This window comes from Rothia mucilaginosa ATCC 25296, from assembly GCF_000175615.1.
GTDB classification, from domain to species: Bacteria; Actinomycetota; Actinomycetes; order Actinomycetales; family Micrococcaceae; genus Rothia; species Rothia mucilaginosa.
Window position 1 is genome coordinate 287,834 of record NZ_ACVO01000015.1, and the last position, 57,671, is coordinate 345,504.

The following is a 57,671-nucleotide window of genomic DNA, read 5'->3' on the forward strand; positions in this document are numbered from 1 at the left end:
TGTTTCCAACATTGTCTTCATGGGTATGGGTGAGGCGCTCGCTAACTACAAGGCAACCATGGGTGCTGTACACCGCCTGATTGACCCTTCGCCCGAGGGCCTCGGTATTTCTGCTCGTGGTCTGACCATGTCGACCGTGGGGCTGGTGCCCGGCATTCGTAAGTTTGAGCTGGAGAAGCTGCCCATTACTTTGGCGCTGTCTCTGCATGCTCCGGATGATGAGCTGCGTGATGAGCTAATCCCGATTAACCAGCGTTGGAAGGTTGACGAGACTCTGGACGCTGCGTACGACTACTACCGTACGACCGGCCGCCGGGTCTCCATTGAGTACGCGCTGATTCGCGATATTAACGATCAGGGCTGGCGTGCGGATTTGCTCGGTAAGAAGCTGGCGCAGCGCGGCCGTGGTTGGGTGCACGTGAACCCGATTCCGCTGAACCCGACCCCGGGTTCGAAGTGGACGGCATCCCGTAAGGGCGTTGAGCAGAACTTTGTTGAGCGTCTGCGTGCCCACGGTATTCCGACGACTATTCGTGATACTCGCGGTTCCGATATTGATGGTGCATGCGGTCAGCTGGCTGCTAAGGAAGATTAAGCAGTTGAGCTGTGACCGGTAAACGGTGCCCCTTTCCTACGGGAGGGAAGTCATTAAGACTTTCAGGAACGTGGGGGAGGGGCATCTTTCTTTTAAACATTAAGTGCCTGATGTCATAAAAATCACGGTTGTTTTTCCATGCTCTTTGCCGTAGAGTTAACAGTTGGTTGTTTGTGCCAGTGTTAAGTGCGCCTTAAAACGCCCCAGCACCTCACCGCGGTGAGCTCACAAGCAGAAGATACATTTGCCCGCCGCACCTGCGACGGGCACCGACGTTAGCGGAGGATATGGCTAAGAAAGACGGCGTCATCGAGATTGAAGGCTCTGTGGTTGAAGCTCTGCCCAACGCGATGTTCCGTGTTGAGCTGGATAACGGCCACAAGGTTCTCGCACACATCTCGGGCAAGATGCGTCAGCACTACATTCGCATCCTGCCTGAGGACCGAGTAGTAGTGGAACTGAGCCCCTACGACCTTTCCCGAGGTCGTATCGTCTACCGTTACAAGTAAACCCGAGATAAACGTCGCCTCTGGCGGCGTTTAAATCGTGTTCAAAGGGATAACGCAGTTCCCCAACGTAAGTGAGGGAACCTCTTATCTCGCCAGTAAGCAAGTTGCAATCAAAAGGAATGCGATGAAGGTCAAGCCGAGCGTTAAGCCGATCTGCGATAAGTGCAAGGTGATCCGCCGTCACGGTGTGGTCATGGTGATCTGCGAAAACCCGCGCCACAAGCAGCGCCAGGGCTAATCCCTAGCAGCTGACTTCATAGCCGCCCTGTAAGAGGGCGGAATTGTCATAGGCACCGCTCCGAAGCAACGCCAACGAGGCGCCTTCGGATACCTCCGGACTCAGAGGCCGGGGACCGGGTCAGAACAACCCGGGCAGTGATGCTATAGACCTCTGGAAAACAACAAGGAGAAGCCAGTATGGCACGTCTCGCTGGAGTTGATATTCCCCGCGAAAAGCGCGTGGAAGTTGCTCTCACTTACATCTACGGCGTGGGCAAGACCCGTGCACACGAAACCCTCGCTGCTACCGGCGTCAACCCTGACACCCGCGTCAAGGACCTGACCGACCAGGAGCTCGTGGCACTTCGTGACTTCATCGAAGGCAACTACAAGGTTGAAGGTGATCTTCGCCGCGAGGTTGCAGCTGACATCCGCCGTAAGGTTGAAATCGGTTCCTACCAGGGCCTGCGCCACCGCCGCGGCCTGCCGGTTCACGGTCAGCGCACCAAGACTAACGCACGTACCCGCAAGGGCCCGAAGCGTACCGTCGCAGGTAAGAAGAAGTAAGCAACGTTGCTCTGTTGGATATCTCTATCCGACCAACGTATTAGAAAACCTTTGTAGGAGAATCAAAAATGCCTCCCAAGACTCGCGCTGCGGCAGCTCGTAAGACCAACCGCCGCAAGGTTAGCAAGAACATCGTTGCTGGTCAGGCTCACATCAAGTCGACCTTCAACAACACCATCGTCTCCATCACCGATCCCACCGGTGCAGTGATCTCCTGGTCCTCCGCTGGCGACATGGGCTTCAAGGGCTCCCGTAAGTCCACCCCCTACGCCGCACAGCTGGCTGCTGAGGCTGCTGCAAACCGCGCCAAGGAGCACGGCGTCCGCAAGGTTGACGTGTTCGTCAAGGGCCCCGGTTCCGGTCGCGAAACCGCAATCCGCTCCCTGCAGGCTGCAGGCCTCGAGGTCGGTTCGATCCAGGACGTTACCCCCGTTGCACACAACGGTTGCCGTCCCCCGAAGCGCCGCCGCGTCTAATTAGGTCCCTGACCTAATCCCTCGACGGGTACGCTCCACGGAGCTGTACCCGGAGAGTACAGACACCCGTCTGCTTCCTAAGATATGTTTTCCCCAACCTGTGGGCTCATATAGCGGAGCTCACCGAAAGGAAACAAAGTGCTTATTGCACAGCGCCCCACTCTGACTGAAGAGGTCGTAGCGCCCAACCGCTCGCGCTTCACCATCGAGCCTCTGGAGCCCGGTTTCGGCTACACCATGGGTAACTCCCTCCGCCGTACTCTGCTGTCCTCCATCCCCGGCGCCGCTGTTACCAGCGTCCGCATTGATGGCGTACTGCACGAGTTCAGCACCGTTCCCGGCGTGACCGAGGACGTCACTGAGATCATCTTGAACATCAAGAAGCTCTCCATCTCTTCTGAGAACGACGAGCCCGTCGTGGCCTACCTGCGCAAGCAGGGCGAAGGTGAACTGACCGCAGGCGACATCGAGGTTCCCGCTGGCGTGGAGATCCACAACCCGGAACTGCACCTGGCAACCCTGAACGCCTCGGCAAACTTCAACGCTGAGCTGGTTATCGAGCGCGGTCGCGGCTACGTGACTGCAGCTCAGAACAAGGTCGGCGATGGCGAGATTGGCCGTATCCCGGTTGACTCCATCTACTCCCCGGTTCTGAAGGTTACCTTCAGCGTGAACGCGACCCGTGTTGAGCAGCGCACCGACTTCGACAGCCTGACCCTGGACGTCGAAACCAAGGAAGCCATCGCACCGCGTGACGCCGTTGCTTCTGCAGGCAGCACCCTGGTCGAGCTCTTCGGCCTGGCACGTGAGCTGAACATTGCAGCTGAGGGTATCGAAGTTGGCCCGTCGCCCGCCGACGAGTCCATGGCCGCTGATTTGGCACTGCCGATCGAGGACCTGAACATGTCCGTCCGCTCCTACAACTGCCTCAAGCGCGAGGGCATCCACACCGTGGGTGAGCTCGTGACCCGCAGTGAAGCTGACCTGATGGACATCCGTAACTTCGGTGCTAAGTCCATTGACGAGGTCAAGGCAAAGCTCATCGAGCTCGGCCTGGCTTTGAAGGACTCCCCTCCCGGTTTCGAGCCTGCTGCACGCCCGCTTGATGACGAAGACGGTTCCGGCGAATAATTTCGACCGAATAGTTCACCCGGTTCCACCGGGATCAGTCAAACTTGATTCCCTAAGAGGCTCCGCTGCTGGGGCGTTAGGGAACGCAACTATGGAGATTTAACTATGCCTACTCCCACTAAGGGTCCCCGCCTCGGCGGTTCCCCGACCCACGAGCGCCACATGCTCAACAACCTGTCGGCGCAGCTGTTCCAGCACAAGCGCATCACTACCACCCTGACCAAGGCAAAGCGCCTGCGTCCGGTGGCAGAGCGCTTCATCACCTTCGGTAAGAAGGGCGACCTGGCTGCTCGCCGTCGCGTGCTGCGTTCCATCACCGACAAGTCCGTCGTGCACGAGCTCTTCACCGTTATTGCTCCGGCAATGGCAGAGCGCCCCGGTGGTTACACCCGCATCATCAAGATCGGTAACCGTAAGGGTGACAACGCTCCCATGGCAGTCATCGAGCTCGTCATGGAGCCCGTTGCAACCAAGGGTGCAGTTGCTGAGGCAACCAAGGTTGCTGAGAAGGCAGCTGAGGCTCCCAAGGCTGAAGCAGCCGAGGGCCTGCCGGCAGGTTCCCACGCACCCCTGGAGTCCGGCGAGGCTCCCGAGGGCTTCGAGGTTAAGGGTAACGCCGATTCCATGAAGTACCACGTGCCCGGTTCCCGCTGGTACTCCAGCACCAAGGCTGAAATCTGGTTCGACTCCGCTGAGTCGGCAGAGGCTGCAGGTTACGCCCCCGCAGGTGGCGCAGCAGCACAGAAGGTTTCCGAGTAATACGGATCCCAGCTGATTTAGGCTAAGCCTAAAATATGTCAATCCGCCGTCCACTGCTGTGGGCGGCGGATTGGTGTATCTGCATACTTAACGAGGAGACGGTTCTTTGCGCATTCGCTATACAAGAGTCGATCCGTATTCTTCAACCGTCCTTTACCGCTGAAAGGCACACCAATGCATAACGCTACTGCTTTAGAGAATCACGAAGCGCAGCCCTTCACTGCTACGCACCGCGTGCGCATTGATTGTGCCTACGACGGTTCTCTTTTTAGCGGGTGGGCTGCCCAACCGAACCTAGTTACCGTGCAGGGGGCCATTGAGAACGCCCTTGAACTGATTTTGCGGGCGCCTCACCGCGTGGTGGTCGCGGGCCGAACCGATGCCGGTGTGCATGCGGAAGCCCAGACCCTGCATTGCGATTTGAACGATGAGGATTGGACTCGCCTGCAAGGTCGAACGGGGGAGGACGACCCGACGGCTGCCCTGGGGCGCCGCCTCACCGGCGCTCTTCAGCGTTGTCTTTACGATGCGGAAGAGCAGTTGAACTTGCCGAAGAACGTTCGCGGTATTCTGCAGGGCGCTATTCAGATTCACCGCGTGAGTGAAGTTTCTTTTGAATTTGATGCGCGATTCTCGGCTACCGGTCGCCGCTACGTATATCGCATTGCAGATGGCGCGGCGAACGGTCTTAATCCTCTGCACCGTACCTACACCTGGGCGGTACCTGAGCACCTGGATTGTGCTGATCTTAACCAGTCAGCGCAGCAGCTACTCGGTCTGCGTGATTTTCTCTCCTTCTGCAAGCCGCGTGAAGGCGCGACCACGATTCGTGAGCTGCGAGAACTTAGCTTCACTCGTACTGAAAGTGGCCTTATTGAGGTGCGTGTGGTGGCTGATGCCTTCTGTCATCACATGGTGCGTTCACTTGTGGGTGCGTTGGTGCTCTACGGCACGGGTAAACGTGACGCCGCCTGGTTGCGTGAGCGGATCGAGAACCCGGGACGCGAGGCTTCGCTGACTCTGGCGCCTCCGCATGCTCTGGCACTAGCTGAGATTTACTACCCTGCCCCGGAGTTGTATGGAGCGCAGGCGGAACGTGCTCGAGCAAAGCGCGAGGACCACGAAGCACAGAGCGCTTAACGCCCTGTGTATATTGAGCCCCGTCACGTTGCTCATGCGCCGTGAAGCGTCGCGGGGGAGTGCAACTACCTCAGGTGAATTACACGGATGGAATTTAAAATGTGTTTAAGGCAAAAAAGCCCTATTTTTAAGGCTTTGGCGGTGGATTAAGCACTCGACGTCCTGTATAGTCTTGATATGTTGTGCGTGTTCTACCCGAGCGCGCTCTAAATCGCTGTCTAGTTGCAGGACGTTAAGGCGATATAGAGTACGGGCAGAACGGGCGGCAGCTCGGTCCTCACCCGGGTGTTCGTCATGCACGTAAGTAAAAGGCGCGATACCCAACTAAGCGCCGTATGTACATTTCGAGACAAAGGCCAATATTTTGCGCACTTATACTCCCAAGCCCGGCGAAGTCGAGCGCCAGTGGCACGTCATTGACGCCACCGACGTTGTTCTCGGCCGCCTCGCAAGCCAGACCGCTATCCTGCTGCGCGGTAAGCACAAGCCGACTTTTGCTCCCCACGTTGACACCGGTGACTTCGTTATCATCGTGAACGCTGAGAAGGTCGCCCTGACCGGTGCAAAGCTCGAGCAGAAGCGTGCATACCGCCACTCGGGTTACCCCGGCGGTCTGAAGTCCGTGAACTACGCAGAGCTGCTTGAGACCAACCCCGTTCGCGCGGTTGAGAAGGCTGTCAAGGGCATGCTGCCCAAGAACAAGCTCGCTGCACAGCAGCTCAAGAAGCTGAAGGTCTACGCTGGCCCCGAGCACCCGCACGCGGCACAGCAGCCCAAGACCTACGAATTCAACCAGGTCGCCCAGTAATTCGGGCCTACGAAGAAACAATAGGAGAAATCGTGGCTCAGAACGAAGAGCAGATCGTAGTCGAGGAAGAGCTGACCAGCTACACCTCGGATTCCGCTGCCCCCGCAGCGGCTAAGGCAGCACGTCCGGCACTGACCGTTGCAGGCGCAGCAGTTGGTCGCCGCAAGGAAGCAGTCGCACGCGTTCGCGTTGTGCCCGGTTCCGGTAACTGGACCATCAACGGTCGTAGCCTGGAAGACTACTTCCCCAACAAGCTGCACCAGCAGGACGTCAACCAGCCCTTCAAGCTCCTGGAGCTCGAGGGTGCATACGACGTCATCGCACGCATCAACGGTGGTGGCCCCTCCGGTCAGGCAGGTGCTCTGCGCCTGGGTATCGCTCGTGCACTGAACGAGATCGACCGCGAGAACAACCGCCCCGCACTGAAGAAGGCTGGCTACCTGACCCGTGACGCACGCGTCATCGAGCGTAAGAAGGCTGGTCTTAAGAAGGCACGCAAGGCTTCGCAGTTCTCCAAGCGTTAATCGCTGGTTTTCACGAAGCGTTACGCCCCGCTTCTCCTTCGGGAGATTCGGGGCGTTTTGCGTATCTACTCACCGTGAGCGTTACAAGGTTATAGGGTGCATATAACTGTTACGTTTGTTCATCGAAGAGCACACCGGTAGAGTTAAAGGGTCAAAGCAGACAGGAAGAAAAGAGTACTCATGGCAGAGCAGAATCCCTCCACCCAGCCCGAAGAGAAGGCTGTGGAGGCTCCTCAGACTGAATCCCACCACCACGCCGCTGAAGGCGCACACGCACACACCGGTTCTGAGAAGAAACAAGCCATCAAGGAAGCCCTGAAGCCCCAGGCACGCCGCACCTCCGTTGTCGAAGACTACTCGGCAGAGCTGGACGAAATGGCTTCCCTCACCCGCGCCCTCGGCAAGGACAAGAAGGACGACGAAACCTCGCAGGCATGGAAGAAGGGTTACCCCTACGACACCAAGCTCAGCCGTAAGGCATACGAGAAGGAAAAGCGTGCCCTGCAGATTGAGCTGCTGAAGCTGCAGCTCTGGGCTAAGTCCACCGGTCAGAAGATCCTCATCATCTTCGAAGGCCGTGACGCAGCAGGTAAGGGTGGCTCCATCAAGCGCTTCACCGAGCACCTGAACCCCCGTGGCGCTCGCGTTGTGGCGCTGGAGAAGCCGACCGATATCGAACAGACCCAGTGGTACTTCCAGCGTTACATCAAGCACCTGCCCTCCGGCGGCGAAATCGTCCTGATGGACCGCTCCTGGTACAACCGTGCCGGCGTTGAGCGCGTTATGGGCTACTGCACCCAGGCACAGTACTTCGAGTTCATGCGCGAAGTTCCGGACCTGGAGCGCATGCTGGTGAACTCCGGTATCCACATCATCAAGTTCTGGTTCTCCGTCACCCGCGAAGAGCAGCTCGCACGCTTCACCTCCCGCCGTACCGACCCGGTTCGCCAGTGGAAGCTTTCCCCCACCGACCTGGCATCCCTGGACAAGTGGGACGACTACACCGCGGCAAAGGAAGCAATGTTCTTCTACACCCACACCGGTGACGCCCCCTGGACCGTTATCAAGTCCAACGACAAGAAGCGCGCACGTCTGGAAGCAATGCGTTACGTGCTCTCCCAGTTCGACTACCCCTCCAAGGACGAGGCAGTCGTGGGCGAGCTCGACTCGCTGATCGTTCGCTCCGCATCACACGTCTTCGAGGACGAGTCCGGTGACTCCCCCGACGGCTTCCCCGTCGTCAAGTAAGCGTTGAGAGATAAGGGAGAGTAACAACTCAACCTTGCGGCGGTATAACCGCTAAACAGCTTGCCCTGTGAAGGTGCCTGCCTCTCTTTTCCCTCTCTGGGAACTGAGAGCAGGCACCTTTGCGCGTCTACAGAAACATTGGCTATGAAGCAGATATGTAGCCGCTGAAAATCACTTTCTGATTCTGAAGAAAATGCGGTGTATACGCCTGAGGAGAGTTATGCGCATCGTAAAATAAAAGGGTGACTGAACGACTTTTTGGAACCGACGGCGTACGCGGTCTGGCAAACGATGTAATTACTCCCGCCCTGGCTATGGAGCTCGCGCAGGCGGCCTCTATTGTGCTGGGCTTTGACACGGTAGAAGAGGGTGTACGCCCCCGTGCCGTGATCGCAAATGACTCCCGATCCTCTGCAGACTTTATTGTCTCTGCGATGAAGGCTGGCTTCGCTAGCGCAGGTGTTGACGTGCTGGACGCCGGCATTGTCCCCACCCCCGCAGCAGCTTACCTGGTGGCACACACCGGTGCTGACTTCGGCGTGATGATTTCTGCATCGCACAACCCCGCAGCGGACAACGGCATTAAGTTCCTGGCCCGAGGCGGCCAGAAGCTGGAAGACTCCGTTGAGGACGCCATTGAGCGCGTCTACCGTGAGAAATCCTTCCGCTACCCGACCGGTGGTGCTGTGGGTACCGTCAAGCCCCTGGAGAACGGTACCGAGGCTTACGTGAAGCACCTGGTCTCCACCCTGCCCGAAGGCAAGCCCCTCGCAGGCAAGAAGATTGTTCTGGACTGCGCAAACGGTGCGGCATACGCAGCATCTCCCGCAGCTTTCGAAGCGTTGGGTGCAGAGGTTATCGCACTGGCTGTAGAGCCCAACGGCACCAACATCAACGACGGCGTGGGCTCCACCCACCCCGAGAAGCTGCAGGCAGCAGTCGTTGAGCACGGCGCGGACCTCGGCATCGCCCACGACGGCGACTCCGACCGTTGCCAGGCAGTTGACGAAAAGGGCAACCTGGTAGACGGCGACCAGATCATGGCTATCCTTGCTGTTGCTGCTAAGCGCGAAGGCAAGCTCGCAAAGGACACCCTCGTCGCAACCGTGATGAGCAGCCTGGGCCTGGAGCTGTACCTGCGCGAGCACGGTATTACCCTCGGCCGCACCGCTGTGGGCGACCGCTACGTCCTCGAGTCTATGCGCGAGCACGGCTACAACCTCGGTGGCGAGCAGTCCGGCCACGTCATCATGAGTGACTACGCAACCACCGGTGACGGCGTTCTGACCGGCATCCAGCTGGCTGCAGAGGTGGCTCGTAGCGGTCAGACCCTCTCGGAGCTGGCATCCCGCATGCAGCCCACCCCGCAGCGCCTGATCAATGTCAAGGGCGTTGACCGTGCGGCGGTCAAGACCAACGAGGCGCTCGCCACCGCTGTGAGCGAGGCTGAAGGCGTACTGGGTGAGAGCGGCCGCGTGCTGTTGCGTGCATCCGGCACTGAGCCTCTGGTCCGCGTGATGGTTGAGGCTGCAACCCAGGAGCAGGCTGATGAGGTTGCTCAGCAGCTGGCTGATGTTGTGGCTATGGAACTGGCACTCTAAACGTATTCTCTTCCGGTGCGAAGACTGGAATGGAGGATAGAGAAAGGGCTGGGAAGGTAACACCTTCCCAGCCCTTCTTCGTTATCATGGGCGGGGGACGAGGATACGGAAAACCCCCGTATCCACAGGGGATACGGGGGTTTAAAAGTTAGTGTTAGAGAGCAGAGAAATTACTTCTTTGCCAGAGCGTCGCGGATCTCCTTCAGGAGTGCGATCTCGGTCTCTTCCTCTTCTTCCTCTTCCTCAGCCTTGTTCTTTGCTGCCAGCTCGGTCAGCTTCTGAACGGGCAGAACAACTGCGAAGTACACAGCAGCTGCAATCAGGATGAAGTTAACAACAGCGGTCAGGAACACGCCAACCTTGATCTGGTCAAAGACCAGGAACTCGTCGAAGTTGGGGGACTTCACCAGCATCGAGATGGCGGGCATCAGGACGGACTGGACGAGTGCGTTCACCACAGCGGTGAAGGCGGTACCCATGATCAGACCAACTGCGAGGTCGATGACGTTACCGCGGATCAGAAAATCTTTAAAACCCTTAAGCATGAGATATAGAATAGCGCCTTTCAGGTGTTCAAAATGCCATATTCTGAGAAAATTTTCACCGTAAAGCATGTGTTTTTCTTCACAGCGGGTCCGCGGTGCCCAATACTTAAGGTCTAGGTCACATAAAGGTGAGTAAAAATCTCTGAAACCTGCGAAAAACCGCGGATTTACGCGGCGTGTACGCGAAAAAATATGCATCTGCTGTGCCTATTTATCTCCGGCACGGAAGCTAGAAATACGATGCACATCACCACTTGATGCACCGGGTAAGGCTGAAAGCTTAGCCCAGACCCTAGTTCCCATTTGCATAATCGGGTGCCGCACCCGTACCGATAAACTCCTCAAAAGTCTTCGCACCCGAAGACACATACTCCTGAGCAATCTGCACACCCACATAACGGTAATGCCACGGCTCAAAACGATAACCGGTCACCGACTGACGACCATCAGGGAAACGCAAAATATATCCGTAACGCGGAGCATTCTTCGCCAACCACTGACCAGCCAGCGTATCGCGGTAACACTCTTCCAGGCGGCAACCCTCAGGAGAAGCAAAATCAATCGCCAAACCCGTCTGATGCTCCGAATAGCCGGGACGAGCCGACAACTGATCCGCCACCTGCTGACCGTTCACCGAAACCCAATACTGATAGGTCTGCTGCTGCACCGCATACGAACGATACGCGCTAGAAACAAGCAGAGTCACGCCGTCGGTCGCCGCCGCATCAACCATCGTGTCCGCCGCCTTAGCGGCCTCAGCACGCAATTGATGACCGTAGAACTCCACCAGGTCACTCGGCTCCCAGTCCTGTTGCTCAAAGGGGCGCATCTTATTTACGAGGCAACGCAACGAGTCCGGCTGAGACTCAACACTGGGCTGAGCAAGAGCCAACGGGGACGAAGACGCGCTCGCAGAAGCCGAAGCGCTTGCAGAAGCACCGGTAGCAGAAGCAACAGGGGAGGGCGCGGCAGAAGAGGTCGCCGCAGTGGAAGAGACACTAGAAGAAGCCGTTGAAGCCGTCGCAGACTCAGAAGCAGAAGCGCTCGCTGCAGAAGATGAAGAGGAGGCACCCTGACCCTGTGAACCACCCTGCGAACCACAAGCCGCCAATAGTGCGGTACCGCCAACCCCCAAAGCGGCACCCAAGAGAGCGCGGCGGTTCACTGCAGAACTATTAACCGCAGAACTATTAAGAGACTCCTGAGCGGTAGACGTACGGTGCAGGGACTTCACAATAACTCCTCATCATGGCGTAGATGCAAACAAAAAGCGCCGGAAGCCTAAACCCACCCCGCGAGGGAGTGGAACCTCCGGCGCCTTCTACTAGAATGCACCACAATACCGGCTAAAAGCCGCACACGAACACTAAAAACCTAAAGAACCTCTAGTTCTTACGCAGAAGAACCTGCTCCACGGTATGCTCGGCACCCTTCTGCAGAATCAAATGCGCACGAGCACGAGTCGGCAAAACATTCTGCACCAGATTAGGCTCATTCACGCTCTTCCAAATGCCGGTCGCTACCTCAACCGCCTGCTCATCGCTCAACTCCGCATAACGCTTGAAATATGACTCCGGATTCGCAAAAGCTGAAGAACGCAGAGTCAAGAAACGATTTACATACCAGCGCTCAATATCCTCAGTGCGGGCATCTACATAAATAGAGAAATCAAAGAAATCACTCAGCGTCAGATCAGAAGTCTCCGGACCCTCAGCCTGCGAAGGTGCCAAAACATTCAAACCCTCAAGAATCAGAACATCCGGTGCGGTGACCTCAATATGCTCATCCGGCATGATGTCGTAATACAGGTGTGAATACTTCGGCGCCACCACACGCTCGGCACCAGACTTCACCTGCGACACAAAATTCAACAGAGCACGGCGATCATAAGACTCCGGGAAACCCTTACGGTGCATAATACCGCGACGCTGAAGCTCAGCATTCGGGTACAAGAAACCATCCGTAGTCACCAACTGAACCTTCGGAGTCGAAGGCCAACGGCTCAAAAGAGCCTGCAAAATACGTGCCGTCGTCGACTTACCCACAGCAACAGAACCCGCCACACCAATAATGAACGGGACGCGGCGCTGAGACACATGCAGAAAATCATTCGTCATATGGTTCAACGAAGAAGCAGCAGTCACATACAGGTTAAGAAGACGAGAAACCGGCAGATAAATACGCTGCACCTCCTCAAGGTCGACAGTTTCACCCAGGCCTCGAAGAGACTCAATTTCCTCAGCACTGAGGGGAACAGAAATCTCATCGGCTAGGTGCGACCAACGGGAACGGTCAAGATGCATGAAGCGGTCATCGCCAGAAAAATACGGTGCGGTGCTCATTTATCTAAGTGTACGAACTTTCAGCCCGTGGGGAAAATACCCGCCCTCACGGTTTGTTTGTAGAAATAAATGTATGGAAAGAAAAGGGTAAAACCTGAAAAAGCCAGGAAAGCCACAATAAACGTGACGTATAACGGTATTTCACCGTGCGCATATCTGGATACTTGTGGGATAAACTTATAGCATGTGTGGAATCGTAGGATATGTAGGTCTGGACACTGCTCCGGACGGTAACAAGTTTGACCACAACGCATACGATGTGGTCCTCGAAGGTCTGCGCCGCCAGGAATACCGCGGCTATGACTCTGCTGGCGTGGCACTCGTGTGCCCCGACGGCATCGTATTCCGTAAGAAGGCCGGTAAGCTCCTGAACCTTGAAAATGAGGTTAAGGAACACCCCCTGCCGGACTCCCAGATTGGTATCGGTCACACCCGTTGGGCAACCCACGGTGGACCCACCGACAACAACGCTCACCCCCACGTTGTCGACAACGGCCGCCTCGCCGTCGTACACAACGGTATTATCGAAAACTTCGCAGAACTGCGTGCCGAACTGCTCGCCGAAGGCGTAGAGTTCGCATCTCAGACCGACACCGAGGTAGCTGCAGCAACCATCGCAAGCATCTACAACAAGCTCGGCACCGGTGACCTCACCGAGGCAGTACGCGTCGCATCCAACCGCCTCGAAGGTGCATTCACCATCCTGGCTGTGCACGCAGACCACCCGGACCGCGTTGTGGCAACCCGCCGCAACTCCCCGCTGGTCATCGGCCTGGGCGAGAACGAAAACTTCCTCGGTTCGGACGTCTCCGCGTTCATTGACTACACCAAGGAAGCCGTCGAAATGGGTCAGGACCAGATCGTGACCATCACCGGCACCGACTACTCCATCATCGACTTCGAAGGTAACCCCGCAGAGGGCAAGCCCTTCCACATCGAATGGGACGCAGCAGCAGCTGAAAAGGGCGGATTCAACTCCTTTATGGAGAAGGAAATCCACGAGCAGCCCACCGCAGTTGAGCAGACCCTCATGGGCCGCCTCGACGAAAACGGCAACCTCACCCTCGACGAACTGAACATTGACGACTCGGTGCTGCGCACCATCGACAAGATCATCGTCGTCGCATGTGGTACCGCAGCATACGCAGGCCAGGTGGCACGCTACGCCATCGAGCACTGGTGCCGCATCCCCACCGAGGTTGAGCTCGCACACGAGTTCCGCTACCGCGACCCCATCGTGAACGAGAAGACCCTCATCGTGGCACTCTCGCAGTCCGGCGAAACCATGGACACCCTGATGGCAGTGCGCCACGCACGCGAACAGGGCGCAAAGGTTATCTCCATCTGCAACACCCACGGCTCGACCCTGCCCCGCGAATCCGACGCTGCGCTGTACACTCACGCAGGCCCCGAAATCGCAGTGGCATCCACCAAGGCATTCCTGGCACAGATCACTGCAGCATACCTGCTCGGCCTGTACCTGGCACAGCTGCGCGGCAACAAGTACAAGGACGAAATTGCTTCGATCCTCGCCGAGCTGCAGAACATGCCCGCAAAGATCCAGAAGGTCATCGACAACGACACCCAGGTCAAGGAACTGGGCGTCGAAATGAAGGATGCCTCCTCCGTGATCTTCCTCGGCCGCCACGTGGGCTTCCCCGTCGCAATGGAAGGCGCACTCAAGCTCAAGGAAATCACCTACATCCACGCTGAAGGCTTCGCAGCAGGCGAGCTCAAGCACGGCCCCATCGCACTGATCGATGAAGGCCAGCCGGTCATCGTAGTGGTTCCCTCCGCAAACGGTCGCGACTCCCTGCACGGCAAGGTCGTCTCCAACATCCAGGAAGTGCGCGCTCGCGGCGCCTTCACCATCGTCATCGCCGAGGAAGGCGACGAGGCCGTCAAGCCCTACGCAGACCGCCTCATCACCGTCCCGGCATGCCCCTCGCTGCTGCAGCCCCTGCTGGCAACCGTGCCCCTGCAGATTTTCGCATGCGCACTGGCAGAAGCTAAGGGCCTGGACGTTGACCAGCCGCGTAACCTCGCAAAGTCCGTGACCGTGGAGTAGTCCTCAGAAGTAATCATCTGGAGTAATCCTCGGAAATCGCCTCGGCGATAACGAAAGGGCGGTGGTTGAGTTCTCTAAGAACTCAACCACCGCCCTTGTCGTTTACTTAGGCGGTTATTCGTGGAGTAACCAAAAAATGACGCTGTGAAACAGACATCAACCATGCGTCATATTTGACGCTATCCCACCTAAAAGAAACGAATCTCGCTAGACTTAAAACAAGAGAAACCGCAAACAGGACGCGGTTACCACCCCTACCGTAAAAGGTGAAGCTCATGATCATGGGAATCGGCGTAGATACCGTCAACATTGAACGATTCGAACGAATTGTCACCGAAACACCCGCCTTCGTCCGCCGCGTCTTCACCCCCAACGAACGCACCCGGAACGTACGCTCCCAAGCCGTACGATTTGCCGCCAAAGAAGCAGTCGCAAAAGTACTCGGAGCGCCCGCCGGACTCAACTGGCAAGACTGCGAAGTAGCCACCGCCGAAAGCGGCCAGCCCTACCTCATCATTCAGGGCACCATCGCCCGCCGAGCCAAAGAACTCGGCATCAACCGCATTCACCTCTCGCTGACCCACGACGAACCCATGGCCATCGCCATCGCAACCGCCGAATACCTCAGCGACGCAGAACTGGCGCACCTGCAAAAGTTCAACCCCGAAAGCTACCGACTCAGCGTCATCGCCGGTGACGACACCGACGACTAACGCAGAGTCACACCAACGCAGAGTCACACCAACACCACAACCAGGTGACCCCTAAGGCCCGCACGGTGCCACCCAAGGAGACAGCAATGAAGCTCATCTACACTGCTTCCCAGGTACGCGAAGCAGAAAAGCCCTACATCGAAGCCGCCGACTACGACGGCTACCTCATGCAACGCGCCGCAGATGCCGTCGCAGCCGAAGCGCAGGAACTACTCCACGGCACAGAAAACGCCAAAATCCTGCTCCTCATCGGCCCGGGCAACAACGGCGCAGACACCATCTACGCCGGTGCCCGCCTCAGCGCCAAGGGCCACCGCGTTGACGCAGTCATCTTCGACCCCAGCGAAAAGAACCTCGAACTCATCGCCCGCGAAGGCGGCGAAGGCACCCGCGTACTCGACCCCGAACACACCCTCGAACACCTTACCGGCTACGACCTGACCATTGACGGCATCCTCGGTACCGGCTCCAGCGGCGCCGTACGCGGTAGCGCCGGCGAATACCTGGGCGTACTCCGTGCAGCGCAGCTCGACGGTAAGCTCGGCGCAGTCCTCGCAGTAGACACCCCCTCCGGAGTCGACAACAACCGCGGAACCGTGCACGAACCCTCCCTGCGCGCCGACCGCACCGTCACCTTCATCGGCCACAAGCTACCGGCAGGCACCTGCCACAGCGTCCACTCCGGAGACATCAAACTCTACGACCTGGGCGTTCCCGAAGCCCTCAACTCCCACAAGCCCGCCCTGCGCGTTCTCGACCGCGAAGACTACCGCGAACTCATCGAAGTACCCGACGAGCACTCCCACAAGTACACCCGCGGCGTACTGGGCATGCTCACCGGTAGCTTCGAATATCCCGGCGCCGCCCTCATGAGTGTACGCGCAGCCCTCAACACCGGCGTGGGCATGATCCGCTTCAACGCCAACTCTCACGAGCTACGCCAGCTCATGATTGCTCACAACCCCGAAACCGTCTACTTCAGCGGCGCCCCCGCCCTGCAGAGGGTCACCGTCTGGGCTGGAGGTTCCGGCTCTAGCCACGACTCGCTGGATAAGAACCGCTACCTGCTCCACTCGCCCGAACCCGCCATCCTCGACGCGGGTGCCTGCGACCTGGCGGCAGAATACCTGGCAACCGGTAAGCACCTCGGCTCCCACAAGATCCTCACCCCGCACGCGGCAGAACTCGAACGCTTCCTGCGCATCGTGCACGAGCTCGCCCCCGAAACCTGGAAGAAGCACCTGGGTGACGCCATCGTACCCAGCCGCAAGGATATCGACGCAGAGCCCTTCCGCTGGGTGCGTGCCGCCTCCGAGCTTTCCGGTGCCACCGTCATGCTCAAGGGCGGCTACACGCTCATTGCGGCACCCAACGGCGCCACCTATAGCGTTGCCGGAGGAAGCCCCTGGCTCGCCACCGCAGGCAGCGGCGACACCCTCACCGGCATCTACGGCGCCCTGCTCGCCCAAACCGTAGCCGCCTTCGACGCCCGCGGAGAAGCCCTAGAAGGCTGCACCTTCGCCTCCATCGGCGCGCTCGCAGTCTACCTGCACGGTGAAGCAGCACGCGCCAGCGCCACCGGAGGCGTCAAGGACGCTCTGCCCGGCCCGGCACCCGCAACCCGCGTCGCGCAGATGCTCCCCGAAGTCATCGCGCGCCTCATCGCCGAATAAGGGAGAGAGGCCCAGCGCACCTCCATTCCTAGCGTCCTAACAACCCAGCGTCCTAACGAGATTCCTTTCTGAAAGCACTGGGCAAAGGCACACAGAAGGGGCGTGAATCCATCGGAAATGGATTCACGCCCCTTCAACGCGCTTATATCAATGTACGATACCGAGCTGCCTGTGCCGGGACAGCATCACTAAAAACCGGAATACACACCAGCGGGAGAAACTCCCACCACCCTTCTTAGTACGCGCCTTCCTTAGCGAAAACCGCACGGACAGTACGCAGAAGAATAATGAAGTCACCGGTAAGCGACCAGTTCTCAACATAGTAGAGATCCAGACGAACCGACTCTTCCCAGGAGAGATCACTACGACCCGAAACCTGCCACAGACCGGTAATACCCGGCTTCACCAGCAGGCGGCGGTACGCAATGTCCTCGTACTGCTCAACTTCCTCAACCAGCGGAGGACGCGGACCCACCAGCGACATATCGCCAATGAACACGTTCCACAGCTGAGGCAGCTCATCAATCGAATACTTACGGATGAACTTACCAATGGGGGTAATACGCGGGTCGTCCTTCATCTTGAAGAGCACGCCGTTACCCTCGTTCTGCTCCATGAGGCGCTTCTTGACCTCTTCAGCGTCAGTACGCATCGAACGGAACTTCACCATCTTGAAAAGCTCACCGTTCAGACCCACACGGTTCTGCAGGAAGAAGACTGGGCCACCATCACGCTTCACCAGCAGTGCCACCACCAGGAATAGCGGAGAGAGCAGAATCAAACCCAGACCCGAAGACACAACATCCACGGTGCGCTTGAAGAACGCCGACAGACCGGTAATACGCGGAGTCGACACGTGCACCAGCGGCAGACCGTTCAACGGCTGCATGTGCATACGAGGACCAGCAATATCGGTCGTCGCAGGAGCCATAATCAGCGAAATATGCGCATCAGCCAGCTTCCAACCCAGCAGGCGAACCTGATCCGGGCTCAAGTGGTGGCCATTCGTAACAGCGACCATATGGATATCGTTCTCGCGGATAGCATCCATAATGTCAGCCGGAGAAGTGCTGTAACCAAGCACCGGAATCGGTGCGCCAGCAACAGTGGTACCCGGAGTGAAACCGGGCAGATAGAACGCAGCGGGGGACAGGCCGGAAGCAACCACGCCCTCCAGGTTCTTGTACAGGTGCTGACCGGTCGTCACATCAGAAATAATCATGACGCGAGTCAACGCGCGACCGCGAGTACGCGAACGCACCAGACCCTGACGAATAACCCAACGCTCCATCAGTAGGAAGAACAGGCCCAGCGGGTAAGCAATCAGCAGGTACATGCGGGTGACGTCAACCTTGAGGAAGAATGCCACAATAATCAGCAGACAGAAGAAATAGGTGCTACCGCGAGTAATGAGACGGTACTCCTCGTTGCCGAAACCCATGATGCGCAGGCTACGGGAGCCGTTCACCTGGAGGATAAACCACCATCCAACGGTCAGGCCAATACCCAAGAAGATATAGTCCATCGCGGGCACACGGCCATCGAGGACATTAATAGGCCAAACGTTCACGTAGGGCAGGTCAGCATTCTCCCACCCGAAACGAATCAGATGCGCAGCGATAACCGCAATAGCAATGGCGAGAAAATCGCCAAAGTAAAGGGCACGCTGAACCTTCGGATGCCAGCTTCGCTTGACGACGAAGTCTGCACCCCACATTTTTTTAAGACGATCTTGTACTTTCAAAGGTGTAATCTTCCCCGGAAATTTGTCCTGTGTCGTGGACTGAGAGCGGCGAATAGGCACAATAACCCCTAATTATCGGTGTAAGGGAGACGTGTCCTAATCTTTAATCTGATGAATGAGTGAACCCTTAATCTTGCTGAGTGAATAATGGCAGAGATTACGGTAAAGGCGCTGGTAAGACGCCTAGTGGAGCGTATATAGAGCTGAAGAGCACATAAACGTGTTCCGTAAACTATTCTACGGGGTCGGGGGTCTTACGTCTCGAAGAATGACGGCACAAAGCCTCTCTGGAGTGATGAAATCAATCACAGAGTCTGAAGGACATAATAGTCTTCAGAAGGAAAGCTGAGTGAAGCCAAGAAGCTTCCCAAAGTATCAGCATGTTTCACGCGTCTGCAGAAAAACAAAAACCGACAGATAAAAGACAAACCCCGAAGCCCCAAACCCCTAAGCGCAGGGCGCAAAAGAGACATTAAGGACGCTCAAGCCCCGCACGATCCAAAATGAAATCAATCATCGGCTCATAACGACGCGGCGGAACGTTATCATCCATCGGCACGCACACCGGCAGATCCCCCTGCTCAGCCGCCACAAACAGACCCGGATCATTACAATCCGCAATACCAATCGTCAGCAGCTTACAGGTCGAGGACGCATAACCAGCCATACCGTGATCCGAAACCACCAGATCCGGAGTCACACCGCGCGCTTTCAACTGATCCAGCGCGATGCGCATCGGGCCGGGGAAATGCGTATGCTGCAGATTACCGTACTGCTCAAACATCACGACATCCATAACCTGACGGACATCGCCGTCCAGGAAGCGCTCGCCCTCCTCAATCTGAAGAACCTCAGCGCCGGCAGCCTTCGCAGCCGCAGCCATCACCGCATAGATGGGGAACAGACCCGCCGGGTGACCGGTCGCAAACAGAATACGAGAACCCGCACGCACCGCCTCACCGAAGATGCGGGCGTACTCCTCCAGTGCGCTGATGCACTGCTTGGCACCAATAGTGTCCTGGCCGTGAGTATGCGAACGATCCGGGTTCAGACCCGCGCGGCGCACCATCACCTCAAACACCGAATCGTAATCCCACTCGCGGGTCCACTGCACACCGAACTCAAGGTGCTCATTACCATCCAGGAAACCCTGAATATGGTCCAGGTTATTCTCTCGGGCGGTTGCCACCTCGCCGGTAATACGCACAGAATCCAGGTACGCGGCGAACTCATCGCGGCTCATCGAGAAAGACATTAAAACTCCTCACAACGTGAAAAATACATTACTGCGAGATACCCTCACGTACCTCGGCATAAGCTTCCAGGGTCTTACGCGCCGTCTGCTCCCAACCCATCGTGCGGGCACGCGCCGCGGCATTCGCACCCAACGAATGACGCAGATATGGGGCACGCACCAGACGCTCAATAGCCGCAGCCCAACGTTCTGGGGTGCGCGGCGCCACCAGCAGGCCCGTGCGGTGGTTCTCCACCGCAAAGCGCAGACCGTCAGCATCCGTAGCGAGCACCGCCGCGCCGCACGCCTGCGCCTCCAGAGCCACCAACCCGAACGTCTCAGACGACGACGGGGACGCCACAATGTCGGCGGCACGGAAAATATTCGCCAACTCAGACGCCGGAACCGGGTCCTTCAAATGCACCCGATCTGCCACACCCAGCTCAGCTGCGCGCTGCAACAGGCGGCGCTCATAATCCGAATCGGAACGACCAATAATATCCACGTCCACCTGCAGGTCGGAGGGGAGCAGTGCGAGCGCCTCCACCAGCAGATGCGGGCCTTTCAACGGCTGAGGCCTACCAGCAAACACAACGCGGCAACGAGTCTCCGAGGTGTCATTGAGCGGATGCACGCCAGGAATCGTATGGAAAATCGAGGTGTCAACACCCGGCGGGATAATGGCAAGCTTCTGCGCATCCGTACCGTAGTACTCGCCCATCTGCTGCGCCTCCAGGGGAGTATTCACAATCACCCGGCTCGCGGAGCTACTCATCAGACGCTCGGCGCGGTAGCGTTCTTCAGGCTCGGGTGCTTCACCTTCGCCGCGGCGCGCATCCTTGGCGGCAGCCGTCGTATGCGGAGTGAAAAGAACGGGGACCGGGAAGCCGGCGCCCTGAGCCGACCACAACTGGGATGCGCGAGCCGCAGCCTGACCAGACAGCCAATAGTGGGCGTGAATAATATCCGGGGTGTACAGTGCCTGCTCCACGCACGCCTGCGCAAAATCATCGGTGACCGTAGCCAACTCGTTCTTCGAAAGACCACGAGCAGACGGAAGATCAAGGCTGTGGCGCACAATGCGCTCGCCGGGCTGAGGAGGCTGATGGAACGGCGAATCAGCCGGAAGCGCCTCACCGCGGTCCAGGGTGAAAACCTCAACCCGTAGTTCGGGATCGAGCTCCAGCATGGCATGCACCGATCGGGCAATATAGACGTTCATGCCGCCTGCATCTCCGCTACCGGGCTGCGCAAAAGGGTCGGTGTGCATGGAATACACGTGAACCGTCCGAACCGGCGGCAGAGTGCTCATCGATGCTTTCCTCTCTCAAAGGTGTACCTGACCTAGTGTAGCGCGACAGGACTTTCGCACACCGGGAGGTCTAAAATTTAGTAGAAAAGAGGCTGACCAAGCGCAGCCTGTAGTACCCGCCCGTCAGAAGGACCGTGAAGGACCATGACTCACCCTCAGCAGCCTGCCGAACCGCTCTACTGCCCGCCCTGTACCCCAGCAGAGGCAGAGCGAAGCGCCACCATTGACCTTGATGCGCTAGAACATAATGTGCGCCGCCTCAAGGAACTTATTGGCGACCGCGCGCTCATTGCAGTGATTAAGGCGGACGCGTACGGTCACGGCGCGTACCCGGTGGCACGTTCGGCTATTGCTGCTGGTGCTGACCTGCTGGGTGTGGTGCACGTGAACGAGGCGCTGGAACTGCGTGCTGACGGTATTGAGGCGCCGCTCATGGCATGGTTGCATACTCCCTCCACCGATTTTGATGCGGCGCTGCAGGAGAAGATTCACCTGGGTGTTTCCGGTTGGGACCTGGAGGCGGTAGCTGCCGCCGCTGAACGCACCGGCGAGCGCGCTATCGTGCATCTGAAGGCTGATACCGGTTTGGGTCGTAACGGCGCTACTGCGGCGGATTGGCCGGCGCTGGTGGCTCGCGCCGCCTGTCTGGAGGAGTCTGGGCTGATTACGGTTGAGGGTATTTTTAGCCACCTGGCGGTTGCTGATGAGCCGACCCGCGCCGAGACTGCACAGCAGCTTGATACCCTGGATACTTTTGTGGCTCAGGCTCGTGAGGCTGGCCTGGACCCGAAGATCGTGCATTTGGCGAACTCGCCGGCGACCCTGACCGCCTCGCTGGAGGGCTGGGATACGGAGGAGCGTCTGCTCGGTGACGGCGTGCGTTGCGGTTTGGCGCTGTACGGTCTTTCCCCGCTGCCGGAGGTCACCGCTGAGGACCTGGGGCTGAAGCCCGTCATGACGGTGGGCAGCTATATTGCCGCTGTGAAGGAAGTTCCTGCAGGTCAGGGCGTTTCCTACGGTCTGCGCTACCACACTCCCAAGGCAACCACCCTGGCGCTGGTGCCGCTCGGCTACGCTGACGGTGTGCCGCGTATTGCGGAGAACGCGCCGGTGCGCATCTACCCGGGCGCGCAGAACGCGGAGGACGGCTCCGTGCCTAACAATACGGAAGGTAAGACCTACCGCGTGGTCGGCCGCATCGCCATGGATCAGATGGTCGTTGACCTGGGCGAACCCGGCCTGAGCGACCCCGCCCTGGGCTACCTGGGTGCGCCCGCCATCCTTTTTGGTGCCGGTGAGAACCCGCCCGTGGAAGAGTGGGCGGATGCCGCGCAGACCATTAACTACGAAATCGTGACCCGCATTTCGTCCCGCGTGGAGCGCCTCTACGTTGGCGGCTCCTGGGTTGAAGCTGAGCTGAACGAGCTGTGGGGTACCGGGCAGGAGCAGGAGGGCTAATGAGCGCTGAGTATATTTCTGCCGCACTCGACCTGGATGTGACCGGCCCCGACCATACCCGCCGCCTGGCGCTCACCCTGGCGCAGCACCTGAACGCCGGGGACGTACTGTTGCTCTCGGGCGAGCTCGGTGCGGGCAAGACCACGTTCACCCGCTCCTTGGGTGAAGGCCTGGGCGTGCGCGAAGGCGTTATCTCACCGACCTTCGTGCTCTCACGCGTGCACCCGAACCTGCCGGACGGCCCCCGCCCCGGCGGCCCCGATCTGGTGCACGTGGACGCCTACCGCCTCTCCAGCGCCGAAGAGCTCGACGACCTGGATTTGGAGTTCTCCCTGCCGCGCTCGGTGACCGTCATCGAGTGGGGCCGCGATAAGGCTGAACATCTGAGTGATTCGCGCCTGGAGCTGGACTTCACCCGCCTAACCGGCGCGGATGCACGCTTCGCCTACTCGGGTGCCGAAGAGTTCAGCTGGGACGACGAAGACGAGGACGAAAACGACGAGGACGCGGACACCCCCGAACCTCGCCTGCTGCGGGTGCGCGCCTTCGGCCCCCGCTGGGAGTACGCTTTCGACGCCCTGAAAGAGGCCCTGCAGAGCGCCTAGAGCCCGCGCGTTAGAATGATAGGGTGCTAGTACTTGCCCTTGATTCATCCGCCACCGCATCTGTGGCGCTCGCCCGTGTGCACGGCTCCGAAGCCGGTGCGTCCTTCGAAATCCTCGCCCGCTACGAGAGTGAAGATACCCGCTCCCACGCCGAGGTGATGGGCCCCTACGCGCAGGCGGCCCTGCAGGACGCTGGCGTGCGCGGCGAAGATTTGGATGCGATTCTGACCGGTACCGGTCCGGGACCTTTTACGGGTCTTCGCGCCGGTATCGTTACTGCGCGCGCTCTGGGTTTTGCCTGGTCGGTGCCGGTGTACGGCATGATGAGCCTGACCGCCCTGGCTGAGCGTGCTGTGTCTGGCGTGGTTGCCGGTGAAGAGAACGTAGAACGAGCGTTCGCCTCTGCTGAAAGTGCTGAGCTTGTAGAAGGTGCTGAGCTGCTCGTACTCTCCGACGCGCGCCGCCGCGAAGTCTACTCCGCCCGCTACCGCGTGAACGCCGAAGGCTACAGCCTGGTGGACGGCCCGAACGTATGCCCCGCCTCCGAAATTCTGCCCGGTGGGGCTCCCTCCTATGCCTACGGCTACGGCGCTGGCCTGTACTCCGAGGCCCTCGAAGAACACGGCTGGACCATCGTCGAATCTGCCCGCGGGGTTCACCCCCACGCCGAGTACCTGGTTGCCGCCGCGGCACACCTGGGCGTAGAGAACCTGAGCGAGGACACCTCTGCCCAGTACCTGCGCGACTCAGACGCAAAGGTCCCCGCCGCAATGCTCGCCCGCCAGCAGAAGCAGGCCGCGCAGTCTACTGCACAGGCTGCCGCGCAGAAGGAGAGCTAAATGAGTGCTACCGAAAATATCGTGCGAGACGACCTAGCTCTGGGTGCCCGTCTGCGCGTTGCCGAACTTGCCGATGTGCAGGCCATGCACCGCATGGAAACCGCCCTGTTCCCCGCCGACGCCTGGCACATCGACATGTTCCTCGAAGAGCTGACCCACCCGACCCGCACCTACTACATGCTCGAATTACCCGCAGAAGGTTCGGAAGATAACGAGGGCGGCTGGCGCGCTATCGGCTACTGCGGAACCATGGTCGTAGCCGACACCGCCGACGTTCAAACCATCGGCGTGCTCCCCGAGTACGAGGGCCACGGCTTCGGTCGCACCATGCTTGAGCAGATGCACGAGCGTGCCCGCGAGCAGGGTGCCGAGCGCATCCTGCTGGAGGTGCGTGCCGACAACCCGCGCGCCCAGCGTCTCTACGAACGCAACGGCTACCGTGCGATTCACGTACGCCGCGGCTACTACGATGACGGAACCGACGCCATCATTATGGAATGCACGTTCTAAATACTCCGTTGGGCTAAACGGCAATCCCCGCGATAGGGGCGAGCATCCGCCGCCCTCTACACTCGCCCTCTATGCCGCGGCATTCCTACGCAACAGCATCCTTACATCACTGCAACTAGAAGCACTACGCGCAGACAGCGCAACAGAAAGATAGACTATGAGCACTCGCGAACCCCTCGTTCTGGGCATCGAATCCTCCTGCGATGAGACCGGTATCGGCATTGTGCGCGGTGCACAGCTGCTCAGCAACACCATCTCCTCCTCCATGGAAGAGCACGTGCGCTTCGGCGGCGTGATCCCCGAAATCGCCTCCCGCGCTCACCTGGACGCCATGATCCCCGCCCTCAAGGCGGCACTCGCCGAAGCGGACATCACCCTCGATCAGGTGGACGCTATCGCCGTCACCGCTGGCCCCGGCCTGGCGGGCGCACTCATGGTGGGTGTCTCCGCGGCGAAGGCGCTCGCCATTGCCACCGGCAAGCCCCTCTACGGCATTAACCACCTGGTCGCCCACGTTGGCGTTGGTCTGCTGGAGGACAACGGCACCGAAGACGGCTCCGACCTGCTGGCGAATGCCGGTTCCGGTGGTCTGGGTGCGCTACTGGTCTCTGGTGGTCATACCGAAATCCTGCAGGTGCGAGATATTACCTCCGATGTGCGTCTGCTCGGCGCGACCCTTGACGATGCCGCAGGTGAGGCCTATGACAAGGTCGCCCGACTGCTCGGCCTGGACTACCCGGGCGGCCCCGCGATTGACCGCGCTGCCGCCGAGGGTAACCGCAATGCCTTCGTGTTCCCGCGCGGTCTGTCGAACCGCAAGTTCATGGGCACCGCCGAGGAGCCTGGCGCGCACCGCTACGATTTCTCCTTCTCCGGCCTGAAGACCGCCGTGGCGCGCGTGATTGAAAGCTTTGAAGCAGCCGGTGAAGAGGTTCCGGTTGCCGATATCGCCGCGTCCTTCCAGGAAGCGGTCGTGGACGTCATCACCAAGAAGGCGATGCTTGCCTGCCGCGAGCAGGGCATGAAGACCCTGCTACTCGGCGGTGGCGTGGCGGCTAACTCGCGCCTGCGTGAGCTGCTTGCCGCCCGATGCGCCTCCGAGGGGGTGCGCCTGATTATCCCGAAGTTCACCCTGTGCACCGATAACGGCGCGATGGTTGCGGCGCTGGGTGCCCGCCTGGTCGCTGCCGGTCGTGAGCCCTCGGGCGTGGACTTCACGACGGACTCCTCGCTGCCGGTGACCACGGTCTGTTTCTAAACGGGCTACCTCTGAAATAGCTACTTCCGCAGGGATTATTAGCGCGAGCCCGTTTATGCGGCTCGCCTCGAAAATGCTCATAGAAATGCCTCGGCACAGTCTCCCAAAGGACTGCGCCGAGGCATTTTCTGTATTCAAGATTTAGTTGAGGGTGTGGGCCGGGGGAAGGGCTCTAACGCAGCGCTCGCGCACGAGACTGCGCGGCAACATCCAGCGCCACCTCACGCAGAGAGCCGGTCTTCTCAAAGACCGCACGCTGACGATCAGCACCCGTACCCTCGGCGAGGATGCGGCGTACCTGTGCCAGCTCTACCTCGCAGTCAAGGTCGCGTGCCACCGGCTCCAGCTTGGGTAGAAGCAGTTCAAAATCTTCACGCAGGGTACGCTGCAGCGGCTCGTTAGAGACCACGATCTTAGCCTCCAGGCCGTAGCGGGCAACGCGCCACTTATTCTCTTGCGCGTGCCAGGGGGCGAGCACCTCAATGCTTTCACCCGCCTCAATCTGGCGGGAGAAGTACTCCACCAGGCACTGCGTGAACGCCACGATTGCCGCAACATCCGGCAGGGAGGCGAGGCCATCGCAATAGCGCATCTCTATGGTGCCGTAACGCGGAACCGGGCGAACATCCCAACGGTCCTCGCTCGGATCGTTAATCACGTCGGTCGCCACGAGCGACTCCAAGTACTCGCTGTACTGCTCCCAGGTGTCAAAGTGGAAGGGCAGACCGTTCGTGGGCAGCTGCTGGTAAAGCTGGGTGCGGTGCGAAGCGTAACCGGTATCGACTCCATCCCAGTAGGGGGAAGAGCACGAAAGCGCCAGCAGGTGCGGTCCGTAGTTGGTCAGCGCGTCAATAAGCGGCAGAACCTTATCGCGGGAGTCAACGCCCACGTGCACGTGCACACCGTAAATGACCATGTGGCGGCCCCAATACTGGGCGCGCTCAACCACGCGCTGGTAGCGTTCCTTCGCCACAACCGGCTGGTCAGCCCAGTGGGAGAAGGGGTGAGTGCCGGCGGGGTAGAAGTCAATGCCCAGCTCATCGGTGATGTCGCGCAGGGTATCCGTCAAATCCTGCAGCTGACGGCACGCCTCAGCGACGGTGCGGCAGATGCCGGTCACCACCTCGACGGTGTTCTCCAGGAATTCGCCGGTCACGTGCGCCCGGTTGGAGGCGGGCTCAAGCAGTTCGGGGCGGCGCTCGCGCAGGATGGATAGCACCTCGCTGGCGCGCTGGGTCAGTGCGCCGCTTTCACGGTCGATGAGCGCAATCTCCCATTCCACGCCGAGAGTGGACTGCGGGGAGGTAGCAAAGTCGATCATATTGCCTTTCCTGCGTCTGGAAATAGGGTCGTGCATGGTGCCGACTATGGAAGTTATTATCGGTGGGCTCTACCCTGCTGTGCGCTAGCCGGTGAGAGCCGGCTCCTTGGGGGAGTACCTCTACTAAGCACCGTATCTAGTGTACGGTCTTGCGGTTCCCAGTGCCCTGTCGAGTGCAGAATCCGGAACGATACCGTAATGAATCGTCATGAACGGTGACCCGTCCTCGGGTCTGGGCAGTCGGGGCTGAGCCGTCAGCGCTGGGTAGCTAGGGATGGGCGGCCGGGGCTGGCGAGGTTAGAGCGGGCGCACATGCCAGCCGACGCGGCGTGAATCCCTACCCGAACCGATGCGGGTAAAGACCAGCGTCGCCGGACGGTACGAGGACCCCTGCGTACCCTCCTGTGCACCCAAAGAAGAATTAGCGTTCTTTTTCTGTTTCTTCTTGGAAGGCTTAGAACCCGCAGAACCCAGCAGGCGCGCACGCAACTGCTCCGGAACAATATCCACGCCACGCTTCTTAATTGTCAGTGCCGTAAAGCCCTGCTCACGCACCCAACGCTTCAGCTGCTTCTCCTGCAGGGGAACCTCCTCCAGCACCTCGTAGCAGGCAACCAGCGGATGCTCCACCGGCTCGGCAGAACACAGGTACGCCAGGTGCTCATCCAGCAGATGCGCGCCAATACTCTGCGCAAACTCAGCGACCAGATGCGAGCGCACAATCGCCGGGGCAGGCTCCAACAGGTACTCACCCGGCTGCGGCAGGGACACCGGAACCTCAACGCTCTGCTGCGCCTCTTCCGCCGTCAGGGGACTGCGAAAGCTCACCGCCTCGTAAGACGGCAACAGAGCACTGGTTTCGGCGGTGCCTCCGGTGGATCCTTCGGCGGAACCTTCGGTGGGGGCAGCCTCTTCAGTGGACAGCTCGCGCACAGAGGTTTCATGCACCGAGGTCGCCGTGCGAGCCACCCCCTCCTGAGCCAGCGCGTTAAACCAGAGCACCAACTCGGCGAGGGAACCCTCCGACTGGATCCACTCCGCCTCAACACGCGGGTTGGGGTTTGCCTCCGACGCAATATCTTCGGGCGAGGGAATGCCCTCATGCGGAAAACCGGGACCCAACTTCACGCCCATCGGCACCCCAGTGCGTGCCAGATTCAGCACGAACGAGAACGGGGGAGAGAACGCCTCCGGATCAAAAAGACGCTCCGTCTGAGCCTTCTTCGCACCGCGCAACTCGCGGCGTGCCGGGTCCATCCACACAATGCCCACCGGCTCACCGGAAGCGTCCAGAAGCTCACCGTGCACATAATTGGTCACATCCCCCGAATACACGCGCGCCTGCGGGCAAAACTCTAGGTTCTTCGCCGCAAAAGAAGCGGTCAACGGGTCCAACTCCACCGCAACCACGGCACCGCGATCCGCCGCATACACAGCAGAATCCGAGGCGATACCGCAACCCAAATCAGCCACCGTGCCGGCAACCGGGCGCAGACGCTGAGCACGATAGTGCGCAATCACCGGGCGGGTCGCCTGCTCCGCCGCCTCCTGAGTGAGCATGAGCGTGCGGGCGCGCTCGCCGAACTTGGCGCGCGCACGGGTACGAGCCTGCGCCAGCGAAATAATCTGTGCAGACTCCTCGGGGCTAAAACCTCGTGAACGCAAAGAAGTAACGGCGCTGAGCGTATCCGAGCCCAGCGGGTAGAGCTCGTCGGTTGCCGCGAGCGCTTCGGTGCTGAACGGAAGCTTGGCGGCGGGAGTAAAAGGGGATGCGGGAATAGGCATGCTCCTCATTTTACGGGGTACCGGTTTTGAGAGGTGAGGAGCCCGATTTGCCCAGCTTTTTGCTCAGCGTTCGCCTTGCGGTGAAACACCCCGGCAGAGGGGCGCTTTTCTTGACCGAAAGCACAGGTGAAACTAGAGTTGAGGTAGCACTCGAGACAGTCATCGGGCGCGCCACTGCGCCGCTGTCTCGCATCAAACGTAAATCCACAACCCGGAGGAACCGATTATGGCTATCAAGCCCCTGGAAGACCGCGTCGTTATCAAGATCGAGCAGGCTGAGCAGACCACCGCATCCGGTCTGGTCATCCCCGAAACTGCGAAGGAAAAGCCGCAGGAAGCACGCGTTGTCGCCGTTGGCCCGGGCCGCGTGGATGAGAAGGGCAACCGCATTCCCGTAGACATCAAGGAAGGCGACGTTGTCGTGTTCTCCCGCTACGGTGGCACCGAGGTCAAGTACCAGGGCGAAGAGTACCTGATTCTCTCCGCACGCGACGTTCTGGCAATCGTCGACTAATACTTTCAGATGCTCATGCGCCGTACCGCTCATCCGGTACGGCGCATGAGCTATCATCTGCCCCTCAAATTTTCCATTCTGTGACGCACTAGGAGTAGCGAACACATGGCTAAGCAGCTTGAATTCAACGATGCCGCCCGCAAGTCCCTGCAGGCTGGCGTCGATAAGCTGGCAAACGCGGTCAAGGTAACCCTCGGCCCGCGCGGGCGCAACGTTGTGCTCGACAAGCAGTGGGGCGCACCCGTCATCACCAATGACGGCGTGTCCATTGCCCGTGAAATTGAACTGGACGACCCGTACGAAAACCTGGGCGCCCAGCTGGCGAAGGAAGTCGCCACCAAGACCAACGACGTAGCCGGTGACGGCACCACTACCGCAACCGTGCTCGCACAGGCACTGGTCAACGAGGGCCTGCGCAATGTCACCAGCGGCGCGGCACCCGCCGACGTCAAGCGCGGCATTGAGGCTGCTGTGGAGGCTGTCTCCGCACGCCTGCTCGAGAACGCACGCCCCGTGCAGGGCCCCGAGGTGGCGCACGTTGCCGCTATCTCCGCGCAGTCCGAGCAGATCGGTGAGCTGCTGGCTCGCGCCTTCGAGAAGGTCGGCCAGGACGGCGTCATCACCATCGAAGACGGCTCCTCCACCGAAATTGAGCTGGACATCACCGAAGGTATGCAGTTCGACAAGGGCTACCTCTCGCCCTCCTTCGTCACCGACGCTGAGCGCGGCGAAGCAGTGCTGGAGAACAGCCTCGTGCTGCTCTACCAGGGCAAGATCTCCACCATCGCAGAAATCATGCCCGTGCTCGAGAAGATCGTTCAGGCGAAGAAGCCGCTGACCATCATCGCAGAAGACGTTGACGGTGAGGCGCTCTCCGCACTGGTCGTGAACAAGCTGCGCGGCACCATCAACGTGGTCGCTCTGAAGGCTCCCGGTTTCGGTGACCGCCGTAAGGCAATCATGCAGGACCTGGCAATTCTGACCGGCGGCACCGTCGTGACCGGCGAGCTCGGCATCGACCTGCCGCAGGTCACCCTGGAGCACCTGGGCTCGGCACGCCGCGTGACCGTCACCAAGTCCCACACCACCATCGTGGATGGCGGCGGCGACCCCGAGGCCATCGAGGACCGCGTGCAGCAGCTGCGCCGCGAAATCGAGCGCGTGGACTCCGAATGGGATCGTGAGAAGCTCAAGGAGCGCCTGGCTAAGCTCGCTGGCGGCGTGGGCGTCATCAAGGTTGGTGCCGCAACCGAGGTTGAGGCGAAGGAACGCAAGCACCGCATCGAGGACGCTGTGTCCTCCACCCGTGCAGCCCTGGAAGAGGGCATCGTCTCCGGTGGCGGTTCCGCGCTGGTCCACGCTCTGAAGGCGCTGGACGGCCTGGAGCTGGATAACCACGACGCAAACGTGGGCGTGCAGATCGTTCGCCGCGCCCTGGTCCAGCCGCTGCGCTGGATTGCGGAGAACGCCGGCGAGGACGGCTACGTCATCGTCTCCAAGGTCTCCGAACTGCCCGTGGGCCACGGCTTCAACGCCAAGACCGGCGAGTACGTGGACCTCATCGAAGCCGGTGTGATTGACCCGGTGAAGGTGACCCGTTCGGCTCTGCAGAACGCATCCTCCATCGCGGCTCTGGTGCTGACCACCGAGACCCTGGTGGTTGAGAAGCCCGAAGAAACTGAAGAAGACTAAATAGTGTGTGTGCCCGGTGCCGCCCCCTCCACCATGGAGGCGGTACCGGGCACTCGCTGTCGGTAGGCTCGGATGCGCTCGCGTTCGAGGGGCGTTAGAACCTGCCGACAGCCTCCCGCTGAGGGGTGCTTACTATGAGTGCTTCTCAGCAAAGAAACCTTTAGCGGTTTACTATAGAAGGTAAGCTGTTCCCGTTTGCGCTCAAACCACCTTGCGGGGGTGCGAGCAGACGGGTCGTACCGCATCTTGACATACGCAACGTATAGGCTGAGCTTCTCACCGATGAAGCCAGCATCCGAAAGGTAGACAATGACCATTCCCACCGCTCTGTCCGAGGATCCCTTCGGCTTCACCGGCCTGACCTACGATGACGTGCTGCTGCTACCCGGCAACACCGACGTCATCCCCTCCGATGCGGACACCTCCACCCGCCTGTCCAAGCGCATCACCCTGAACACCCCCATCATTTCCGCCGCAATGGACACCGTGACCGACTCCGCTATGGCAATCGCTATGGCACGTCTGGGCGGTATGGGCGTTATTCACCGCAACCTTTCCATCGAGGACCAGGCTGCACACGTGGACCGCGTTAAGCGCTCCGAGTCCGGCATGATCATTAACCCCGTCACCATCGGTGCTGACGCAACCATCGCTGAATACGACGAGGTCTGCGGCTACTACAAGGTCTCCGGTCTGCCCGTCGTCAGCGAAGAGGGCGTGTTGGAAGGTATCATCACCAACCGCGATATCCGCTACATCTCCCGCTCCGACTACGAGGGTATTCGCGTCCGCGATATCATGACCCCCATGCCGCTGGTTACCGCGCACCCCAGCGTCACCAAGGACGAAGCATTCGCGCTGCTGTCCAACAACAAGATTGAGCGTCTGCCCCTGGTCGACGACGCAGGCAAGCTTGCCGGTCTGATTACCCTCAAGGACTTCGTCAAGACTGAGCAGTACCCCAACGCCACCAAGGACGAGGACGGCCGCCTGCGTGCCGGCGCCGCTATCGGCTTCTTCGGTGACGGCTACGAGCGCGCAATGACCCTGGTCGAGGCAGGCGTTGACGCACTGTTCGTGGACACCGCAAATGGCCACTCCCAGGGCGTGCTCGACATGATCGCCCGTCTGAAGAAGGACCCCGCCGCAGCACACGTGGACGTCATTGGTGGCCAGGCTGCAACCCGCTTGGGCGCACAGGCAATCATCGACGCCGGCGCTGACGGCGTGAAGGTCGGCGTTGGTCCCGGCTCCATCTGCACCACCCGCATCATCGCCGGTGTTGGCGTTCCCCAGGTGACCGCTATCAACGAGTCCGCTAAGGCAGCAATCCCGGCAGGCGTGCCGCTGATCGCTGACGGCGGTATGCAGCACTCCGGCGAGATCGGCAAGGCACTGGTTGCAGGCGCTGACTCCGTGATGCTCGGCTCCCTGCTGGCTGGTACCACCGAGTCCCCCGGTGAGCTGATCTTCATGAACGGTAAGCAGTACAAGGCATACCGCGGCATGGGTTCGCTGGGCGCAATGCAGACTCGCGGCCGCCACAAGTCCTTCTCCAAGGACCGCTACTTCCAGGCTGATGTCTCCAGCGAAGAGAAGCTGATCCCCGAGGGTATTGAGGGTCAGGTTCCCTTCCGCGGCCCGCTCTCCGCAGTGATTCACCAGCTCGAAGGCGGCCTGCGCCAGACCATGTTCTACGTCGGTTCCCGCACCATCGAGGAACTCAAGTACAAGGGGCAGTTCGTGCGCATCACCCCCGCAGGTCTGAAGGAATCGCACCCGCACGACATCATGATGACCGTTGAGGCACCGAACTACCGCCGCTAAAACGCATCACCAACGATGAATCGCCGCATGGTGTGCACACCATGCGCCGTTGAGCCCGCCCCATACCCGTTCAGGTATCGGGCGGGCATCGGCGCGAATAACGCCCAGCGGCACCCCTCAAACCGAATTCGAAAGGATTCACCCCATGTCTGAAATTCAGATCGGCCTCTCCAAGAACGCCCGCCCCACCTACTCCCTGGACGATGTGGCACTGGTTCCCACCCGCCGTACCCGCGACCGCCGAGACGTCGACACCTCCTGGCAGATTGACGCCTTTAAGTTCGACACCCCCATCATTGGTGCGCCCATGGACTCGGTCATGTCCCCGGCGACCGCCATTGCACTGGGTAAGCTGGGTGGCCTGGGCGTGCTGAACCTCGAGGGCCTGTGGACCCGCTACGAGGACCCGCAGCCGCTGCTCGACGAGATTGTTGAGCTGCCCGAGGCGGACCCCGCCTCCGCAACCACCCGCATGCAGCAGATCTACTCCGAGCCGATTAAGCCGGAGCTGATTACTGCACGCCTGGAAGAGATTCGTGACTCCGGCGTGGTTGTTGCAGGCTCGCTGAGCCCGCAGAATACCCAGGAGCACTACGAGACCGTGGTGAAGGCGGGCGTTGAGCTGTTCGTCATCCGCGGTGCGTCCGTCTCTGCTGAGCACATTTCCACCTCGCACGAGCCGCTGAACCTGAAGAAGTTCATCTACGAGCTCGACGTTCCGGTCATCGTTGGTGGCGTTGCTGGATACTCGCAGGCTAAGCACCTGATGCGTACCGGCGCAGCCGGCGTGCTGGTGGGCTTCGGCGGCGGTTCCGCACAGACCACCCGCCAGGGCCTGGGCATCTCCGCACCCATGGCAACCGCTATCGCCGACGTGGCAGCGGCACGTTCCGACTACCTGGATGAGTCCGGCGGCCGCTACGTACACGTGATCGCTGACGGCTCCCTGGGCCGCTCCGGCGATATGGTGAAGGCGCTCGCACTGGGCGCTGACGCTGTCATGCTGGGCGCTCCGCTGGCTCGCGCATCCGAGGCTCCCGGCCAGGGCTGGTACTGGGGCAACGAGGCGCACTCGCTGGACTTCCCGCGCGGCGTGCGCACCCCGCTGGGGGTTGTCGGCTCCCTAGAGGAGGTCCTGTACGGCCCTTCGCACCACGTGAACGGCACCAGCAACATTGTCGGTGCGCTCAAGCGCGCAATGGCTAACTGCGGTTACCTGGACCTGAAGAAGTTCCAGAAGGCTGACCTGACCGTGGTTCCCGCGTACCGCGGCTAATGTAGCTTCATGAATCACCGCTTGGCGGTTGGCAGGTTGTGGTCTGCCGGTCGCCGGGCGGTGCTTTCTATACGCACGCTCTACCCCCGTTAGAGCATGTAGCGGCACCCCAGAATAGGGGAGGGGCTACGCGCCGTCGGCGGCATACAGCAATAGCGTAAAATAGATATATCCCCGCGCAAGTGCGCGGATTAGTACCAACACGTTGAGGTAATTTTCGTGACCAACTCTGTGAACCTGGACCAGCTCGAAGAGCGTCCCGTCCTGGTGGTAGATTACGGTGCACAGTATGCGCAGCTCATCGCTCGTCGCGTGCGTGAAGCCGGCATCTACTCCGAAATCGTCCCCCACTCCATGAGCACCGAGAAGATGCTCGCCAAGAACCCGGCAGCCATCGTGCTCTCCGGTGGCCCCTCCTCGGTCTACGCCGATGGCGCACCCAAGGGCGACAAGGCCCTCTTCGAAGCTGGCGTGCCGATCTTCGGTATCTGCTACGGCTTCCAGGTGATGGCCCAGACCCTCGGCGGCACCGTCGCCCAGACCGGTCTGCGCGAATACGGCGCAACCGACGCTGTGGTCTGCGCTGAGAACTCCTCCTTCCTCACCGGCACCCCCACCACCCAGAACGTGTGGATGTCTCACGGTGACTCCGTGACCGAAGCCCCCGAAGGCTTCGAGGTGCTGGCAAAGACCCCCGGCGCATCCGTGGCAGCATTCGTGGACGAGTCCCGCAAGCTCGGCGGCGTGCAGTGGCACCCCGAGGTGAAGCACTCCGACTACGGCCAGGTCGCCCTGGAGAACTTCCTCTACAATGTGGCAGGCCTGAAGCCCACCTGGTCCACCAACAACATCATCGAAGAGCAGGTCGCAAAGATCCGCGAGCAGGTCGGTAGCGACCGCGTCATCTGCGCGCTCTCCGGCGGCGTTGACTCCTCCGTGGCAGCAGCGCTTGTGCACAAGGCTGTTGGCGACCAGCTCACCTGCTTCTTCATTGACCACGGTCTGCTCCGTGAGGGCGAGCGTGAACAGGTCGAGCAGGACTATGCAGCATCCATGGGCATTAAGGTCATCACCATCGACGAGTCGGAGCGTTTCCTCTCCGCTCTCGATGGCATCACCGAGCCCGAGGCGAAGCGTAAGGCTATCGGCCGTGAGTTCATCCGCTCCTTCGAAGAGGCACAGCGCAAGCTGATTGCTGAAGCTGGCGAAGAGGGCGCAGACATCAAGTTCCTGGTCCAGGGCACCCTGTACCCGGACGTTGTCGAGTCCGGCGGCGGCGACGGCACCGCAAACATTAAGAGCCACCACAACGTGGGCGGCCTTCCCGACGACCTGACCTTCGAACTGGTTGAGCCGCTGCGCACCCTGTTCAAGGACGAGGTCCGCGCTATCGGTCGTGAGCTCGGCGTTCCCGAGAAGATTGTGGCACGTCAGCCGTTCCCCGGCCCCGGCCTGGGCATCCGCATTGTCGGCGAGGTTAACCGCGAGAACCTGGAGACCCTGCGTGCCGCTGACGCTATCGTGCGTGAAGAGCTGACCGCAGCAGGTCAGGACGAGCACATCTGGCAGTGCCCCGTGGTTCTGCTGGCTGGCGTTCGTTCCGTGGGCGTTCAGGGTGACGGCCGTACTTACGGCCACCCGATTGTTCTGCGCCCGGTCTCTTCGGAAGACGCAATGACCGCTGACTGGTCGCGCCTGCCGTACGACCTGCTGGCTAAGATCTCGAACCGTATTACGAACGAGGTCAAGGACGTTAACCGAGTGGTGCTGGACGTTACCTCCAAGCCCCCGGGAACCATTGAGTGGGAGTAATCCCCGCGTGGGAGTAATCCCGCTTGGGGCTACCTAGCTTTGTAGCTGGGAGCCTGTGAAGGAGCCGCCCAGTGCATCCGAATGTGGATGCGCCGGGTGGCTTCTTTGTATCTTCCTAACGCGAAAATAGCGGGTTGAAAGATAGGGGGGGGTTGTCGTAGTACCAAGTGAAAAATATAATGTAGCTACGTAGTTACATTATTTATGTTTTCATGTCGTGAGCAACAAGGGGGAAATTATGACCGTTATGACGAGCCGCGAGTTCAACCAGAATCTCGCCAAGGCCCAGAAGCAGGCCCAGCAATCACCCGTTATTATCACTAAGCGTGGTGAACCTACGTATGTCCTCATGACCTACGAAGAGTATTCGCGTAGCCAGCAGGATGAGTCTTCTCTCTATGACTTCTTCGCTAACTACCCTCAACCTGCTGGGGATGTAGACCTACCTGAAGATTTTCCTGTGGCTGAACGTTCCACTCATCAGCGCCCCGTCGTAGAGTTCTAGGGGTAACGATGTATCTGCTTGATACTAATGTCATTTCTGAGCTGTGGAAATTCTCTCGAGGTAAAGCTGACCCTGTCTTTGAATCGTGGTTTCGTGTTTACTCCGATAGGCCGCTCTATATTAGCGTCGTGACCTTGATGGAGCTGGAGTGTGGAGTACTCGCCATGGAGCGTAAAGATCCGGCACAAGGAGCGTATCTGCGTGAATGGTGCTCGACAGTTCGAGAGAAATTTCAGAAACGAACTCTTGTTATTGACGGGGCTGTAGCTGATTATTGTGCAGGGCTTCATGTACCGGATAAAGCGCCGGAGAATGACGCCTGGATTGCTGCGACCGCGCTGGCACACGGCCTTACCCTTGTAACGCGCAATGTCAAAGATTTTGAGCGTCTGCATGTTCGACTCCTGAACCCCTTCGAACCTGCAATATAGCGGAGGCAAAGCCCGTGAAGGAGCCGCCCGGTGCATCCTGTTTGTGGATGCGCCGGGCGGCTTTTTATGCGGAGGTATAGAAAAAGCAGGCGGTACTTAAGCGTGGATTTAAAGAAAAACGCCAAAATGTTTAAAACAAGAGTTCAAATAAAAGAACTAAAAACTCTCCACAAAACCACACGAGAAATAAAAACTTTAATGCGGGTGATGCGGGTGGCGAATCGAATCACGCCAATGAGCGCTCGACCCCAAGCCAAAATGCAGAGCAAAAAACGTGCCAAAACAGCAGAACCCAAACGCGCACGCCATGTACACGCCATAGGTCAGCATCATAAACTCAGAATCGTGACTCACACCAGAGGCGACATTCAACGCCAACGAGACGCCCAGAATGACAAGCCAGGCAGCGCTCGCAGCCGCAATCACCCACGAGATAGCGCTCAACACCGGGTGAGGAACCCTAAACGTGCGCTCAGGGCACTCAGAGGCGGGTACAGTCGCTACAGAAGCTGTAGCAGGGGCAGTAAGTGGAGCAGATGAACGCCACGGAATATGCGCATCAGCATGCTGACTGGAAACCTGCGCCGGACGCTGCGGGACGCCCCCAGCATCGGGAGGGGACGAAAGATACGGTTGCTGCATTGCGTGCTCCTGGATGTGAGACCTTGCAAAAGAAGAAACAGCCTAGTTCCTACTTTCGCAAAAATGAGTATCGGCGATAGATTGAAAGAATACGGTGAAAACATATTCTTTCTATATTTCAAGATTAGAAGCGAACCGCATAAAAAACGAGGGTTTAGCGGAATATGATGCAATATGACGCGAAAAAACCGAAAACAGTAGAGAAAAAATAATAAACCTCAACCTGAAGGTTCAGGGTAGGGTTATTAGACAGGGAAATTAGCCGTAAAACAACGGCACAGACACAGCAACAGTGAAAGGAACGAGCATGGGAATCATCCTCCCACTCATCTACCTAAGTCTAGGTCTGGGGCTCGCGCTACTGCTACCCGAACACTGGAGCACCCGGCTCAAAGAAGGCGCCTCAACTCTACTGACCCGCTGGATCATTCCCGCCGTCATCATCTACACCGTCGCCACCAGCCGCCCTGAACTTTTCTTCGTTGCAGCCTCCACTATGGTGTTGATGTTTCTCGGAGTGCTCTGCGCCGGGCGCATCACCTGCGACCCCGTGCAGAAACTCGCCTTCGTCTATCTGAACGCGGGACTCTTCGGCATCCCCGTGGTCGCCGGGTTCTGGGGTGAGGAAGCCGTGCGAGTCTACATCGGCGCGTATATCGGCAACTCCATCATGGGTAATATTCTGGGCACCTCGCTACTACGCGGTGGTTCCGGGGTAGACCCCATGGCAGGGGAGAGCAACGTACCGGACCCACGAGCCACTAGGAGCCGTAGCGAAACCCTCCACACGGTGCTGCGGGGGCTGCGTACCAGCCCGCCGGTTATCGCCGTGGTGGTGGGTCTGCTCTGCCTGCCCGCCGGCTCTTTCCTGAGCGTTCACGGGGCAGGTTTCTACCGGGTACTGACCTGGATTTTCAGCTTTATCGGACTGATTGTTCTGGGCATGTGGCTCGGTGTTGCTAAGCTACACCGCGCCGACCTGACCCGCGCCGCCGGATGGGCGCTCCTACGCGCCGTGCTCGTAAGCGTCTACAGCATCGGCGTGCTGGCACTCGCCCGCTGGGCACACGATACGGCAGGCATGCACTTTGACCAGTTGCTCGCGCATCCGCAGGTGCTTTTCCTTCTGGCTGTTCTGCCGCCAGCAGCTAATATCGTCATTCTGGAAACCCACTACCGGCACGAAGGCACCGCAGCCCCCGTCATTGCCGCAGGGGCGGCCGTCAGCATAGGAATGATAGTGCTCGCCGTGCCAATCCTGCAGCTCGTCTTCGCCAGCTAAGTAGAGCCTCCAGCTAAGTAGGGCCAAGAAAGCACACCGGGAGAACACCAGAGAGAACGCAGGAGACAACACAAAAGGAGGGTGGGGCATAAGCCTTACCCTCCTTCTGCTGTCTATCACCTTATCGGCACGCGGTAGCACTCAACGAGCTACAGCGCTTAGCGAACGATGTGGTACACCTTCGCCTCGTAGGGGCGCAGGGTTGAACCCGCGTCGTCCTTGTAGTTCGAGCTCACCAGCTCAACACGAGCACCAGCCTCACGAGCCTCAGAAAGCACAGCGAAGTCGCGCTCCTGCTTCTGGTCGGTGAAGTTCGAAACAACCAGCAAAGACTCGTTCGCGGGGCTGCCATCCGCACCACCGGTACGGGTGTACGCGTACACAGCCTCATCCTCGTTGTGCGGAACCTGAACCGAATCCACCGGAGCGAAGGCTGCGTAAACCATCAGGTCCTTCAGCTTGCCGCGGCGCAGAGCCACCAGCTGCTGGTAGTGGTAGAAAATCGAATCCTCATCAGCCAGAACAGCCTCAGCGTTAATCGCCGGGTAGTTCGGGTTCACAGCAATCCACGGGGTCACACCCTCGGGGCTGAAACCACCGTTAGCGGAGGCATCCCACTGAACCGGGGTACGAGCGTTGTCGCGGCCCTTAATGTAAATCGCCTGCATCGCCTCTTCGTGGCTCAGACGCTTGTGGTCCACGTGCATGTCCTCGTAGAAACGGATTGAGTCACCATCGCGGTAGTCCTCAATCGAATCGAACTTCACGTTGGTCATGCCGATTTCTTCACCCTGGTAAATGTACGGGGTGCCCTGCATGAAGTGCAGGGTGGTCGCCAGCTGCTTAGCGGACAGGGTGCGGAACTCATCCGAATCGTTACCGAAGCGGGAGACCACGCGCGGCTGGTCGTGGTTGTTCCAGTACAGCGAACCCCAGGCGTTACCCTCAAGGGTGGTCTGCCAGTCGTTCAGGATGCGCTTGAGCTCGGTCAGCTTGTACGGCGCGTAGGACCACTTGCCGCCCAGCTTGCCGTTCGGGTCGTTATCCACGCCCATGTGATCGAAGTGGAAGATCATGTTCAGCTCACCGGTGTGGTAGCCAGCCCACAGCTTAGCGTCCTCGGGGCTGGTTGCGCTGGTCTCGCCCACGGTCATCACGTCGTAGCGGCTGAAGGTCTCGCGGGTGAGCTCCTTCATCCACGGGTGCACCATGGTGCCGTTCGTAATGACGAACGGAATCGAGGAGGTGTGCTTCTCGTAGTCGGTGGAGGGGTCATCCGGGTAGCCCTCGGGCTTGGAGATGATGTTGATAGCGTCCAGGCGGAAGCCGTCAACGCCCTTGTCCAACCACCAGCGGACCATGGAGTACAGGTCCTCGCGAACCTTCTCGTTCTCCCAGTTCAGGTCGGGCTGTTCCTTGAAGAAGATGTGCAGGTAGAACTGGCCGGTCGCCTCGTCCCACTCCCACGCCGGGCCGCCGAACTCGGACGCCCAGTTGTTCGGAGGAATCGGGTTGCCGTCCTCGTCGAAGCCCTTCGGGTCCTTCCAAATGTAGTAGTCGCGGTAGGGGTTGTCCTTGGAGGAGCGGGATTCCTTGAACCAGGGGTGCTCATCGGAGGTGTGGTTTGCGACCAGGTCCATCAGGATCTTGATGCCGTGCTTGTGAGCGGTTTCAAGCATCTCGTCGAAGTCTTCCATGGTGCCGAAGTCACTCATAATCGCGAAGTAGTCAGAGATGTCGTAGCCGTTGTCCACGTTCGGCGAGTCGAACACGGGGGAGAGCCAAATGACGTTGATGCCCAGCTTAGCCAGGTAGGGCAGCTTCTCGGTGATGCCCTTCAGGTCACCGATGCCGTCGCCGTTTGCGTCGTTGAAGGAGCGGGGGTACACCTGGTACACCACGGCTTCCTTCCACCACTGGCGGCCTTCGTAGGAGGGAACCTGGTATGCCTCGGAATTGCTCATAATTGCCTTTCTGTACCGGCCATCCAGCCGAAAAGAGGAACAAATTTTGTCTGTGATTGAAGTATAGGGCGAAGAGGGACCGGAATGTCTGTATCTGGTCCCCCTTCGCACAGTATGAGTGGGGTACGACTACTTGGCGTTACCGAAGAGGTAAACCTTCGCCTCGTAGGGGCGCAGCAGAGTGCCCTCGTCAGTGAACTCGCGGTTCTCATCGCGGTAGTTCGAGCTAATCAGCTTCGGGGTGTTCTCGATTGCCTTCAGCTCAGTCGGAGAGAGTGCCTGCGAGTTGGTCAGCACCACCGAATCCAGGTTGCCGCCCGCGTAGTTCAGCTGAACGGTGTCATCGGTGAAGTTCGCGACGACCAGCAGTGCGCGCTCGCCGGTTGCGGCGGCGTCCTCATCGGAGTTCACGCGCAGGTAGGCGTAAACCTGGTCATCCTCTTCATCCAGCAGGCGGTACTCGCCGGTCAGGATGATCGGGTGCTCACGGCGCAGGCTAATCAGGTCGCGGTAGTGGTAGAACACCGAATCCTGGTCGGCGAGCTCTGCCTCCGCGTTGATTTCGGTGTAGCGCGGGTTCAGCTTCAGCCACGGGGTGCCGGAGGTGAAGCCTGCGTTCTCGCCAGCGGTCCACTGCATGGGGGTGCGGGCATTGTCGCGACCGGAGGCGCTGATGTAGCGCAGCATGTCCTCAGCGGATACGCGGCCCGACTCTTCAACGTACTTGCGCCAGGAGTCGTGAATCTCCAGGTCGTTGTAGTCCTTCACATCGTCGAAGAAGACGTTGGTCATGCCCAGCTCTTCACCCTGGTAGATGTAGGGGGTGCCCTGCATCAGGTGCAGCACGGTGCCGAGCATCTTGGCGCTGACGGTGCGGTACTCGGGGGAGTCGTTACCGAAGCGGGAGACGGTGCGCGGCTGGTCGTGGTTGTTCCAGTACAGGGAGTTCCAGCCGCGGCCGTGCAGGCCTTCCTGCCAGTGGGTGAGGACCTTCTTGAGGTCAACCAGGTTGAAGCGGCGGTCGGACCACTTGCCGGTCACGCCACCTTCGGAGGCGTCTACGTCCATGTGCTCGAACTGGAACACCATCTGCAGCTCGTTGCGGTCGAAACCGGTGTAGAGTGCGGCGTCGTCCACGGTCACGCAGGGGGTTTCGCCCACGGTCATGACCGGGTACTTGCTCAAGACCTCGCGGTTCATCTCCTGCAGGAATTCGTGTACGCGCGGGCCGTTCGCTGCGACAGCCAGGGAGTTGTCGAGGCCGCCAGCGAGGACTGCCGGATCCTCGGGGAAGGAGAGGTCCTTAGAAATTAGGTTGATGACGTCCATGCGGAAGCCGTCCACGCCCTTGTCCAGCCAGAAGCGCATGATGTCGTAGACCTCTTCGCGGACATTCGGGTTCTCCCAGTTCAGGTCGGGCTGCTTGACGGAGAAGTAGTGCAGGTAGAACTGGCCGGTCGCCTCGTCCCATTCCCACACGGAGGGGCTGAAGCAGGAAATCCAGTTGTTCGGCGGAATCGGCTTGCCATCCTCATCGAAGCCCTTGGGGTCGCGCCAGATGTAGTAGTCACGGTAGGGGTTGTCCTTGGAGGAGCGTGCCTGCTTGAACCATTCGTGCTCGTCGGAGCTGTGGTTGACGACCAGGTCCATCATGAGCTTGATGCCGTGCTTGTGCGCGGTTTCGAGCAGCTCATCGAAGTCTTCCATGGTGCCGAACTCGGTCATGATGGCGCGGTAGTCGGAGATGTCGTAGCCGTTGTCATCGTTCGGGGAAGCGTAGATGGGGGAGAGCCACAGCACCTGAATACCGAGCTTGGCGAGGTAGGGAATCTTCTCGGTAATGCCGGGCAGATCGCCGATGCCGTCTCCGTTGGAATCGTTGAAGGAGCGGGGGTAAATCTGGTAGACAACGGGTTCCTGCCACCACTGGGTTTGGGTCGTCATTGTTCTTCCTTCCCTTGGTATGGATGAGTGTTGTGCGGGGCCGCTCTGTGGGCGGCTAAAGTCTGATGCCCTTAGGACTGGGTGGTGAGGGGCGTCAGGAGGCTCTGCGGTGCCCAGCTGGAGGGGTCAATTTCCAGGAGTAGACCGCTGTGGTCAGAGATGGCTTCGGGGGAGTTGTCGCGGAAGACTACAGCGTGTGAGTTCACCGTGAGCAGTCGGTCGGCGAACACGAAGTCGATGCGCTTGGCATCGGTGTTGCCTTCCCAACCTGCGATTTCGCGGTGGACGGTGTTTTCGCCGTCGGTGTGCTCCGCCAGTGAGCGGGTATCAACCATGCCGCTGGAGGTGACCAGCGCGTAGCCTTCATCGCTCAGATGCGCGGCGGAGTTAAAGTCGCCGCCGAGCAGTACGGGTGCGGTGAGGGCACATTCTGCCAGGGCCTGTGAGAGGCGGGTGTATTCCTGCGCGAAGAGGGGCTCACCGTCGAAGTCCCACCAGGACATGTGGGTGGTTGCGCACCAGAAGGTACCTGTCTCAGTTTCGATGAGCGCGGCCTGCGCTGCACGGCGCTGTACCTGGTGGTAGCCGTACTCAGGGGACATGTCGATGGGCTTGATGCCGCGAATCGGCAGGCGTGAGAGGATTGCTACGCATTCGTCGTAGCGGTCCCAACCGATGTGGGCTTCGGTGAGGGTCCACTCGTAGGTTGCGCCCATTTCGTTGAGTGCCTGCACGAGTAGCAGGGCGTAGTTGTCTTCGTGGACCGGCACGCCTGCGCCGCCACGGTAGTTGAGGGGCTCCTTCACCACGGGGGTGGAGGTGAGCTGGTTGACTTCCTGCAACGCAATGACATCCACCTGCTGTTCAATGATGAACTTTGCGAGGGTGCGGATTTTGGCAATCTGGTGGATTTCGCACCAACTGTGCGTGTTGAGGGTGAGGAAGCGCATGTATTAAGTCCGGGGTATGTGTGAGGTTGAAGAATGATTTGCGCACCGCGCATTGAGGCGGCGAGTGTTTTTATGCACTCTGACCTATGGGTGCACTGTTTATGCTATCGATTCTGTGCGCTAGGTAATAGGGAAAAAGTCTCATCTGCAGCAAGTATTTTTAACCAGTGCCGGGAGATGTTTCAGGTTCTGAAAAACTCTTTCAAAACTTCTACTTTTGGTATCTGCGGGTAGATATGACCTGGCATTATTGTTTTTGTCTAAAACACATTCGGCATTTAGCGCACGCAGGATATGTGGCACCCGTCTCATATACTTTCGTTTGGGGGTATAAAGATACGGTGTGACCATCGCAGGCTGGCAACGATCGCCAACCCCTGCGTCCGCTCACTCGACAACCCGAAAGGGCGTATAGCCTCATGATGGAAAAAGTACAGAGGTTCGGCTCTGCCATGCTGGCACCCGTTCTTCTCTTCGCATTCGCTGGCCTCGCGGTCGGTATTGCGATCATTGCACAGAACGGCGAACTGATTCCCCTCGCTGCTGATAAGGAAAGCGCGTGGAACCACTTCTGGTCTGTTTGGGAGTCCGGCGCATGGACCGTCTTCAACCAGATGGAACTGCTCTTCGTGATCGGTCTGCCCATTGCACTGGCAAAGACCGCTAACGCACGTGCAGTGATGGAAGCTGCAATGGTCTACCTGACCTTCAACTACTTCGTCGGCACCATGCTCAAGGTATGGGGCAAGGGCGGCACCGGTTTCTTCGACCTGGACTACACCACCGACATCTCTGAGAGCGCGGCAGGTACCGGTCTGAAGATGATCGCCGGTATCAAGACCATGGACACCGGTATCTTCGGTGCCATCATCATCTCCGCAATCGTGGTGTGGGCACACAACCGCTGGTTCGACAAGAAGCTGCCCGACTTCCTCGGTATCTTCCAGGGTTCCCAGTACGTCTACGGCGTCTGCTTCTTCCTGATGATGCCCGTGGCATTCCTGTTCTCCTGGCTGTGGCCCTACGCTCAGCACGGCATCTCCTCCCTGCAGGGCTTCTTCATCGCATCCGGCGCACTCGGCGTGTGGGTTTACACCTTCCTCGAGCGCTTCCTGATTCCGACCGGTCTGCACCACTTCATCTACTCCCCGTTCGTCTTCGGTAACGTTGTTACCCCGAACGGTATCGCTAAGGACTGGCCGAGCCACCTGACCGAGTTCGCAAAGAGCGACAAGCCCCTGAAGGAACTGTTCCCCGGCGGCGGCTTTGCACTGCACGGTAACTCCAAGGTCTTCGCACCCATCGGTATCGCAGCGGCGTTCTACACCACTGCTCGTCCCGAGAAGCGCAAGGAAGTTCTCGCTCTGCTGATCCCCGTCAGCCTCACCGCAATCCTGATCGGTATCACCGAGCCCCTCGAGTTCACCTTCCTGTTCCTGGCACCCCCGCTGTTCCTGGTTCACGCAATCCTGGCAGCAACCATGGCTGCAATCATGTACCAGCTGGGTCTGGTTGGTTACATGGGTGGCGGTCTGCTCGACTTCCTGTTCCAGAACTGGATCCCGCTGTGGGCAAACCACTCCGGCACCTACCTCATGCAGATCGGTGTGGGCCTGTGCTTCACCGTCCTGTACTTCCTGGTCTTCCGCTTCATGATCCTGAAGTTCGACTTCAAGACCCCCGGTCGTGAAGAAGACGGCGGCGAGACCAAGCTCTACAGCAAGGCAGAGTACAAGGCTGCTAAGGCTGCTGAGAAGGACGGCGGCGCAGCAGCTCCCGCAGCTGACGGCGACCTCTACGCACCCCGCGCAGCAGGCTTCCTCGAACTGCTCGGTGGCGCAGAGAACATCACCACCGTGAACAACTGCGCAACCCGCCTGCGTGTCTCCGTTGCTGATGAGTCCCTCGTCAGCACCTCGGATGCAGACTTCAAGAATGCAGGTGCTCTGGGCCTCGTCCGCAAGGGCAAGGCATTCCAGGTCATCGTCGGCATGGACGTTCCCCAGGTTCGCGAGCGTTTCGAGACCATGGTGAACGAAGCTAAGACCCTCTCCTAAGAGACTTCAGCTTTCAACCGCCTGACGGCATAACGCCTCATAAGGTATAGACTTCGCCGGCGGTATCGGGTAACACCGATGCCGCCGGCGAAGCTGTACCCAGGCCCGTATCCAGGGTCTGTACCCAGGACGTACCCGAGCTCGAATCCGAACGATGCATCCGCCCAAAGTGAGCTACGACCGTCCTCACCCACCCTGGCCGATGACTCTAGAGCGTGTACTATTTATATATTGCTCACCATCGGATTCAGGAGCTTTGAGTGGATTTACAAGACGTCGTGAATGCGAACCAGCACCGATTCAGTGAAACTGAACGGGAAATTTTGGCATTCATGCTAGAAAACGAAGAGTTCGTTGCAGAGTCAACGATCAACTCTCTGGCACATAAAACCTATACTTCGACCAGCTCAATTATCCGCCTGACGAAGAAGCTGAACTTCTCCGGATTTGCCGAGTTGAAGTACTTCATTAAGTCCTCTCTGAACCGCAGCGAACCTTTCAACCCGCGGTTCATTGAGAGCGGTCGCGAAGATATTCAGCGCACCTACGACTACCTCGAGCACATGGAACTGAGCGGACTGCTCAAGCGCATCCATGAGGCTCGCACCGTGTACTGCTTCGGTACCGGCTACGCGCAGCGCAACGCCGTGCAGGAATTTACCAAGTCCATGCAGGTGTGCGGTAAGTTCTGCCAGGTCATCCCGGCGCGCAATGAGTTCGAAAGCGCCATGAACAATATGACCCAGGACGACGTGGTCATTATTGTGTCCTTTTCAGGTCAGACTGAGAACATGCGCGAACACATTAAGATGCTGGCGCTGCGCCGCATCCCCATGATTGCGGTGACCGCCATTGGTGTGAACTACATGTCTTCACACGCCGAGTACTCCCTGCACTACCAGACGACCCCCACCCAGATCAGCACCCAGCGCAAGCCCTACTACTCCTTCGTTGCGCTGTCGGTACTGCTGGACTACATCGTGCGCCGCTACATTGAATTCGTTGAGAATGAGCGCCGCGAGTCCCTGCAGGACCAGGTGGATGACGTCCTCAACAGCGGGGGCGAAATCGACGCCTGACAAGGCATTACTGTGCCCACCTGCCCCTTCACTCACTCCTCCTGAATCCGACCGAATCCACCTGAGATCACCTGAAAGAGACACCCAGTGACCGCAATTTTCGCGCTCATCGAAAACACTGAGAAGATGCGTAAGTACCTGTTCTGGTACCTCATGATCATCCCCGCGCTGCTACTGCTGTGGATTGCTCTGGGCGCAGCGAACTCCCAGATGGACTTCCAAGCAGCCCTGAAGATTCCCTTCTTCACCGTGGCATTCCTGAACGCATGCCTCAGCCTGCTACTGGGCGGCACCCTCAAATTCGCGGGCGCAGAGAACGAACGCACCGAACGAGCCTACGCCCTGTACCTGACCATTCTGCTGGTCATCATCGGTAACCTGCCCGGCGCAATCCTGAGCTTCTTCCTCTTCCGCTCCCTGCGCTTCGGCAACCTGGAAGGCGAACTGGCACCCAAGTACCGTTGGGCGCTTCTGCCTGCCCTGGTCTTCTACGTATTGGTGACCGTAGTGCTACTCGCCGCGAACATCGCAATGTGGTCGAAGTAAACACAGAGGAACAGACAGCAAGCACGCGGGCACACTAAGCACGCAGGCGTACGCTGACACCCGCCCCGCTTGAAGTACAGCATGGGGCACACCGGGCAGAGGACCCCGGAAGAACCACCATCTTCGGTGTGTACGCGCAAACGTACACCGCACTGACCCACAAGGACACTCACGACGTGAACCAGATTCCCGAGCCTACCGACGCGCAACACGCACCCGGCACCCCGGCTGATACTGCTCAGCCCGCCGCAGCCGCCGCGACCTCAGCAGAGGAAACCCACGAAGTAGCCGACGAAATCAACATCGCCGAGCTGCCCGCACACCTGAACCCCGCCCACGAGGACTTCGACCCCTCGGCGGGGCTTGAGCGCTGGGCAGAACAGATGGACGTCTACACTGGACCGGACGCGATGCTCGACTTCAACCAGGTCGACTACGTGCACATCGACCTGTCCGAAGCAAACCCCTCCGGTCTGGCTCAGCTACTCGCCGGACGCAAGACCCGCCTCTCCACGATTCTGCGCGACAAGTCGCAGCTCGAGGCGGGTATGCGCTCCGCACGCACCCTGCGTACCAAAATTTACGAACTCGCCACCGACCACGGCCTGGACTCCGGCTACTTCGTGGCGGGTACCGCCTCCTGGCTGTCACACGACACCCGCGAGGATGCCGCCGCCTACGAGAAGCGCTTCATCGCACCGATTCTCATGGCGCCGCTGAGCATCACCCCGCACCCGAAGGATGACGACTTCGAGCTGCGCCTCGCCGGTTCCGCACGCCTGAACCCGGCGATGGTCCGCCAGATCAAGCAGGAGTACGGCATCGACCTGGGCACTATGGACGTGGCGCAGCTGGCGAACTCCATGTCCCGCCTGGACCCCGAGCCGGTTATCGAGCGTATGCGCGCATCTGCCGGTCGTATTCCGGGCATGACCATTGAGTCGAAGTATTTCATCTCCACCTTTGCTGACCTGAAGGAAAGCCTGGGCGAGCTGCCGCACACCGCCATCACCCCGCTGGTTCGTGACCTGGCGGCACTGAAGGTTCCCGGCGTGAAGCCGCGCGAGCTCAACGCCCACAACCTGCAGCAGCCCCTGGACCAGCGCGACCCGGCAGAAGAAATGCTCCTGCTGGACGCTGATGCGAACGCCCAGGAGATTATCGACACCGCGGTCAGCGGTTTCTCCTTCACTATCACTGCGGCACCCGGCACCGAGCCGTTGCGCACCGCCGTGAACATTGCTTCAGCGCTGATGGGTCGCGGTAAGTCCGTGCTCGTGGTGGGTGAGAAGCGCTCCACCCTTGCCGAGTTCTCGGCGCTGCTCAAGCGCACCGGCATTGAGAGCCTGCGCTACGATCTGCTTGCCGAGCACGACTCCGAGGCTCAGCGCGCTGAGTTCATTCGCGCCATTGTGCGCAATGAGGGTGCGGAAGAGCCGAACTCTGAGGACCTGAACGAAGAGCTCGTCGCGACCCGCGCCGCGCTGCTCGACCACACCCGCGCCCTGCTGAACAAGGATGCGAACTGGCAGATTTCCGTCTACTCGGCGTTACAGCGTCTGGCTGAGCTGACCGCCTCCGAGGACGGCCCGGCAACCCGCGTGCGTTTTGACCGACCCATGCTTGATGCGCTCATGGAGCGCGAGCAGGTGCGTGCCGAGCTGGTGCGCCTAGGCGAGATTGATGGTTTTGCGGCGGCTTCGCGTACCTCCCCGTGGTACCGCGCCCGCCTAGTCAATGACGAGGAAGCCGCCGAGGCGTACGCCCTGGTCATTACCCTCAAGTCCTCCCTGCTGAACCTGCGCGAGGCAATGAACCGCACCAGCGCCATGCTGGGTCTGCGCACGGGTCGTACCATCGCCGAGTGGGAGTCGCAGCTGGCGATTCTGATGCGCATCCGTGAGACGCTCAAGCGTTTCCGCGCAGACGTCTACGACCGTCCAGTGACCGACCTGATTGCGGCGACTGCATCCGGTTCGTGGCGTCGTGAGAACGGCATCGAGATGAGCAGTATGCAGCGTTCCCGCCTGCGCCGCGCGGCAAAGGAGTACATCCTGCCCGGCGTGAATATTGGTGACCTGCACGAGCAGCTGAAGATTGTTCAGGCCGAGCGTGCCGAGTGGATTCGCCACATTGAGGCGCCCCGCACCCCGCAGATTCCTGAGAACCTGGATCAGCTGGCTGCCGCCCTGAACTCCCTGGTGTCTGAACTGGCGGGCCTAGGTATTGTCCTGGCTGACACCGTTGAGGGCACCGACTTTGTACGCACCGACCTGGATGCCCTGGACGCGCGCCTGGACGCCCTCATGGCGGACCGCGTGCTGCTCATGACCCTACCGGAGCGTGACGCCCTGACCCAGAAGCTGCGTGAGCGCGGCCTGTCGGAGCTGCTCGATGACCTGTACGCGCGTCAGGTTCCGACCGAGGTTGTTTCCGCTGAACTGGAGCTTGCCTGGTGGCAGTCTGCCTTGGAGTTCTTGCTGCAGCATCACGAGGGTAAACTGTTGGACGGCGACCGCCTGCGCGATATGGAGTCCCGTTTCCGCCGTGCCGACTACGCCCACATGACTAGCGCCCCGGCGCGTCTGCTGGCGAAGGTTGCTCGCGTGTGGACTGAGCGTATTGAGTCTAAGCATGATCAGGCAGCGTACCTGAAGAGCCAGCTGCGCGGCTACGAGTTCGTGCTCGAGGAGCTGCTGACTCACGCCCCGGTGATGGCACGTACCCTGCTGCCGCTGTGGACTGCGAGCCCCTTCGCCCTGGCGCGTAAGGTTCCCGCCTCCATGCGTTTTGATACGGTGCTGCTGCTGGACTCCGAGTCGACCCCGCTGGCGGCGAACCTGCCCGCGATTACTCGCGCCGACCAGGTGATTGCCCTGGGTGACCCGCATTCGGGTTACCCCTCGCCGTTCATCGTGTCCGCCCCGACCTTTGGGGCGCCGGAACCGGCAGGTGAGCAGCTGGACAGCACCTTCGACGTGCTCGCTACCGTACTGCCCAACCGCACCCTGGCGATGCTGCACCGTAGCATGGACCCGGTGATTCTGGACTACCTGAACCGTGAGTTCTACGGTTCGCAGCTGCATGCGGCTCCGGTGAGCCGCGCCTCCGCCCAGCCCGCCGGTTCGCTGACCGTTGAGTACATTGATACTCGCGGTAAAGTGAGCGATAACGCGAACCTGGATTCGCCCGGTGTTGAAGTGGAGCGCGTGACGAACCTGGTGCTTGAGCACGCCTACCGTACCCCGGATCGTTCGCTGGCGGTGGTGACGGCTAGCCCGAAGCACGCTCAGCGTGTGGCTGAGTCGGTGCGTCATGCCTTGAGCTTGTACCCGCAGCTGGCGCCGTTCTTCGCCGCTGGTGAGGAGTCTTTCCGCGTGGTCGACCTGACCCGCGCCGAGACCCTCGAACGCGATACCGTGATTTTCTCCCTGGGTGTGGGTCGTGCCCGCCTGGGTCAGGCGTCCTACGATTTGGGTCAGCTGTCTGCTGAGCATGGCCGCCAGGGCTTTGTGGTGGCGTTGACTCGTGCACGCCGTGCCCTGCGCATTGTCTCGTGCATTGACCCCTCCGAGCTGGACCCGCAGAAGCTGCATCATGGCGCGGTAGATTTCTACCACCTGCTGCGTGAACACGCGGAACGTCAGGCGCGTGAAGAGGTGGAAGCGAAGGCACAGCGCGTGCCGGAGACCCTGCCGCGTAACGCGTTCTTGGCCGCCGACGACGCGGACACCCCGGATTTGGGCGACTGGCTTTTGAACGATTTGGTGGCGCGTCTGCAGGCTCGCGGTGTGCGTGTGAGCCGCGGTGAGGGCGATATCGCTCTGATTGCGCACGCCCCGGAGAAGCTGGCGGCTGAGCCGGTTCCCGCGCTGGGTGTGGCTCCCGTGGTCTCTTCGAACCCGAGTGTTCCGGCGGCTATGCCGCTGGTGGCGTGCTCTGATGGCGAGCAGAATTATGCGCGTGCTTCGGTGCGTGAGCGTACCCGTCTGCTGCCGGAGCGTCTGAGCCGCACGGGCTGGAACTACATTACGCTGGGCACCCTGGAAGTATTTGCTGATCCGGACGCCGTGGTGGCGCGCGTGCTGCACTACCTGGATATGGATGAGGGCGCTGAGGTCCGTGGCTAGTTATTCGTCGACGCCGAAGCCTCGCCGCGGTCACCGCCGTGTGAGCGGCGGCGGTTCGGTGAGCGGGGCTGAGCCTCTGCTGGTGGGCGTGACTACGCCTCCGGTGGTGGCTTCGGGTGCATCGTCTGCTGCGGGGGCTTCCGCGAAGAAAACTGATGCTCAGAACCAGAACTCCCAGAAGGCGAGTTCTCAGAAGGTGGCTGCTTCTGCGCAGCCGCTGACCCCGGAGGAGCGTGAGCGTCTGGAATGGATGCGTCAGCAGCGTCCTCCGCATTGGGGTAACAATATCGTGTAGCGTCTTCCTGAGGGAGAGCACTTATTAAAACGCCGAGGGGCGGGGCAACGTGTGTTGCCCCGCCCCTCTTTTGGGCTGGTGTGGGACCCCGTTTAGGAGTTGCCCTTGTCGGTGCTGTAGAAGCCGGAACCTTTGAAGGTCACTCCGACGGTGTTGTAGCGCTTGCGCAGGGTTTCTTCGCCGCACTGCGGGCAGATGCGCAGTGCATCGTCGCTAAAGGACTGGCGCTGTTCAAAGACATGGTTGCAATTCTTGCACTGGTAAACGTAGACCGGCATTTTGTCCTTCTGTATCCGTTTTCGCTGGGATGGTTTATTAACGTGGTTTGAGTGTACCGCTTTTGAAAGGTTGGGAGCTATTTGCGTTTTCTTCTCAAATAGCTATTTCTGTTTCTTTTTACCTTTTTCGTGAGTGATTTTGTTGGTGTGTTCCTGCATATCTTTGCGTTTTTGCATAAAGATTTGGGTGTCAATCAAGAGCGAATCGGGCGTGGGTGAGCCGGGTGCTTTTAGCCCTGCTGGTGAGCGAGGAAAATGCCCCGCTCGGTGAGAATCACCGGTAGAATAGCGTCCCACTGGTCGTAGGGAATGGTTTCGTAGATTTCGTCGCTGAAGACAATGCCGATGCTCCGGCCGGTGAGCTGCTGGTCGCTGAGCAGGGGGATAATGCGGTCGTAGTAGCCGCCTCCCTGACCGAGGCGGTGCCCGCCTGCATCAAAAGCAAGGGCGGGGATGAGACGCAGGTCGGCGTCAATGAATGCTTGCGTGTCTTGTTCTTCGCCTTCGGGTTCGGGGATGCCCATGGGGCTGAGCGGATGCTCAACGGTGGGGTCCCAGTGCACCCAGGCGAGTTTGCGACCGGGGCGTACGACGGGCACGAGGATGCGGTGTCCCTGCTCATGGAGAGCGTTTAGTGCTTGGACAATGGGCGGTTCGGACTTGGTGGGCAGGTACGCCGCGATGATACCGGGGGAGTGGACCCGCTGTGCGACTGCTTCGAGGATGTGGGCGGTGAAGAGCTCCTCCATCTGCTGCTGGCCGTGTTCGCCGCGGTGGCTGCGTGCGGTGAGGCGGCGCGGGCGGATTTGGGAGCGGAGAATGTCTTTGTCTAGGGAGATATCGTCTGCGCTGGCACCGGCGTCAGAGTTGCTGGTGGCGGGGGTGGTGTTGAGGTGCATGGTGTGTCCCATCGTCGTTGCGGGTCTTGTGTGAAGGGTTGGGGGGAGTGGCGCGTCCCGTAGGAAGTAAGGTGCGTTCACTCTATGCTGAGAGGTATCCGTGGCTGAGAGGCATCCGTGCGCAGGGTAAAACTGCCCTGGTGGGTGGTGAAAATTGACCTATATCTGCGGGGACGTGGATTCCACTTTTTAGTATAGGGTTTGAGAAAAATAGTGCTGAGTTCTGTGGGGTGCATTTTCTTTGCACACCGAAGAATGGGTCGCTGTGGATATGTAGTTAGTCACGTTGAAGATTTTTTCATGTCATAGTGTCTATAAATCGCCTTAAGTACTTTATAACTTAGGGTATTCTTGTGGCATGGCTACTGAAATTAAGTCTGTTACTAAGGCAGTTATTCCTGCTGCTGGTCTGGGCACCCGATTCCTGCCCGCAACGAAGGCAACCCCCAAGGAAATGCTCCCCGTCGTTGATCGCCCCGCGATTCAGTACGTGGTGGAGGAAGCAATCCGTGCCGGTCTGAACGACGTTCTGATGATTACCGGCCGTAACAAGCGCGCTCTCGAGGATCACTTCGACCGCGTTCCCGTTCTGGAGCAGCAGCTCGCTGAGCAGGGTAAGGACGCCCTACTCGCATCCGTGGTAGCTACCAATGAGATGGGTGGCGACCTGCACTACGTGCGTCAGGGCGACCCCAAGGGTCTGGGCCACGCTGTTCTGCGCGCAAAGCGCCACGTTGGTGACGAAGCATTCGCTGTTCTGCTCGGCGATGACCTGATTGATGAGAAGGAAGACCTGCTCGCTCGTATGGTGGAGGTCCAGGAGCGCACCGGCGGTTCTGTCGTTGCTCTGATGGAGGTTCCCCGCGAGGCTATTTCTGCTTACGGCGCAGCTGCTATTGAGGCTGTTGAGGGCGAAGACGGTTTCGTTAAAATTACCGGTCTGGTTGAGAAGCCTGCGGCTGATGAGGCTCCCTCGAACTACGCTGTGATCGGCCGTTACGTTCTGAGCCCGAAGGTCTTCGAAGTTCTGGAGAACACCGCTCCGGGCCGCGGCGGCGAGATTCAGCTGACCGACGCTCTGCAGACCCTGGCTCAGGGTGAGGGCGAAGGCGAAGGTGTCTACGGTGTGGTCTTCTCCGGCCGCCGTTTCGACACCGGTGACAAGCTGTCCTACCTGAAGGCAAACGTTATTCTTGCTGCTGAGCGCCCCGAGTTCGGTGACGACCTGCGCGCATGGCTGAAGGACTTTGTCGCAGAGAACTGCTAATTACTCTGCATCCGCTCTCTAAAGAGGGCAACCGATAAATACCAACCACGCTGAGGAAGGCGTTCTTTCCGGTGGGGCGTTTTAGCCCCAAGGGAGGGCGCCTTCCTTTGCGTCGTATGTGTCTATTATGTGCTTGGAATGCTACTGGGTGAGGGCCCAGGGTGTGCCTTGTGCAGGGACGCGACGACGTTGTAGTGTGCATATTCCGTCTGGGGTATATGTGCATATCCAGCCCGATTCTTGCCGCTTATGGAAAGCATTGGGAATATAAGGGTATGATTAAAGTCTAGGGATAAAGGGACGATAGAGGGCGACCTGAATATGACGCTTTTGAACACCTCCGGCGTGTTGGTAATTCTGACCGTGATTTTGCTGCTGTGGTTTGTGCCCAGGAGCCTGCGTCGCGCGCCCGCTGGCCCTGTCATGGAGCCTGAACGTCCCCTGATTAGTGCCGAGCGTACAGCAGAGGATATTCTCGCCTCCGCGGGTGTGCTGCTGAACGAGTCGGAGGCGTACCAGTCCTCCGATCATGCGGTGGCGCCGGGCACCTCCCTGCCCTCTTCTGCTCTTCCGCAGGCTTCTTCTCGTTCCTCTCACGCCGTAGAGGATGCTGTTCAGTCTGCCCCGGATACGGCTTCTATTTCGCAGATTCGCGAATCTTCCCCGACTGCCCCCTACACCGATGAGATTCCGGTGGTGGAGGAGGCAAAGTCCTCGCCGCTGTCCTACTTTGATACTTCGAGCCCGAGCGGTATTGCCCTGCTGGTTGCAGCTGGTCTGGGTGTTCTTGCCCTGGTTACCGGTCTTCTGGCGCTCTTTGATGTGCTGGCGTGGGGTTGGGCTGTTCTCTTCCTGATTCTTGCCGGTGGTGCATGGGCTGTGAGCCGTTTTGGTCTGCTGGAGTCTGTTGCTAACCAGGTCAAGGCGAGCCGCGATGCACGCCAAGCTAAGGCAGAAGGTGATGAGGATGACGAAGCTGAGGACGAAGCCTACGAAGAGTCCGATGAACATGAAGAAGCCGGCGATGACGCTTCTGAGCCTGTAGAGGACTCGGCGGCTGAGGGTGTGGAGCCTGAAGTTGCTGAAGAGCCTGCGCATCATGCTCGCCCCGCCACCCGTGAGGCTACTACCCGCAAGCCTGTACATGGTGTGAACCGCGAGGCGGCACGTCCGAGCCGCGCGCACATCGTGGTGGAGTCCTCCGATGAGGCTCCCGAGGCGGCTCCTCGTGCGGAAGCGCCTGCTGCGGCACCTGCTCATTCTTCTCGTGCCGTACCTGCCCGTTCTGCCCGCGCGGCGGAGGCGCCCGTCGCACACCGTCAGGAGCGTCGCCAGCAGCAGCGTCCGAGCCGTTTCCAGCCGATTCGCCGTGGTAGCGTGCTCTTTGATCAGGAGAGCGGTTCCGCTACTTCCTCCGGTGCACCGCGTACTGCGGCACAGCCTCAGCGGGTAGCGCAGGCTCCGGTAGTTCCGAGTCGGCCCGCTCAGGCACCTGCGGTTCCCGCTCAGCCTGCACAGCCCGTTCAGCCTACTCAGGTTCAGCAGGCCCCCGCTCAGGCACCCGCACAGCCGGTAGCGGCTCCCGCACAGCAGCCAGCTATTCAGTCGGCTCAGCCGGTGGCTCGCCAGGCTCTGCGCGACGGCTCGCCCGTCCGCCAGGCGCCTGTGGCACCTGCTACCCAGGCTCCCGCTCAGTCGATTCCCGAAGAGATTCCTCTGCCGGACGTCCTGGATGATTCCGAGTTTGATGCTCTGGATATCGCCTCGCTGAACGATTCGGCTCTTTCGACCGGTGCTACTGCGACCGGTGGTGTTCGTTCGACGAACCGCCACCCCGGTGCTGGCTCCTCCTTTGAGGCGGTGAGCAATACCTGGAATCCGGTTCAGTTGCCCAAGCCGCTGAGTGCTCTGCACCGTCAGGATAAGAAGTAAGCTTTAGCTTTCACTATGTGCAAAACCCCCGACAGTTTACGCTGTCGGGGGTTTTGCTTTCCCTAGTGGTGCTGGGGTGGTCTGGTGGTACTGGGGTGGTTAAAAAGAAAAGGAACCCCGTCCATGGGGTTCCTTTTCTAGCATCACACACAGGAAGAAAGTCTTCTAGACCGATTAGGAAGGCCTTCCCACAAGGCCTGCCCTATTCGGTAATAAAAATATATCCTAATTCCCGTGCGGGTGACAAGCTGAAAATAGCGACACCCTGTCAATAAACTAAGGTTTACCTAAGTGAAATCCGCGCCATTGCAGGCGACAAGGGGCAATAACCCCGACCGAAAAAAGTTTAAAAATTTTTTTCTGCCACCTCTATATGTCGAATAAGAAGCCTCAAAGAACCTTCAATCAGGTCAATATCGCCCACTCATGAGAGAATAGCCGGGTGAAAGATTGGTTTGACGCACTCCCGATTGAGGTTGCCCTAGCTTTCATGTGGGTGGTTGGCATCGTCCGCACCAGCATCGTGTACGCTCTTGGCGCGCTCGCTGCTGAAGGCGGCGCCCGCCTCGACCGCATCCGCAAAGCAATGGACAGCCCTCTCTATCGCAAAGCACGCACCTTCATCAACCGATGGGGCGTTATTGCTGTGCCCCTCTGCTTTCTCACCGTGGGTCTGCAAACCGCGGTCATCATCACGACTGGCTTCACGAAAATGCCTCTGCGCCGATGGGTTCCCGCGATGCTGGTTGGAACCTTCATGTGGGCGTGCATCTACACCACCATTGGCTTCGCAATTCTTGCGGCCCTCGGCCTGGAGCCGTGGATGTTCCCGCTCGCCCTTGCCCTCGTTATTACGGTGCTGGTCATTGTGACTCAGCTGCGCGAACGCCGCATTAATCGCGAAACCGTTGAGAACACAGCGGATAACATCGCCGAGAACTAGTCCTACCTTCAGCGGGGGATAGGTGCACTATCTCGCCGGGTTGAGGCCGCTCACCTAGCCTCAATGCCCCCGCCCAAGATGTGCTAGCGTGGAGGGATGAGTTCATCCGCATCCTCCACCGCAGGCACCCCCGAAGAGCAGCCCGTCAACGACCCTGCCCTCACCGCAATCGACCCCGAGTTCAGCGCGTCCGAAAATGCTACCGACCAGGTAGAAACCGAAGCGCCCGCCGAGGCTCCCACCCGCGTGTACCTGCATCCTGAGCAGCTGGCAATGATCCAGACTCCGGAGGCTCTGCCCGTCCCCGTGCTGCAGCGCTCCGTGCTGCGTGTTAGCTACGTGCCGGCGATTATGCCCGGTAAGTGGTTCAACCGCTGGCATGAGCGTTTCGGTGACCGCGTGCAGCTGGCGGAGGTGCCCGT

At 59.5% G+C, this 57,671-nt stretch carries 51 protein-coding genes (2 of these 51 running past the window's edge); 37 read left to right on the forward strand and 14 right to left on the reverse strand.

The window, feature by feature from the left end:
* The 12 genes from rlmN to glmM form a co-directional block, all read left to right on the forward strand.
* Nucleotides 1-595 carry the 3' end of a dual-specificity RNA methyltransferase RlmN gene (gene rlmN, locus ROTMU0001_RS04715; protein ID WP_005508405.1) on the forward strand. Its footprint begins 620 nt before the window's first position, so the window shows 595 of its 1,215 coding nt (coding positions 621-1,215); its start codon lies beyond the left edge, outside the window; it ends in the stop codon at nt 593-595.
* A 287-nt stretch (nt 596-882) separates the two neighbouring features.
* Complete coding sequence (infA, locus tag ROTMU0001_RS04720; RefSeq protein WP_005505018.1) at nt 883-1,104, forward strand: translation initiation factor IF-1; 222 nt, start codon at nt 883-885, stop codon at nt 1,102-1,104.
* A 124-nt stretch (nt 1,105-1,228) separates the two neighbouring features.
* Complete coding sequence (gene rpmJ, locus ROTMU0001_RS04725) at nt 1,229-1,342, forward strand: 50S ribosomal protein L36 (protein ID WP_004005257.1); 114 nt, start codon at nt 1,229-1,231, stop codon at nt 1,340-1,342.
* Between the two features lie 179 nt (nt 1,343-1,521).
* Complete coding sequence (gene rpsM / locus ROTMU0001_RS04730; protein WP_005505026.1) at nt 1,522-1,890, forward strand: 30S ribosomal protein S13; 369 nt, start codon at nt 1,522-1,524, stop codon at nt 1,888-1,890.
* Nucleotides 1,891-1,958: 68 nt separating this feature from the next.
* Nucleotides 1,959-2,366, forward strand: coding sequence for a 30S ribosomal protein S11 (rpsK, locus tag ROTMU0001_RS04735; RefSeq protein ID WP_005505028.1), 408 nt, complete (start codon nt 1,959-1,961; stop codon nt 2,364-2,366).
* Between the two features lie 138 nt (nt 2,367-2,504).
* The gene (locus tag ROTMU0001_RS04740; RefSeq protein WP_005505031.1) at nt 2,505-3,497 is read left to right on the forward strand and encodes a DNA-directed RNA polymerase subunit alpha; all 993 of its coding nucleotides are present in this window, start codon (nt 2,505-2,507) and stop codon (nt 3,495-3,497) included.
* 105 nt (nt 3,498-3,602) lie between these two features.
* Entirely contained in the window at nt 3,603-4,256 is a 654-nt protein-coding gene (gene rplQ, locus ROTMU0001_RS04745) for a 50S ribosomal protein L17 (RefSeq protein WP_005505032.1), read from the forward strand.
* Nucleotides 4,257-4,430: 174 nt separating this feature from the next.
* Entirely contained in the window at nt 4,431-5,396 is a 966-nt protein-coding gene (truA, locus tag ROTMU0001_RS04750; protein WP_005508409.1) for a tRNA pseudouridine(38-40) synthase TruA, read from the forward strand.
* 364 nt (nt 5,397-5,760) lie between these two features.
* Nucleotides 5,761-6,204: a 50S ribosomal protein L13 gene (gene rplM, locus ROTMU0001_RS04755; RefSeq protein ID WP_005505035.1), complete on the forward strand. Its 444-nt coding sequence runs from the start codon at nt 5,761-5,763 to the stop codon at nt 6,202-6,204.
* A gap of 32 nt (nt 6,205-6,236) precedes the next feature.
* On the forward strand, nt 6,237-6,728 hold the full coding sequence (gene rpsI / locus ROTMU0001_RS04760; RefSeq protein ID WP_005508410.1) for a 30S ribosomal protein S9: 492 nt from the start codon (nt 6,237-6,239) through the stop codon (nt 6,726-6,728).
* 180 nt (nt 6,729-6,908) lie between these two features.
* Nucleotides 6,909-7,976 carry a polyphosphate kinase 2 gene (ppk2, locus tag ROTMU0001_RS04765; RefSeq protein WP_005508411.1) on the forward strand — a complete coding sequence of 356 codons (1,068 nt, stop codon included), beginning with the start codon at nt 6,909-6,911 and terminating at the stop codon, nt 7,974-7,976.
* 242 nt (nt 7,977-8,218) lie between these two features.
* Nucleotides 8,219-9,577 carry a phosphoglucosamine mutase gene (gene glmM / locus ROTMU0001_RS04770; protein WP_005508412.1) on the forward strand — a complete coding sequence of 453 codons (1,359 nt, stop codon included), beginning with the start codon at nt 8,219-8,221 and terminating at the stop codon, nt 9,575-9,577.
* A gap of 170 nt (nt 9,578-9,747) precedes the next feature.
* On the opposite strand, the gene mscL is transcribed toward glmM, so the two are convergent.
* The 3 genes from mscL to coaA all read right to left on the reverse strand — a co-directional run bounded on the left by mscL (nt 9,748) and on the right by coaA (nt 12,464).
* Nucleotides 9,748-10,122, reverse strand: coding sequence for a large conductance mechanosensitive channel protein MscL (mscL, locus tag ROTMU0001_RS04775; protein WP_044142316.1), 375 nt, complete (start codon nt 10,120-10,122; stop codon nt 9,748-9,750).
* Between the two features lie 292 nt (nt 10,123-10,414).
* The gene (locus ROTMU0001_RS04780; protein ID WP_005508414.1) at nt 10,415-11,356 is read right to left on the reverse strand and encodes a M15 family metallopeptidase; all 942 of its coding nucleotides are present in this window, start codon (nt 11,354-11,356) and stop codon (nt 10,415-10,417) included.
* Between the two features lie 151 nt (nt 11,357-11,507).
* Entirely contained in the window at nt 11,508-12,464 is a 957-nt protein-coding gene (coaA, locus tag ROTMU0001_RS04785; RefSeq protein ID WP_005505041.1) for a type I pantothenate kinase, read from the reverse strand.
* A gap of 184 nt (nt 12,465-12,648) precedes the next feature.
* Between coaA and glmS the strand changes: the two genes are divergently transcribed.
* From glmS to ROTMU0001_RS04800, 3 genes are all read left to right on the forward strand, one after another.
* Nucleotides 12,649-14,532, forward strand: a complete 1,884-nt coding sequence (gene glmS / locus ROTMU0001_RS04790; RefSeq protein WP_005508416.1) for a glutamine--fructose-6-phosphate transaminase (isomerizing) — start codon at nt 12,649-12,651, stop codon at nt 14,530-14,532.
* Between the two features lie 275 nt (nt 14,533-14,807).
* Nucleotides 14,808-15,245, forward strand: a complete 438-nt coding sequence (locus tag ROTMU0001_RS04795; protein ID WP_005505045.1) for a holo-ACP synthase — start codon at nt 14,808-14,810, stop codon at nt 15,243-15,245.
* 86 nt (nt 15,246-15,331) lie between these two features.
* Nucleotides 15,332-16,918, forward strand: a complete 1,587-nt coding sequence (locus tag ROTMU0001_RS04800) for a bifunctional ADP-dependent NAD(P)H-hydrate dehydratase/NAD(P)H-hydrate epimerase (RefSeq protein ID WP_005508417.1) — start codon at nt 15,332-15,334, stop codon at nt 16,916-16,918.
* A 235-nt stretch (nt 16,919-17,153) separates the two neighbouring features.
* Here the strand turns inward: ROTMU0001_RS04800 and ROTMU0001_RS04805 are convergent, their stop codons facing one another.
* The 3 genes from ROTMU0001_RS04805 to ROTMU0001_RS04815 all read right to left on the reverse strand — a co-directional run bounded on the left by ROTMU0001_RS04805 (nt 17,154) and on the right by ROTMU0001_RS04815 (nt 21,208).
* A complete protein-coding gene (locus ROTMU0001_RS04805) occupies nt 17,154-18,635 on the reverse strand; it encodes a sugar transferase (RefSeq protein ID WP_005508420.1) in 1,482 nt (493 codons plus the stop codon).
* A 499-nt stretch (nt 18,636-19,134) separates the two neighbouring features.
* The gene (locus ROTMU0001_RS04810) at nt 19,135-19,917 is read right to left on the reverse strand and encodes a phosphatase (RefSeq protein ID WP_005508421.1); all 783 of its coding nucleotides are present in this window, start codon (nt 19,915-19,917) and stop codon (nt 19,135-19,137) included.
* A gap of 28 nt (nt 19,918-19,945) precedes the next feature.
* A complete protein-coding gene (locus ROTMU0001_RS04815; RefSeq protein WP_005508423.1) occupies nt 19,946-21,208 on the reverse strand; it encodes a glycosyltransferase in 1,263 nt (420 codons plus the stop codon).
* Between the two features lie 144 nt (nt 21,209-21,352).
* On the opposite strand from ROTMU0001_RS04815, the gene alr reads away from it, so the two are divergent.
* From alr to tsaD, 5 genes are all read left to right on the forward strand, one after another.
* Nucleotides 21,353-22,666, forward strand: a complete 1,314-nt coding sequence (alr, locus tag ROTMU0001_RS04820; protein ID WP_005508424.1) for an alanine racemase — start codon at nt 21,353-21,355, stop codon at nt 22,664-22,666.
* Complete coding sequence (tsaE, locus tag ROTMU0001_RS04825; RefSeq protein ID WP_005508425.1) at nt 22,666-23,271, forward strand: tRNA (adenosine(37)-N6)-threonylcarbamoyltransferase complex ATPase subunit type 1 TsaE; 606 nt, start codon at nt 22,666-22,668, stop codon at nt 23,269-23,271. The genes alr and tsaE overlap by 1 nt, the downstream gene beginning before the upstream one ends.
* A gap of 23 nt (nt 23,272-23,294) precedes the next feature.
* Nucleotides 23,295-24,110 (forward strand): tRNA (adenosine(37)-N6)-threonylcarbamoyltransferase complex dimerization subunit type 1 TsaB, encoded by an 816-nt coding sequence (gene tsaB / locus ROTMU0001_RS04830; RefSeq protein ID WP_005508426.1) that lies wholly within the window; start codon nt 23,295-23,297, stop codon nt 24,108-24,110.
* Nucleotides 24,111-24,620, forward strand: coding sequence for a ribosomal protein S18-alanine N-acetyltransferase (rimI, locus tag ROTMU0001_RS04835; protein ID WP_005508427.1), 510 nt, complete (start codon nt 24,111-24,113; stop codon nt 24,618-24,620).
* Between the two features lie 157 nt (nt 24,621-24,777).
* Nucleotides 24,778-25,878, forward strand: a complete 1,101-nt coding sequence (gene tsaD, locus ROTMU0001_RS04840; RefSeq protein ID WP_005508428.1) for a tRNA (adenosine(37)-N6)-threonylcarbamoyltransferase complex transferase subunit TsaD — start codon at nt 24,778-24,780, stop codon at nt 25,876-25,878.
* Nucleotides 25,879-26,050: 172 nt separating this feature from the next.
* Here the strand turns inward: tsaD and ROTMU0001_RS04845 are convergent, their stop codons facing one another.
* Both ROTMU0001_RS04845 and ROTMU0001_RS04850 read right to left on the reverse strand, forming a co-directional pair.
* A complete protein-coding gene (locus ROTMU0001_RS04845) occupies nt 26,051-27,199 on the reverse strand; it encodes a glutamate--cysteine ligase (protein WP_005508429.1) in 1,149 nt (382 codons plus the stop codon).
* A 297-nt stretch (nt 27,200-27,496) separates the two neighbouring features.
* Nucleotides 27,497-28,984, reverse strand: coding sequence for a class I SAM-dependent methyltransferase (locus ROTMU0001_RS04850; protein WP_005508431.1), 1,488 nt, complete (start codon nt 28,982-28,984; stop codon nt 27,497-27,499).
* Nucleotides 28,985-29,210: 226 nt separating this feature from the next.
* Between ROTMU0001_RS04850 and groES the strand changes: the two genes are divergently transcribed.
* The 7 genes from groES to ROTMU0001_RS09025 all read left to right on the forward strand — a co-directional run bounded on the left by groES (nt 29,211) and on the right by ROTMU0001_RS09025 (nt 37,041).
* A complete protein-coding gene (groES, locus tag ROTMU0001_RS04855; RefSeq protein ID WP_005505066.1) occupies nt 29,211-29,498 on the forward strand; it encodes a co-chaperone GroES in 288 nt (95 codons plus the stop codon).
* Nucleotides 29,499-29,603: 105 nt separating this feature from the next.
* On the forward strand, nt 29,604-31,190 hold the full coding sequence (gene groL, locus ROTMU0001_RS04860) for a chaperonin GroEL (RefSeq protein ID WP_005508432.1): 1,587 nt from the start codon (nt 29,604-29,606) through the stop codon (nt 31,188-31,190).
* A gap of 309 nt (nt 31,191-31,499) precedes the next feature.
* Nucleotides 31,500-33,017 carry an IMP dehydrogenase gene (guaB, locus tag ROTMU0001_RS04870; RefSeq protein ID WP_005505069.1) on the forward strand — a complete coding sequence of 506 codons (1,518 nt, stop codon included), beginning with the start codon at nt 31,500-31,502 and terminating at the stop codon, nt 33,015-33,017.
* Nucleotides 33,018-33,162: 145 nt separating this feature from the next.
* Nucleotides 33,163-34,293: a GuaB3 family IMP dehydrogenase-related protein gene (locus ROTMU0001_RS04875; protein WP_005505070.1), complete on the forward strand. Its 1,131-nt coding sequence runs from the start codon at nt 33,163-33,165 to the stop codon at nt 34,291-34,293.
* 219 nt (nt 34,294-34,512) lie between these two features.
* Complete coding sequence (gene guaA, locus ROTMU0001_RS04880; protein ID WP_005508433.1) at nt 34,513-36,105, forward strand: glutamine-hydrolyzing GMP synthase; 1,593 nt, start codon at nt 34,513-34,515, stop codon at nt 36,103-36,105.
* Between the two features lie 238 nt (nt 36,106-36,343).
* Nucleotides 36,344-36,610 carry a type II toxin-antitoxin system Phd/YefM family antitoxin gene (locus ROTMU0001_RS04885; protein ID WP_005505072.1) on the forward strand — a complete coding sequence of 89 codons (267 nt, stop codon included), beginning with the start codon at nt 36,344-36,346 and terminating at the stop codon, nt 36,608-36,610.
* Between the two features lie 8 nt (nt 36,611-36,618).
* Nucleotides 36,619-37,041 (forward strand): type II toxin-antitoxin system VapC family toxin, encoded by a 423-nt coding sequence (locus tag ROTMU0001_RS09025; RefSeq protein WP_080548165.1) that lies wholly within the window; start codon nt 36,619-36,621, stop codon nt 37,039-37,041.
* Nucleotides 37,042-37,236: 195 nt separating this feature from the next.
* On the opposite strand, the gene ROTMU0001_RS09100 is transcribed toward ROTMU0001_RS09025, so the two are convergent.
* Nucleotides 37,237-37,488, reverse strand: a complete 252-nt coding sequence (locus tag ROTMU0001_RS09100) for a hypothetical protein (RefSeq protein ID WP_005508435.1) — start codon at nt 37,486-37,488, stop codon at nt 37,237-37,239.
* Nucleotides 37,489-37,990: 502 nt separating this feature from the next.
* On the opposite strand from ROTMU0001_RS09100, the gene ROTMU0001_RS04895 reads away from it, so the two are divergent.
* Nucleotides 37,991-38,965, forward strand: a complete 975-nt coding sequence (locus ROTMU0001_RS04895) for an AEC family transporter (protein WP_005508436.1) — start codon at nt 37,991-37,993, stop codon at nt 38,963-38,965.
* Between the two features lie 158 nt (nt 38,966-39,123).
* On the opposite strand, the gene ROTMU0001_RS04900 is transcribed toward ROTMU0001_RS04895, so the two are convergent.
* The 3 genes from ROTMU0001_RS04900 to ROTMU0001_RS04910 all read right to left on the reverse strand — a co-directional run bounded on the left by ROTMU0001_RS04900 (nt 39,124) and on the right by ROTMU0001_RS04910 (nt 43,823).
* On the reverse strand, nt 39,124-40,929 hold the full coding sequence (locus ROTMU0001_RS04900; protein WP_005508437.1) for a glycoside hydrolase family 13 protein: 1,806 nt from the start codon (nt 40,927-40,929) through the stop codon (nt 39,124-39,126).
* Nucleotides 40,930-41,058: 129 nt separating this feature from the next.
* Nucleotides 41,059-42,873 carry a glycoside hydrolase family 13 protein gene (locus ROTMU0001_RS04905; RefSeq protein WP_005508438.1) on the reverse strand — a complete coding sequence of 605 codons (1,815 nt, stop codon included), beginning with the start codon at nt 42,871-42,873 and terminating at the stop codon, nt 41,059-41,061.
* A gap of 71 nt (nt 42,874-42,944) precedes the next feature.
* The gene (locus ROTMU0001_RS04910; protein ID WP_005508439.1) at nt 42,945-43,823 is read right to left on the reverse strand and encodes an endonuclease/exonuclease/phosphatase family protein; all 879 of its coding nucleotides are present in this window, start codon (nt 43,821-43,823) and stop codon (nt 42,945-42,947) included.
* A gap of 419 nt (nt 43,824-44,242) precedes the next feature.
* Here ROTMU0001_RS04910 and ROTMU0001_RS04915 point away from each other — a divergent pair, with 419 nt between their 5' ends.
* The 5 genes from ROTMU0001_RS04915 (at nt 44,243) to ROTMU0001_RS04935 (ending at nt 51,930) form a co-directional block, all read left to right on the forward strand.
* Nucleotides 44,243-45,880, forward strand: a complete 1,638-nt coding sequence (locus ROTMU0001_RS04915; protein WP_005508440.1) for an alpha-glucoside-specific PTS transporter subunit IIBC — start codon at nt 44,243-44,245, stop codon at nt 45,878-45,880.
* 278 nt (nt 45,881-46,158) lie between these two features.
* Nucleotides 46,159-46,959: a MurR/RpiR family transcriptional regulator gene (locus tag ROTMU0001_RS04920; RefSeq protein ID WP_255402013.1), complete on the forward strand. Its 801-nt coding sequence runs from the start codon at nt 46,159-46,161 to the stop codon at nt 46,957-46,959.
* Nucleotides 46,960-47,046: 87 nt separating this feature from the next.
* On the forward strand, nt 47,047-47,505 hold the full coding sequence (locus ROTMU0001_RS04925; RefSeq protein WP_005508442.1) for a hypothetical protein: 459 nt from the start codon (nt 47,047-47,049) through the stop codon (nt 47,503-47,505).
* A gap of 128 nt (nt 47,506-47,633) precedes the next feature.
* Nucleotides 47,634-51,635 carry a DEAD/DEAH box helicase gene (locus ROTMU0001_RS04930; RefSeq protein WP_044142319.1) on the forward strand — a complete coding sequence of 1,334 codons (4,002 nt, stop codon included), beginning with the start codon at nt 47,634-47,636 and terminating at the stop codon, nt 51,633-51,635.
* Nucleotides 51,628-51,930 (forward strand): hypothetical protein, encoded by a 303-nt coding sequence (locus tag ROTMU0001_RS04935; RefSeq protein ID WP_005508444.1) that lies wholly within the window; start codon nt 51,628-51,630, stop codon nt 51,928-51,930. The genes ROTMU0001_RS04930 and ROTMU0001_RS04935 overlap by 8 nt, the downstream gene beginning before the upstream one ends.
* 92 nt (nt 51,931-52,022) lie before the next feature.
* On the opposite strand, the gene ROTMU0001_RS04940 is transcribed toward ROTMU0001_RS04935, so the two are convergent.
* Both ROTMU0001_RS04940 and ROTMU0001_RS04945 read right to left on the reverse strand, forming a co-directional pair.
* Entirely contained in the window at nt 52,023-52,208 is a 186-nt protein-coding gene (locus ROTMU0001_RS04940) for an FmdB family zinc ribbon protein (protein ID WP_005508445.1), read from the reverse strand.
* A gap of 230 nt (nt 52,209-52,438) precedes the next feature.
* Nucleotides 52,439-53,107, reverse strand: coding sequence for a 5-formyltetrahydrofolate cyclo-ligase (locus tag ROTMU0001_RS04945; RefSeq protein ID WP_155115048.1), 669 nt, complete (start codon nt 53,105-53,107; stop codon nt 52,439-52,441).
* Between the two features lie 358 nt (nt 53,108-53,465).
* Between ROTMU0001_RS04945 and galU the strand changes: the two genes are divergently transcribed.
* From galU to ROTMU0001_RS04965, 4 genes are all read left to right on the forward strand, one after another.
* A complete protein-coding gene (gene galU / locus ROTMU0001_RS04950) occupies nt 53,466-54,374 on the forward strand; it encodes a UTP--glucose-1-phosphate uridylyltransferase GalU (RefSeq protein WP_005508447.1) in 909 nt (302 codons plus the stop codon).
* A gap of 321 nt (nt 54,375-54,695) precedes the next feature.
* Nucleotides 54,696-56,306, forward strand: coding sequence for a hypothetical protein (locus ROTMU0001_RS04955; RefSeq protein ID WP_005508448.1), 1,611 nt, complete (start codon nt 54,696-54,698; stop codon nt 56,304-56,306).
* Between the two features lie 442 nt (nt 56,307-56,748).
* A complete protein-coding gene (locus ROTMU0001_RS04960) occupies nt 56,749-57,249 on the forward strand; it encodes a DedA family protein (RefSeq protein ID WP_005508449.1) in 501 nt (166 codons plus the stop codon).
* Nucleotides 57,250-57,345: 96 nt separating this feature from the next.
* Nucleotides 57,346-57,671 carry the beginning of a LysR substrate-binding domain-containing protein gene (locus ROTMU0001_RS04965; protein ID WP_005508450.1) on the forward strand. Its footprint extends 877 nt past the window's final position, so the window shows 326 of its 1,203 coding nt (coding positions 1-326); it begins with the start codon at nt 57,346-57,348; the stop codon falls past the right edge of the window.

What these genes read in the sequence shown, in the direction of transcription:
- guaB (WP_005505069.1), top strand. Translation starts at nt 31,500, where the DNA reads ATGACCATTCCCACCGCTCTGTCCGAGGATCCCTTCGGCTTCACCGGC.
- rplQ (WP_005505032.1), top strand. Translation starts at nt 3,603, where the DNA reads ATGCCTACTCCCACTAAGGGTCCCCGCCTCGGCGGTTCCCCGACCCAC.
- ROTMU0001_RS09025 (WP_080548165.1), top strand. Translation starts at nt 36,619, where the DNA reads ATGTATCTGCTTGATACTAATGTCATTTCTGAGCTGTGGAAATTCTCT.
- ROTMU0001_RS04895 (WP_005508436.1), top strand. Translation starts at nt 37,991, where the DNA reads ATGGGAATCATCCTCCCACTCATCTACCTAAGTCTAGGTCTGGGGCTC.
- ROTMU0001_RS04910 (WP_005508439.1), bottom strand. Translation starts at nt 43,823, where the DNA reads ATGCGCTTCCTCACCCTCAACACGCACAGTTGGTGCGAAATCCACCAG.
- ROTMU0001_RS04845 (WP_005508429.1), bottom strand. Translation starts at nt 27,199, where the DNA reads ATGATCGACTTTGCTACCTCCCCGCAGTCCACTCTCGGCGTGGAATGG.
- tsaE (WP_005508425.1), top strand. Translation starts at nt 22,666, where the DNA reads ATGAGCGCTGAGTATATTTCTGCCGCACTCGACCTGGATGTGACCGGC.
- ROTMU0001_RS04795 (WP_005505045.1), top strand. Translation starts at nt 14,808, where the DNA reads ATGATCATGGGAATCGGCGTAGATACCGTCAACATTGAACGATTCGAA.
- rpsM (WP_005505026.1), top strand. Translation starts at nt 1,522, where the DNA reads ATGGCACGTCTCGCTGGAGTTGATATTCCCCGCGAAAAGCGCGTGGAA.
- rpmJ (WP_004005257.1), top strand. Translation starts at nt 1,229, where the DNA reads ATGAAGGTCAAGCCGAGCGTTAAGCCGATCTGCGATAAGTGCAAGGTG.
- ROTMU0001_RS04875 (WP_005505070.1), top strand. Translation starts at nt 33,163, where the DNA reads ATGTCTGAAATTCAGATCGGCCTCTCCAAGAACGCCCGCCCCACCTAC.
- galU (WP_005508447.1), top strand. Translation starts at nt 53,466, where the DNA reads ATGGCTACTGAAATTAAGTCTGTTACTAAGGCAGTTATTCCTGCTGCT.
- ROTMU0001_RS04815 (WP_005508423.1), bottom strand. Translation starts at nt 21,208, where the DNA reads ATGAGCACTCTGCCGCCGGTTCGGACGGTTCACGTGTATTCCATGCAC.
- ROTMU0001_RS04905 (WP_005508438.1), bottom strand. Translation starts at nt 42,873, where the DNA reads ATGACGACCCAAACCCAGTGGTGGCAGGAACCCGTTGTCTACCAGATT.
- infA (WP_005505018.1), top strand. Translation starts at nt 883, where the DNA reads ATGGCTAAGAAAGACGGCGTCATCGAGATTGAAGGCTCTGTGGTTGAA.
- truA (WP_005508409.1), top strand. Translation starts at nt 4,431, where the DNA reads ATGCATAACGCTACTGCTTTAGAGAATCACGAAGCGCAGCCCTTCACT.
- ROTMU0001_RS04900 (WP_005508437.1), bottom strand. Translation starts at nt 40,929, where the DNA reads ATGAGCAATTCCGAGGCATACCAGGTTCCCTCCTACGAAGGCCGCCAG.
- rimI (WP_005508427.1), top strand. Translation starts at nt 24,111, where the DNA reads ATGAGTGCTACCGAAAATATCGTGCGAGACGACCTAGCTCTGGGTGCC.
- ROTMU0001_RS04885 (WP_005505072.1), top strand. Translation starts at nt 36,344, where the DNA reads ATGACCGTTATGACGAGCCGCGAGTTCAACCAGAATCTCGCCAAGGCC.
- coaA (WP_005505041.1), bottom strand. Translation starts at nt 12,464, where the DNA reads ATGAGCACCGCACCGTATTTTTCTGGCGATGACCGCTTCATGCATCTT.
- ROTMU0001_RS04800 (WP_005508417.1), top strand. Translation starts at nt 15,332, where the DNA reads ATGAAGCTCATCTACACTGCTTCCCAGGTACGCGAAGCAGAAAAGCCC.
- ROTMU0001_RS04955 (WP_005508448.1), top strand. Translation starts at nt 54,696, where the DNA reads ATGACGCTTTTGAACACCTCCGGCGTGTTGGTAATTCTGACCGTGATT.
- alr (WP_005508424.1), top strand. Translation starts at nt 21,353, where the DNA reads ATGACTCACCCTCAGCAGCCTGCCGAACCGCTCTACTGCCCGCCCTGT.
- ROTMU0001_RS04805 (WP_005508420.1), bottom strand. Translation starts at nt 18,635, where the DNA reads ATGTGGGGTGCAGACTTCGTCGTCAAGCGAAGCTGGCATCCGAAGGTT.
- ROTMU0001_RS04915 (WP_005508440.1), top strand. Translation starts at nt 44,243, where the DNA reads ATGATGGAAAAAGTACAGAGGTTCGGCTCTGCCATGCTGGCACCCGTT.
- ROTMU0001_RS04940 (WP_005508445.1), bottom strand. Translation starts at nt 52,208, where the DNA reads ATGCCGGTCTACGTTTACCAGTGCAAGAATTGCAACCATGTCTTTGAA.
- groL (WP_005508432.1), top strand. Translation starts at nt 29,604, where the DNA reads ATGGCTAAGCAGCTTGAATTCAACGATGCCGCCCGCAAGTCCCTGCAG.
- ROTMU0001_RS04850 (WP_005508431.1), bottom strand. Translation starts at nt 28,984, where the DNA reads ATGCCTATTCCCGCATCCCCTTTTACTCCCGCCGCCAAGCTTCCGTTC.
- mscL (WP_044142316.1), bottom strand. Translation starts at nt 10,122, where the DNA reads ATGCTTAAGGGTTTTAAAGATTTTCTGATCCGCGGTAACGTCATCGAC.
- ROTMU0001_RS04945 (WP_155115048.1), bottom strand. Translation starts at nt 53,107, where the DNA reads ATGCACCTCAACACCACCCCCGCCACCAGCAACTCTGACGCCGGTGCC.
- ROTMU0001_RS04810 (WP_005508421.1), bottom strand. Translation starts at nt 19,917, where the DNA reads ATGTCTTTCTCGATGAGCCGCGATGAGTTCGCCGCGTACCTGGATTCT.
- glmS (WP_005508416.1), top strand. Translation starts at nt 12,649, where the DNA reads ATGTGTGGAATCGTAGGATATGTAGGTCTGGACACTGCTCCGGACGGT.
- groES (WP_005505066.1), top strand. Translation starts at nt 29,211, where the DNA reads ATGGCTATCAAGCCCCTGGAAGACCGCGTCGTTATCAAGATCGAGCAG.
- tsaD (WP_005508428.1), top strand. Translation starts at nt 24,778, where the DNA reads ATGAGCACTCGCGAACCCCTCGTTCTGGGCATCGAATCCTCCTGCGAT.
- ppk2 (WP_005508411.1), top strand. Translation starts at nt 6,909, where the DNA reads ATGGCAGAGCAGAATCCCTCCACCCAGCCCGAAGAGAAGGCTGTGGAG.
- rpsK (WP_005505028.1), top strand. Translation starts at nt 1,959, where the DNA reads ATGCCTCCCAAGACTCGCGCTGCGGCAGCTCGTAAGACCAACCGCCGC.